Origin of the sequence: Pseudoramibacter alactolyticus ATCC 23263 (assembly GCF_000185505.1) — a bacterium.
GTDB lineage: Bacteria > Bacillota > Clostridia > Eubacteriales > Eubacteriaceae > Pseudoramibacter > Pseudoramibacter alactolyticus.
In genome coordinates, this window is the sequence record NZ_GL622359.1 from 33,554 (window position 1) to 84,334 (window position 50,781).

The 50,781-nt window shown below is 43.2% G+C and carries 46 protein-coding genes, 1 rRNA gene, 2 pseudogenes and 1 other annotated feature; of the genes and pseudogenes, 41 read left to right on the forward strand and 8 right to left on the reverse strand.

Annotated features, from left to right (window positions below; translation table 11 throughout):
- The first annotated feature begins 11 nt into the window (after positions 1 to 11).
- Positions 12 to 95 (forward strand) — a sequence feature (23S ribosomal RNA rRNA prediction is too short).
- 107 nt (positions 96 to 202) lie between these two features.
- A 5S ribosomal RNA gene (gene rrf, locus HMPREF0721_RS00125) occupies positions 203 to 319 on the forward strand.
- Positions 320 to 620: 301 nt separating this feature from the next.
- On the opposite strand, the gene HMPREF0721_RS12205 is transcribed toward rrf, so the two are convergent.
- A complete protein-coding gene (locus HMPREF0721_RS12205) occupies positions 621 to 1,010 on the reverse strand; it encodes an IS30 family transposase (protein WP_006597452.1) in 390 nt (129 codons plus the stop codon).
- Entirely contained in the window at positions 925 to 1,389 is a 465-nt protein-coding gene (locus HMPREF0721_RS12745) for a helix-turn-helix domain-containing protein (protein ID WP_207635249.1), read from the reverse strand. Before HMPREF0721_RS12745 ends, HMPREF0721_RS12205 begins: the two co-directional genes overlap by 86 nt.
- A gap of 329 nt (positions 1,390 to 1,718) precedes the next feature.
- Here HMPREF0721_RS12745 and HMPREF0721_RS00135 point away from each other — a divergent pair, with 329 nt between their 5' ends.
- The 8 genes and pseudogenes from HMPREF0721_RS00135 to tnpA all read left to right on the forward strand — a co-directional run.
- Entirely contained in the window at positions 1,719 to 5,906 is a 4,188-nt protein-coding gene (locus HMPREF0721_RS00135; protein WP_006597454.1) for a non-ribosomal peptide synthetase, read from the forward strand.
- A 9-nt stretch (positions 5,907 to 5,915) separates the two neighbouring features.
- A complete protein-coding gene (locus HMPREF0721_RS11365; protein ID WP_083798113.1) occupies positions 5,916 to 6,206 on the forward strand; it encodes a thioesterase II family protein in 291 nt (96 codons plus the stop codon).
- Positions 6,170 to 10,372: a condensation domain-containing protein gene (locus tag HMPREF0721_RS00140; protein WP_006597455.1), complete on the forward strand. Its 4,203-nt coding sequence runs from the start codon at positions 6,170 to 6,172 to the stop codon at positions 10,370 to 10,372. Before HMPREF0721_RS11365 ends, HMPREF0721_RS00140 begins: the two co-directional genes overlap by 37 nt.
- Positions 10,362 to 11,498, forward strand: a complete 1,137-nt coding sequence (locus HMPREF0721_RS00145; protein WP_006597456.1) for a saccharopine dehydrogenase NADP-binding domain-containing protein — start codon at positions 10,362 to 10,364, stop codon at positions 11,496 to 11,498. Before HMPREF0721_RS00140 ends, HMPREF0721_RS00145 begins: the two co-directional genes overlap by 11 nt.
- Entirely contained in the window at positions 11,498 to 12,301 is an 804-nt protein-coding gene (locus HMPREF0721_RS00150; RefSeq protein WP_006597457.1) for a class I SAM-dependent methyltransferase, read from the forward strand. The genes HMPREF0721_RS00145 and HMPREF0721_RS00150 overlap by 1 nt, the downstream gene beginning before the upstream one ends.
- Positions 12,298 to 13,242, forward strand: a complete 945-nt coding sequence (locus tag HMPREF0721_RS00155) for an alpha/beta fold hydrolase (RefSeq protein WP_006597458.1) — start codon at positions 12,298 to 12,300, stop codon at positions 13,240 to 13,242. The genes HMPREF0721_RS00150 and HMPREF0721_RS00155 overlap by 4 nt, the downstream gene beginning before the upstream one ends.
- Before the next feature lie 31 nt (positions 13,243 to 13,273).
- Positions 13,274 to 13,501, forward strand: a complete 228-nt coding sequence (locus HMPREF0721_RS00160; RefSeq protein ID WP_006597459.1) for an acyl carrier protein — start codon at positions 13,274 to 13,276, stop codon at positions 13,499 to 13,501.
- Between the two features lie 254 nt (positions 13,502 to 13,755).
- Positions 13,756 to 14,180: pseudogene (gene tnpA, locus HMPREF0721_RS00165) on the forward strand (IS200/IS605 family transposase); the annotation flags it as partial.
- A 61-nt stretch (positions 14,181 to 14,241) separates the two neighbouring features.
- Here the strand turns inward: tnpA and HMPREF0721_RS12750 are convergent.
- Together HMPREF0721_RS12750 and HMPREF0721_RS00170 are read right to left on the reverse strand one after the other, a co-directional pair.
- Positions 14,242 to 14,892, reverse strand: coding sequence for a transposase (locus tag HMPREF0721_RS12750; RefSeq protein WP_083798114.1), 651 nt, complete (start codon positions 14,890 to 14,892; stop codon positions 14,242 to 14,244).
- Positions 14,893 to 14,959: 67 nt separating this feature from the next.
- Positions 14,960 to 15,949, reverse strand: coding sequence for an AraC family transcriptional regulator (locus tag HMPREF0721_RS00170; protein WP_006597462.1), 990 nt, complete (start codon positions 15,947 to 15,949; stop codon positions 14,960 to 14,962).
- Positions 15,950 to 16,164: 215 nt separating this feature from the next.
- Here HMPREF0721_RS00170 and HMPREF0721_RS00175 point away from each other — a divergent pair, with 215 nt between their 5' ends.
- The 8 genes from HMPREF0721_RS00175 (at position 16,165) to HMPREF0721_RS00210 (ending at position 23,745) form a co-directional block, all read left to right on the forward strand.
- Positions 16,165 to 17,772: a BCCT family transporter gene (locus HMPREF0721_RS00175; protein ID WP_242821837.1), complete on the forward strand. Its 1,608-nt coding sequence runs from the start codon at positions 16,165 to 16,167 to the stop codon at positions 17,770 to 17,772.
- Positions 17,773 to 17,848: 76 nt separating this feature from the next.
- Positions 17,849 to 18,916: a proline racemase family protein gene (locus tag HMPREF0721_RS00180; protein ID WP_006597464.1), complete on the forward strand. Its 1,068-nt coding sequence runs from the start codon at positions 17,849 to 17,851 to the stop codon at positions 18,914 to 18,916.
- A gap of 108 nt (positions 18,917 to 19,024) precedes the next feature.
- Entirely contained in the window at positions 19,025 to 19,222 is a 198-nt protein-coding gene (locus tag HMPREF0721_RS00185) for a 4Fe-4S binding protein (protein WP_040639802.1), read from the forward strand.
- Positions 19,223 to 19,240: 18 nt separating this feature from the next.
- On the forward strand, positions 19,241 to 20,326 hold the full coding sequence (locus HMPREF0721_RS00190; RefSeq protein WP_006597466.1) for a 3-methyl-2-oxobutanoate dehydrogenase subunit VorB: 1,086 nt from the start codon (positions 19,241 to 19,243) through the stop codon (positions 20,324 to 20,326).
- A 1-nt stretch (position 20,327) separates the two neighbouring features.
- Positions 20,328 to 21,071, forward strand: coding sequence for a thiamine pyrophosphate-dependent enzyme (locus tag HMPREF0721_RS00195; RefSeq protein ID WP_006597467.1), 744 nt, complete (start codon positions 20,328 to 20,330; stop codon positions 21,069 to 21,071).
- Complete coding sequence (locus HMPREF0721_RS00200; protein ID WP_006597468.1) at positions 21,071 to 21,604, forward strand: 2-oxoacid:acceptor oxidoreductase family protein; 534 nt, start codon at positions 21,071 to 21,073, stop codon at positions 21,602 to 21,604. The genes HMPREF0721_RS00195 and HMPREF0721_RS00200 overlap by 1 nt, the downstream gene beginning before the upstream one ends.
- A gap of 30 nt (positions 21,605 to 21,634) precedes the next feature.
- On the forward strand, positions 21,635 to 22,552 hold the full coding sequence (locus HMPREF0721_RS00205) for a YitT family protein (RefSeq protein WP_006597469.1): 918 nt from the start codon (positions 21,635 to 21,637) through the stop codon (positions 22,550 to 22,552).
- Positions 22,549 to 23,745, forward strand: coding sequence for a CaiB/BaiF CoA transferase family protein (locus HMPREF0721_RS00210; protein ID WP_006597470.1), 1,197 nt, complete (start codon positions 22,549 to 22,551; stop codon positions 23,743 to 23,745). Before HMPREF0721_RS00205 ends, HMPREF0721_RS00210 begins: the two co-directional genes overlap by 4 nt.
- 180 nt (positions 23,746 to 23,925) lie before the next feature.
- Here HMPREF0721_RS00210 and HMPREF0721_RS00215 read toward each other — a convergent pair whose 3' ends face one another.
- Both HMPREF0721_RS00215 and cysS read right to left on the reverse strand, forming a co-directional pair.
- The gene (locus HMPREF0721_RS00215; protein WP_006597471.1) at positions 23,926 to 24,381 is read right to left on the reverse strand and encodes a Mini-ribonuclease 3; all 456 of its coding nucleotides are present in this window, start codon (positions 24,379 to 24,381) and stop codon (positions 23,926 to 23,928) included.
- On the reverse strand, positions 24,366 to 25,763 hold the full coding sequence (cysS, locus tag HMPREF0721_RS00220; RefSeq protein ID WP_006597472.1) for a cysteine--tRNA ligase: 1,398 nt from the start codon (positions 25,761 to 25,763) through the stop codon (positions 24,366 to 24,368). The genes HMPREF0721_RS00215 and cysS overlap by 16 nt, the downstream gene beginning before the upstream one ends.
- Positions 25,764 to 26,002: 239 nt before the next feature.
- On the opposite strand from cysS, the gene HMPREF0721_RS00225 reads away from it, so the two are divergent.
- The 10 genes from HMPREF0721_RS00225 (at position 26,003) to HMPREF0721_RS00270 (ending at position 36,232) form a co-directional block, all read left to right on the forward strand.
- Positions 26,003 to 26,287 (forward strand): YerC/YecD family TrpR-related protein, encoded by a 285-nt coding sequence (locus tag HMPREF0721_RS00225; protein ID WP_006597473.1) that lies wholly within the window; start codon positions 26,003 to 26,005, stop codon positions 26,285 to 26,287.
- 92 nt (positions 26,288 to 26,379) lie between these two features.
- On the forward strand, positions 26,380 to 27,597 hold the full coding sequence (locus HMPREF0721_RS00230; RefSeq protein WP_006597474.1) for a pyridoxal phosphate-dependent aminotransferase: 1,218 nt from the start codon (positions 26,380 to 26,382) through the stop codon (positions 27,595 to 27,597).
- A 3-nt stretch (positions 27,598 to 27,600) separates the two neighbouring features.
- Positions 27,601 to 27,906, forward strand: coding sequence for a PspC domain-containing protein (locus HMPREF0721_RS00235; RefSeq protein ID WP_006597475.1), 306 nt, complete (start codon positions 27,601 to 27,603; stop codon positions 27,904 to 27,906).
- Positions 27,907 to 27,960: 54 nt separating this feature from the next.
- Entirely contained in the window at positions 27,961 to 28,431 is a 471-nt protein-coding gene (tsaE, locus tag HMPREF0721_RS00240) for a tRNA (adenosine(37)-N6)-threonylcarbamoyltransferase complex ATPase subunit type 1 TsaE (protein WP_006597476.1), read from the forward strand.
- On the forward strand, positions 28,421 to 29,173 hold the full coding sequence (ispD, locus tag HMPREF0721_RS00245; protein ID WP_006597477.1) for a 2-C-methyl-D-erythritol 4-phosphate cytidylyltransferase: 753 nt from the start codon (positions 28,421 to 28,423) through the stop codon (positions 29,171 to 29,173). The genes tsaE and ispD overlap by 11 nt, the downstream gene beginning before the upstream one ends.
- Positions 29,174 to 29,274: 101 nt before the next feature.
- Positions 29,275 to 30,234 (forward strand): thiamine pyrophosphate-dependent dehydrogenase E1 component subunit alpha, encoded by a 960-nt coding sequence (locus tag HMPREF0721_RS00250; RefSeq protein ID WP_040639803.1) that lies wholly within the window; start codon positions 29,275 to 29,277, stop codon positions 30,232 to 30,234.
- 12 nt (positions 30,235 to 30,246) lie between these two features.
- Complete coding sequence (locus HMPREF0721_RS00255; protein WP_006597479.1) at positions 30,247 to 31,218, forward strand: alpha-ketoacid dehydrogenase subunit beta; 972 nt, start codon at positions 30,247 to 30,249, stop codon at positions 31,216 to 31,218.
- Between the two features lie 20 nt (positions 31,219 to 31,238).
- Positions 31,239 to 33,458, forward strand: a complete 2,220-nt coding sequence (locus tag HMPREF0721_RS00260; protein WP_006597480.1) for an FAD-dependent oxidoreductase — start codon at positions 31,239 to 31,241, stop codon at positions 33,456 to 33,458.
- 25 nt (positions 33,459 to 33,483) lie between these two features.
- Positions 33,484 to 35,073 (forward strand): glutamine-hydrolyzing GMP synthase, encoded by a 1,590-nt coding sequence (gene guaA / locus HMPREF0721_RS00265; protein ID WP_006597481.1) that lies wholly within the window; start codon positions 33,484 to 33,486, stop codon positions 35,071 to 35,073.
- Positions 35,074 to 35,389: 316 nt separating this feature from the next.
- A complete protein-coding gene (locus HMPREF0721_RS00270; RefSeq protein WP_006597482.1) occupies positions 35,390 to 36,232 on the forward strand; it encodes an AraC family transcriptional regulator in 843 nt (280 codons plus the stop codon).
- Between the two features lie 90 nt (positions 36,233 to 36,322).
- Here HMPREF0721_RS00270 and HMPREF0721_RS12330 read toward each other — a convergent pair whose 3' ends face one another.
- Entirely contained in the window at positions 36,323 to 36,487 is a 165-nt protein-coding gene (locus HMPREF0721_RS12330; RefSeq protein WP_156788661.1) for a carbamoyl-phosphate synthase large subunit, read from the reverse strand.
- A gap of 502 nt (positions 36,488 to 36,989) precedes the next feature.
- Here HMPREF0721_RS12330 and HMPREF0721_RS00285 point away from each other — a divergent pair.
- The 14 genes and pseudogenes from HMPREF0721_RS00285 to HMPREF0721_RS00345 all read left to right on the forward strand — a co-directional run bounded on the left by HMPREF0721_RS00285 (position 36,990) and on the right by HMPREF0721_RS00345 (position 50,417).
- The gene (locus HMPREF0721_RS00285; protein ID WP_006597486.1) at positions 36,990 to 37,922 is read left to right on the forward strand and encodes a hypothetical protein; all 933 of its coding nucleotides are present in this window, start codon (positions 36,990 to 36,992) and stop codon (positions 37,920 to 37,922) included.
- Between the two features lie 78 nt (positions 37,923 to 38,000).
- A complete protein-coding gene (locus tag HMPREF0721_RS00290) occupies positions 38,001 to 38,573 on the forward strand; it encodes a TetR/AcrR family transcriptional regulator (RefSeq protein WP_006597487.1) in 573 nt (190 codons plus the stop codon).
- Between the two features lie 50 nt (positions 38,574 to 38,623).
- Positions 38,624 to 39,142, forward strand: a complete 519-nt coding sequence (locus HMPREF0721_RS00295; RefSeq protein WP_006597488.1) for a ClbS/DfsB family four-helix bundle protein — start codon at positions 38,624 to 38,626, stop codon at positions 39,140 to 39,142.
- A gap of 140 nt (positions 39,143 to 39,282) precedes the next feature.
- Positions 39,283 to 41,021: pseudogene (locus HMPREF0721_RS00300) on the forward strand (ABC transporter ATP-binding protein).
- Positions 41,014 to 42,723 carry an ABC transporter ATP-binding protein gene (locus tag HMPREF0721_RS00305; RefSeq protein ID WP_006597490.1) on the forward strand — a complete coding sequence of 570 codons (1,710 nt, stop codon included), beginning with the start codon at positions 41,014 to 41,016 and terminating at the stop codon, positions 42,721 to 42,723. Before HMPREF0721_RS00300 ends, HMPREF0721_RS00305 begins: the two are co-directional and overlap by 8 nt.
- A 2-nt stretch (positions 42,724 to 42,725) precedes the next feature.
- Positions 42,726 to 44,243, forward strand: a complete 1,518-nt coding sequence (locus tag HMPREF0721_RS00310) for an ABC transporter ATP-binding protein (RefSeq protein ID WP_006597491.1) — start codon at positions 42,726 to 42,728, stop codon at positions 44,241 to 44,243.
- Positions 44,233 to 44,937 (forward strand): energy-coupling factor transporter transmembrane component T, encoded by a 705-nt coding sequence (locus HMPREF0721_RS00315; protein ID WP_006597492.1) that lies wholly within the window; start codon positions 44,233 to 44,235, stop codon positions 44,935 to 44,937. Before HMPREF0721_RS00310 ends, HMPREF0721_RS00315 begins: the two co-directional genes overlap by 11 nt.
- Positions 44,938 to 44,947: 10 nt before the next feature.
- The gene (locus tag HMPREF0721_RS00320; RefSeq protein WP_006597493.1) at positions 44,948 to 45,532 is read left to right on the forward strand and encodes an MptD family putative ECF transporter S component; all 585 of its coding nucleotides are present in this window, start codon (positions 44,948 to 44,950) and stop codon (positions 45,530 to 45,532) included.
- A gap of 265 nt (positions 45,533 to 45,797) precedes the next feature.
- Positions 45,798 to 46,139: a hypothetical protein gene (locus HMPREF0721_RS00325; protein ID WP_006597494.1), complete on the forward strand. Its 342-nt coding sequence runs from the start codon at positions 45,798 to 45,800 to the stop codon at positions 46,137 to 46,139.
- Between the two features lie 216 nt (positions 46,140 to 46,355).
- Complete coding sequence (locus HMPREF0721_RS00330) at positions 46,356 to 47,687, forward strand: RNA-binding domain-containing protein (protein ID WP_006597495.1); 1,332 nt, start codon at positions 46,356 to 46,358, stop codon at positions 47,685 to 47,687.
- Positions 47,662 to 47,925 carry a hypothetical protein gene (locus tag HMPREF0721_RS11680; RefSeq protein WP_156788662.1) on the forward strand — a complete coding sequence of 88 codons (264 nt, stop codon included), beginning with the start codon at positions 47,662 to 47,664 and terminating at the stop codon, positions 47,923 to 47,925. Before HMPREF0721_RS00330 ends, HMPREF0721_RS11680 begins: the two co-directional genes overlap by 26 nt.
- Positions 47,926 to 47,983: 58 nt before the next feature.
- On the forward strand, positions 47,984 to 49,036 hold the full coding sequence (locus HMPREF0721_RS00335) for a PHP domain-containing protein (RefSeq protein WP_006597497.1): 1,053 nt from the start codon (positions 47,984 to 47,986) through the stop codon (positions 49,034 to 49,036).
- On the forward strand, positions 49,021 to 50,121 hold the full coding sequence (locus HMPREF0721_RS00340) for an ATP-binding protein (protein ID WP_006597498.1): 1,101 nt from the start codon (positions 49,021 to 49,023) through the stop codon (positions 50,119 to 50,121). The genes HMPREF0721_RS00335 and HMPREF0721_RS00340 overlap by 16 nt, the downstream gene beginning before the upstream one ends.
- Positions 50,109 to 50,417 carry a hypothetical protein gene (locus HMPREF0721_RS00345; RefSeq protein ID WP_006597499.1) on the forward strand — a complete coding sequence of 103 codons (309 nt, stop codon included), beginning with the start codon at positions 50,109 to 50,111 and terminating at the stop codon, positions 50,415 to 50,417. The genes HMPREF0721_RS00340 and HMPREF0721_RS00345 overlap by 13 nt, the downstream gene beginning before the upstream one ends.
- A gap of 117 nt (positions 50,418 to 50,534) precedes the next feature.
- Here the strand turns inward: HMPREF0721_RS00345 and HMPREF0721_RS12220 are convergent.
- A partial coding sequence (locus HMPREF0721_RS12220) for a hypothetical protein (RefSeq protein ID WP_207635227.1) occupies positions 50,535 to 50,781 on the reverse strand: 247 nt, incomplete at its 5' end.

A 50,781-nucleotide genomic window follows, 5' to 3' on the forward strand; every position in this document is an offset into this window, starting at 1 on the left:
AAAAAAAGGAGTAAGGGCACTGGCAGACGACCAGGTAGATAGGCCGGAGGCGGAAGTCCAGCAATGGATGGAGCTGACCGGTACTAATCGGCCGAGGTCTTGATCCAAGGTGTTACGGTTAGTTTATGTTGTTTTGAGTGACCTTAAGCAGCGAACCCAATCCAGAATGGATTGGTGTGAGTCGCAGACATTGTTAAATAGGTTTCGTGATAATGGCAGAGAGGCCACACCTGTTCCCATCCCGAACACAGCAGTTAAGCTCTCTTGCATCGAAAGTACTTGGCGGGCAGCTGCCTGGGAGGATAGATCATCGCGATACCTTTTTTATTGTTATTTTTTAAGTCAGATTATAAAATCTTCAAGATAATAACGACCATTAAGTCACACCCTAATCGGTCGACGCTATAAAATTTGCTATAGGCCCAGCATGCGCTGGGTCTTTTGTATAGGTAATTTGTCAAATTAAGTGCAACATTTTCAATGTGCGTTTATTTCGTAAATAATTTCATTAGGTGTTTTATAGCCAAGGCATTTTCGTGGGCGGTTATTCATCAGTTCAAGATAATACTTTAGCTCTTCATCTATTTGTGAGAAATCCATACCTTTTGGATAGAATTCTCTTAAATAATCCGTTTGCATTTCTGTTTGTCCCTTTTTGCCAGGCGCAAATATGGATCGCAAAAATATGTATTGCAATTCAGCTTCTCTTCGATTTTTTTATAACCGGAGAATTCTTTCCCGCGATCGAAAGTAATTGTTTTGACTAAGTCATCAGGGAAACCCTTTAATGCATTTATAATTGAGGGAGTAACGACTGCGGCTGTCCTGTTCGGAACTTTGATCGCAATATATGTTCTTGATTTGCGCTCTGTCAGTGTCACAAAACAAACAGCTGATTTCCTTTTATGGTCAATTCTGCCTGATTCAACGGTATCTCCTTCCCAATGACCTAACTCCGCACGTTTGCATACTTCTTTTGGGCGTTTCTCGATTAGTTCTACCACCATCATTGAACTTTCCTCTGTTTTCCGCGGATCTTTTAAACTTTCCTTTTCTTCTTAGGCGAGTCATTCTTATATAACCAAGTCTTTTTTGATGGATCATTCTATAAATCGTTGCCGTGGAAGGTAAATTGAAGTCAGTGGTTTTTCGGTTCGCTATTTGTCCGGGAGACCAATGATCTTCTATCTTAGATTTCACATAAGATACGATCACTTCATCTGCAATGGTCTTTCTTCCGCAATTACATTTTCGTCTTCGATAATTGTCTTGTGCTTTTGATGGCGTATAACGATTCATCGCATATCGAATACTTCTATAGCTGTTTCGTTTTAATTCTCTGGAAATTGTGCTTGGCCTTCTTCCAGGCTGCTTCGCTATTTTGCGAATTGATAAGCCCGAGGGATTTGAGTTGTGATATGACTATCCTTTTGCTTATGTTAAGATGGTTATAGTTCATGGTACTCTTCTGATATAAATGTTTGTTGGTCACTCACATTTTATCATTTGAGTCCATGGACTTTTATTTTTACGTGATGTTACGCTTAATATAATAATTTACTAGCATAAAATATTTCTCGAAATAAGTTAGACATTTCTAATAATGATAGTTGATTCTAACAAAAGAAATGGCTATAATCTGATATGGAAAGTATCATAAAAAGTTGTCATATACATCTAAAAGGGGGAGTAATAGATGCAGGAAAAGTATAGAAAAAATGATCTTACGTATAAATGTACAAATATTCAACGTGCTTATTTGCTTGGAAGAGAGTCTCATTTTGAATTGGGGGGGGTGTTCTACGCACGAGTATTATGAGTTTATTAATCAATTAGATATTGAACGCTTTGAATGGGCGCTCAATGAAGTGATTAAACGGCAATTGGCAATGCGGGAAATGATTGATGCATCGGGCAATCAATTATTTTTAGAAAATGTTCCCACCTATAAAATTGAAATATTGGATTGGTCTAGTTGGTCGGATAATGAGATCGAACAGGGACGAAACGAAATGAGAGGGCGGTATGAGGATGAGGTCATGCCAATCGCTCAGTGGCCCATGTTTCGTTTTATTTTCGCAAAATTGCCAAATCATGATCAATTATTATTTTTCTCTTATGATCTTTTGATTTCGGATGCCTTAAGTTTCACGATTATGTGCCGCGAAATAGAGAATTTTTACAATGGTAATCCATACATTTCAATGACGGCTGATTATACGGAATATTTGGATTACGTTGAGCAACGAAAAAACACAAAACGCTACGAACGAGATCGCAGATATTGGCAGGATCATATAAATGAAATTGCGCCGGCACCTAATGTCCCAACAAAAAATGGAGGAATTCAGGGAAAGGTTTTTCAGAGAAAAGAATACTTTGTCAAAAAAAGTAACTGGGCAATGATAAAAAAATTTTTGGCGAGTGAAAAGATTTCTCCGACGCATGCTGTTTTGGGGATTTATGCAGCAGTGATAGGCTTTTGGTGCAGTCAAGATCAATTCACACTTAATCTTCCGATGACGAGTCAATTAAGACGTAAAAATGGCATGGATCGAATCATGGGAGATTTTACAGAAAGCATGCTGTTGACGTTGCCAAATTGTGAAGTTCAGATTTTAGATTACATCCGGATTGTGATAAAGGCGTTTTATAAAGCCTATAAGCATATTGCATATGATGGCGTCGAAGTCATGCGCGATTTGCAGAAGGCAAAGGGAGGTCCGGTTTTATTCCCAATTGTTTTCACAGGGATGATTAGCGAAAACCTTGGTTTTGAAAGCATCGATTTTTTTGGAAAAATGCAATACGAAATCAGTCAAACACCACAGGTTCAATTAGATTGTCAAGTATTTGAAGCAAATGGAGAATTAAAAGTTGTTTGGGATTACAGACGGGAATGCTTTGAAGAAGAGCAGATTTCGGAAATGTTTGATGTATTTATTCACATCATTGAAAATTTGCCGCAAAAGGATCTTTATGTAACCCTTCCAGAACGTCAAAAAAATAAATGGGCCGCTTATAACAAAACGGTGGTGGATTACAGCCCAACGTGCTTGACAGATTTGATTGGCCTTCACGCGTTTGAAAAATTTAGGATTAGTGACTCGATGCAGACACTAGAACAAGAATCTTTTAGAACCTTAGCTTTTCAAGTCGCCTCGCTTTTGAAAGCAAAGGGGATAAAACGTGGAGATCGTGTTGCCATTTTGGGGAATCGAAGCATAGAAACGGTTGCTTCGATGTTGGGTATATCACTTATTGGTGGCGTTTATGTGCCGCTTAATCCTCAATATCCATTAGAAAGGCAACAAACCATTGTCAATAATTCAAGTTGCAAACTTTGTATTGATCAAGCATTTTTTGACCAACTTGCTCTTTTGGCATCTTTGGATTTTGAGGCTGCGGATATGAATCCTGACGAAGAAGCGTACATTATCTACACATCGGGCAGTACGGGAACACCAAAAGGGGTGGTGATTTCGCATGGAGCTGTTTGTAATACCATTTTGGATATAAACAAAAGATTTAATGTCAACGCGGAAGATAGGATTGTGTCTGTAGCGTCCTTTGGATTTGATTTGTCTGTTTACGATGTTTGGGGAAGCATTGCTTCGGGCGCTCATTTGGTTATTGCAGACAATACGACGGATATAAAAAGCCTTCAAAAAACGCTCATTGAAAAAAACATTACGGTGTGGAATTCGGTGCCGACCATGATGGGACTTTTAGTGGATATCATGGACGAAAATGAAATAAACGAAACATTGCGATTGGTTTTGCTAAGTGGAGATTGGATTCCACCGGATTTGCCGGTCAAAATTAAAAAACATTTTCCGAATGCCGAAATTATCAGTTTGGGAGGTGCGACCGAAGGGAGCATTTGGTCGATTTATTATCCGATTACCAGGGATTTAACAGAACGAGCGAGCATTCCGTATGGCTATCCATTAGGCAACCAGCAGATGGTTATTTTGGCAAAAAATAATCAATTGGCTCCTTGGGGAGTTGAAGGAGAAATTGCCATTGGCGGAAGAGGTGTTGCATTAGGATATGATGCGGATTCAGAAAAAACAGAAAAAGTTTTTGTGAATTTTTTACCCGATTTTGGCCGCATTTATCGCACGGGTGATTATGGGGTTATGGATGAAGAAGGCTATATGGTCTTTAGAGGAAGGCGGGATAATCAAATTAAAAGACATGGCTACCGGGTTGAACTCGGAGAAATTGAGCAAAACATTTCAAAAATTCCAAATATTCGTAAGGCAATAGTGACAGGTGGCAGTGATGGACCATCACAAGATGACAACATGCTTTTAGCCTATATTGTTCCCGAAGAGGGCACGCATCTCGAAGAAAGGCGTCTATCCGAAAAGAATAGCGCTTATTTTTCAAATAAAAAATTGATTTGGGAAAAGCAGCAAACTTTTCAAAATATCGCCGATTATATGAATTCCATGAATACGGTAGCGCTTTCGTATATGAATCGATTGTTTGATCATGAAATATCGATTGATGCGTTGAGTGAATGGATGGAAACTAAGGGATTTTCAAAAAAATTCGAAGGATTGCTGAAAAACTGGCTGAAAATACTATTAACTGAAGGTTATTTTGAAAAATCAGAAGATGGTATCTTAAAACGTTCGAAACTGGGCAAAGAAAAATTAGAAACACAAATAACGGAAATTTTTGAAGACGCATTTACGGGCATGCTCGACATCTTGAACGGCCTGAATCATTTGTCAATGCGCGCTTTGCAAGATTATTTTATGGATTGCTTTAAACAGCATGAACGCTTGTTGCGCGAAGAGGTTTCACCTTTGGCATTGTTTTATGGCGAAAATGATGAAGCCGCATTAGGGATATACCGCGATAATATCCTGGCGACTGAAATGAATGAAGTTTTATCCGAAACGATTGGGTTGCTATCGAAACAAAAAAAAGACGAGCCATTTAGAATTTTGGAAATTGGCGCGGGAACGGGTTCAACAGCAGAATGTGTGCTCAACAAAATAGATCGGGATCGCTGCCGATATGTTTTCAGCGATATCTCGGATTTATTTTTAAACCAGTCTTGTGTCCGTTTGGGAGATAAGGGAATAGACTATGTTCTGTTGGACATGGATCAAAATTTCCAGAGTCAAGGCTGTCCTTTTGGCCATTTTGACGTTGTATTGTTTTCAAATGCCTTGCATGATGCCGCGGATATCACCATGACGTTAAAAGAAATCAAGCAGGTTTTAAAGAGGGACGGTTGGCTCATCCTTTTAGAAACGACGAAAAACATGCCCATTCAAATGTCAACCGTCGGGTTCTTAGAAGGGCTTAATCATTGTGAAGATTTCCGAAAAAATGGCAGCGGTCCAATGCTTGATAGTGGGCAGTGGCAGAGCATCTTAAACGAAGCAGGCTTTCGAAATGTGGAACCATTTTTAGACACAGACGAACCAGGCGGATCGCTGTGGCTCAATCTTTTCTTTGCGCAGAATGACAATTTGCAGCTGGATATCAGCGCAGAAACAATTCAAACTTATTTAAAAAATCAACTACCAGGCTACATGATGCCGGATCAAATTTTCCGTTTAGAAGAAATTCCATTGACAATAAATGGGAAGATTGATTTTAAAAATTTACCCAAACCGCAACTGAAAAAGCGAGCAAAGAACAAAGTTGAACCAAAAACGGATATGGAAAAACGACTTGTTTCTTTATGGGCAACCTATTTAGATATTGAGCAACCAAGTGCGACAGATGGCTTCTTTGAGATGGGAGGAGACTCCATTAAATCCTTTGCCTTGCCAAAGGCGATTCAAGATAAATTTGGCATTGATTATTCGTTGAGGGATGTCTTTCGATGCAGCCGTTTAAATGAGATGGCGGAACAGATACGGCAACGGACGGAATAGGGGAATGATGTGAAGAAATTATTTTGCATCCCCTATGCAGGGGGATCCGCCAATATTTATTCGTCTTGGCGCAAGTGGCTTGACAGCGATATCGAGCTTATCCCAATCGAATTAGCTGGTAGGGGTTCTCGATGCGGGGAATCATTTTATACGTGTTGGGAATCAGCCACAAGCGATTTATATACCCAAATCACTGCCCAAATACAACCGGGTGATATTTATGGGATTTATGGGCATAGCATGGGGAGAATGAGTGTGAAGGTGTGGGGATCCAACTATGGGTCGAAAACGAAAAATTAAAGTTCAGAGCGCCAAAGGGCGCCTTGACAGAAACACTCAAGGGAAACATTAAATTACATAGAGCCGATATGATATCGGCATTAAAGAATTTGGACGCAATTAGCCTCGACCACAAAGGGGATGTCTATGAGCCATTTTTATTGACGGATGTACAATCTTCGTACTTGGTGGGGAGAGGAGATGTTTATGCCTATGGCGGCATTGGGTGTCACGCTTATATAGAAGTCAAGATGGCAAAAATTGATCGCGACAAAATGGAAAAGGCCTGGCACAGGGTTATTGGCAAACACGAAATGTTAAGAGCCCGAATCATGCGGGAAGGCTATCAACAAGTCGATAAAGATTTTCAATATCCTGAAGTAAAAGAAGTAATTGTCAATCAGGATCAATTTGAAAATCAAATATTATCGGTTCGAAACGATCTGTCCCAGAAAAATTATGAACCAGATTGTCCGCCACTATACGAACTAGCGATTAGCAGCACCACTCAAGACAGCGTAATCCATTTTTCGATGGATATGCTTTTAGCGGATTCAATCAGCATGGGGATTATTTTAAAAGACCTTCTGCATTTCTATGGAAAGGCTGATGGCGAAGTGGAAACTTTGCCAATCAGTTTTAGTGATATTGTTCGGTATCGTGAAAAAGATAAGATGAGGCCAAGCTCAAGAATAAAGCATGAGAATGATCGCCGGTATTGGATGGATAGAATAGAGACATTCCCGGACTCACCACATTTATTACTTCGCGATGATGCAGAAGCATCTCAACCTGTTTTCGATCAATTTGAATACCTCATGCCGGAAACGATGTGGAAATCATTTGAAAAAAATGCAGGTAGATTCCAGGTCACACCTTCCTCGGCATTGATGAGTGCATTTGCTAAAACTTTGGATCATTGGTCGAGCAACGATGCCTTTGTGTTAAATGTGACATTAATGATGCGAGAGAATATTCACCCGATGATAAATGAAATTGTCGGAGATTTTACGAGCAATGATCTTCTGGCCTACGATTATCACAATGAATCATTTGCTGAATGTTCGCAACAAATGCAAATGCAACTTTGGACCGATCTGGAGCATCGTCATTATGGCGGCGTAGACGTCATCCGGGAACTGAATCGCCAAAAATCGTTTCCTATTTTGTTTCCCTATGTTTTCACCAGCACACTAGGCATTGATAATTTGGATGCGGCAAATGTCGATGTACTCTATAAAACAAGCCAGACACCTCAAGTTTTTATTGATTGTCAGGTGTCCAAGTTACGGGGGAAGCTTTCAATTATTTGGAGTGTTAGAAAAGGTGTTTTTAACGAAGAGGCAATTCCACTTGTTTTTGAGGATTTCAAGAATTTATTGGACAAGCTGGCAGAAAGTGAAAAGGCTTGGGAAGGGCAAGATGAGGGATTTCTATCCGAACAAAATCCCTCATACAAAACGTATCGCGAAGCACTGAACCGGCAAGAAGAAAATTGGCGCATTGATTATGAGCCAGTGGATGTGCAAGGGTGCGAGTGTGCGCTACGCGATCAATTAGAGATAAAAGACGCAGCCATCGTTGGCGAAAAAAGGCTGCATGTATATATTGACCCAACCATCTCTAAATATCCAAATGATAGAGAAGCGCTCAATCAAAAAATTGTCGATGAAACGGGTCAGAAAGCAGCGGTGTTATGCGCATCTATTGATAAAGAAAAATTTTTAGAAGAATTATCTTTGGCAGATGATATCGCCATTCTCGATATTTATCAGACATTTAAAGACGTAGGTATTTTTGAAAAAGAAAATCAAATTTACGATATCAAAGCCATTAACGAACAATTAGCGGTCGTACCAGAATATGAGTCGTTAATAAGACGATGGCTCAATGCTTTAAAACGAGATGGATTTATCGTCGGAGATTTTAACAGCGGATTTCGAGCGGTATCTGTAGATTTGGAAGACAAACAGGCTCAGGTAAAATCCCGTGCACAAAAGATGACCATTCAACAGGTGGGAAGTCAAGGGATGGAGGACTATCTCATTTCTTCTGGTCATCATTTGTCGTCAGTGATTAGTGGTGAAATAAATCCGGTGGCTTTCCTATTCCCCGAAGGTGAAAGTGAAAGAGCGCACGCGATTTATCATGATTTATTTGCGGCTAAATTAATGAATGAGATGGCTTTATCTGCTATGGAATCCATCATGACGAAGAAAAAACATTGGCGGATTTTGGAAATAGGTTCTGGTGTTGGGGGGACATCCGATGCTGTCGTCCCATTTTTGCAGGATAAAGAGGCCACTTATTATTTCACCGATATCTCAAATTATTTTTTGCAGAATGCGAAAAAGAAATATCAATCGTATGAGAATGTCAAATACGCTATCTATGATCTCAACCGCTCGTGTGATGAACAGGGGTTTGAGCCGGGATATTTTGACATCATCATCAGTGCCAATACATTCCATAATGCAGAAAATGGCACAGAAGCAATGAAGTTAATGAAGAGGGCATTGTCGCCGGATGGATTTTTGATCTTCTTGGACTGCATTTGGGAAGCAAATGCCCTGTTGGCGTCAAAAGGGATGTTACACACCGGGAAGATTTTAGATTCGCGAGGAGCAGATAATCGAATTTTCTTTAACGATCAGGAATGGCGAAATATGTTTAATCAATCGGGATTGTCATTAGTCGATACTTATCCATTGTCCGGTGATTTTTTTGAAAAATCTACATTGAAATACTACACCGTTCAGTATCAGAAAAATTATGTTGTTCCGGAAAAAAAGGAAATTTTCGATGCCCTGAGTGCCTATGTTGTTTCAGAAAAGAAGATCAAGGAATTGACAATATCCCCTTATTTGCCACAAAAAAATAATCAAATTGATAAAACCGCACTCACTAAAAATCAATTAAATAGAACTGAGGAATCTATCAAAAATGATTATTGTGGTCCCCAAACAGTCATGGAAAAGGCAATAGCTGAGATCTGGCAGGAAGTCTTTGAATTTGTCAATACACCGGATATAGATGAAAACTTTTTTGAAATGGGTGGCGATTCCTTGGTAGCTTCTATGGCGGTTACAAAGATGCGCAAGCGGATCGATGCCTGTCATCAGCAGGAATGGAATGATTTGATGAATTTGTTATTGAAAAATAGTACCATTCGGTCATTTGCCCGTGCGCTCGAAACCCAATCATCCGAAAGCGAAGAAGCAATACCGGACTATGTGTTAGTTTATCAAAAAGGATCAACGGATCCCAAAAAGATATGGGCATTTTTAGTGAACGGTACAGGAACCATGCCCATTTATCAGCCTGCTTATGAAATTTTGAAACGACAAGTTTCGCCCGACGACATGATTGTGGGCTTGCATTGTGGCGATCAAGAAAAGTTTTTGATGATTGATCCCGAGAATGTGATAGCGGCAATGGCGAAGAGAAATGCTGAATACTTAGCCGATAAAAAGACAGATCACATCACATTAATTGGGCATTGCTTTGGTGGATGTGTTGCCGTTGAAACTGCGAGATATCTCCAAAAATTGGGATCTAATAACGTTCATGTCGCCATGTTGGATACGCGTTCATGGCATGGTGTCTATGATAATGCTTTGTTCTTTGAAAAAGGGTTTGGTGAGATGTATGGTGCCGATATGCGAGCGTGCGGCTATATAATTGACGATGAACTTCTAAAGAAAACAATGCGGGATTTTGAAAAACAAGCAGGCCGCCTTCTGACAGAAGACGAACTTTGCCATTCTTCTTTGGTGCCGGTGTCTATACGAGATTGCTTTTCAAAACTTCAAAAAGTTCCGGTTCGTACGCGCATCAAAAATATTTTCGATCAAGTGGCAACTCAATTGCCGGATGGATTTGACGAGACCTTCTTTATTAATTCATATTTTGTCTTTGAAAAGATCATTAAAGCCTTTACCGGGTATGTGCCGCAAGCACCATACGAAGGATCAGTAGACGTGTATCTGGCCAAAGATTTGAGTGGTTATTTTCTGTTGAGCGATGATGTCAATGAAATGGATTATGCTCGGATGGCAGTAAAGAATGGCGGCGAGCGTCATTGGGAGGAAGGTGATCATTTTGGCATCATGGAGTCTCCCAGTATTGATCGTATTATCACAGCATTGACATCAAAAATAGTGAAAGGGGGACTGGATGGAAAATAAAGTTGTTGGCGTATTGGGATGTGGTGGTGCAGTGGGGAAACCCGCTGTCACCCACTTGCTAAAAAAATATTCTGTATTGGGTGGGCAGCGTCACCCCATTGATTTTGGGAGCGAGTCCTTTCAATGGGTCCAAACAGATTTTGAAGATCCGCAATCTCTTCGAAACTTTTGTGAAAAATGTGATATCGTCGTCAATACGGCAGGACCTTCTTCAAAAATTCGAGATAGGGTTGCCCGATGCGCTCTTGAAGTGGGGTGTGATTATGTCGATGCATCCGGCGAAACAATCTTTTTGGATCGACATGAGCCGATTTATACGCAGAGCAAACAAGCCATTGTGATAGGGGCAGGATTTGAAGCCGGATTGACCGGATTGGTTCCATATAAATTGGTGAAAGACTTCGATCATGTTGACGAGGCTTTCTGTTATTGCGGGAGTCGGCAGAGGATCAGTTTGTCGAGTTTAGTGGATTTGCTGAATAGCTGTTTTATTGACTCAGGATTTGCCAATGCGTTCTATCGGGAAGGTGAGATTGTCCCGCACGTCGTGCCAGGAGAAGAACTTTTTAATATCTCCGGTTTTCGTGATGAAGTTTATCTGAAGCCATATGTCAGCAATGAAGTGTTGACGATGGCTAAACAATGCAATATTTCAGAGCTACGCTGGTATCATGCGGTCGCAGAGCTTGAAACCATGGGAATCATGAATGATATGTTCCAAAGCGTGAATCACGTGGCGGATAAAGATTTTCAATACGCGTTGGTGAAGCGCTATCAAAAGGTTTTTGATGCGATTACGAATACCCGACCATATTTCAATACCGTGTTTTACGACTTAAAGGGATTAAAAGACGGCAGACCAATCCGTTTGGGGACTACCGTTCAAGTGAAAGAATCCTATGAGATTTGTGGCCTGGTGGCGGCATGTACAGCAGAACATTTATTGAAGCATCCAACCTGTCACGGAGTCTCATGGGCCTGTGAAATTTTGGATCCGGATAAAGTTTTAGCCATTTGTTTGGAGACAGGGGCGATCAGTGACTTTAGGACCGTTTCGTTGGATATCAATGAGGAGGCTCAAGGCCAGTCGTTTGTCCCGCAATTAGAAGATGGAGAGATAGCATAATGAGACAGGAAGATTTAGATTTAAATGGCGTACAGCGAACAATGTATATAACGATGCTTGCGAGAGCCAGGGAAACACAAAGAACAGGTGCGTTGGTTACCGATTTAAAAGCGGTTGAGATGCAGTCAAAGATTAAAGATATTTTCCCGGTTGAAAAAGGAGATTGGAAATCGGAAACGGGTGTGATTGTCCGAACCACTATTTTGGACGAGTATATTCAAAATTATATTAATCAACATCCCAATGCCTGCTGTATTAATTTGGGGTGTGGCTTAGATACGCGATTTTATAGACTCAATCAGCATGATATCACTTGGTATAATGTCGATTTGCCAGGCGCCATTGAAGTGAGAAAAAAATTATTGGGCGAGGATCCAGCAGTGACGACTATCGCTGGCAGTATTTTAGAAACCAAATGGATGGAGGCCATTCATGAAGACGATCGACCGGTTTTGATCATCATGGAAGGCTTGCTCATGTATTTTGACGAGTCCGATGTCAAAAGAATCATGTCCATGCTCTATGAGCGTTTCCCGAAGGCCACCTTAGTTGTCGAGATACTGTCGGATAAAGTTGCGGGTAAAACGAAAATGACAAAATCAATCGAAAAGACGGGCTCTACTTTTAAATGGGGGCTACACTCTGGAACATTGCTACCGGTCATTAATCCACATATTTGCTTTATCAAAGAAATGAATTTGGTAGACCGTATGTATTTGAAAAACGGCATCTATAAGCTGTTATCAAAAATAAATGCGATTCGCAACCTGAGCAATCGCATTGTTATGGCGGAATTTAAATGAGTGGGGTTAGGCGTCAGCCGAAGCGCTTATTTATCATTGCTATTTTTGTCTGCATTTTTTTAATCATGTTGGGATTGTATCGATCAATGATGCCTCGTTTAGGGGCAGAGCAGTCCTGCGATACCAGTTCGGATGGCGAGAGTATAGCCATTAACGGCCATATCATGTGGATAAAGGTTCTTAATCGGGAAAGTAAAGCAACACCTATTTATGTCCTTGGAGGTGGGCCTGGCTTTTCAACGAATTATTTGGAAAAGTCGCTGCGATTTTTAGCAAAAGATCATCCTGTTATTTTTTTTGATGGTCGATGCAGTGGGCGCTCAGAATATACAGCCGATCTTTCAGATTGTACCTTTCAAAATTATGCAAAAGATTTGGAAGTTCTGCGCTCTCGTTTAACATCTGATCGAAAAATTATTATTTTGTCACATTCTTCTGGCGCAATCACGGCAATGGCATATGCGGATGCTTATTGGAATCAGCTCCAGGGTATGATTTTTATCTCTCCCGTGGGATATAAGACAAAAGTTAAATATAGCGATGAATACTTGCACACCGGATTTCCGCCTTTTAATCAGAAATACGCAAATGTTTGGTTTGAAACAAATTTGGATCAATTGTATGGTAAATATTTTGCTAACAAAGAGGTAGAAGGCGTTCTAAAAGATATACGGGTTAATTACGCACTGATGATGAAAAATGAGGGCAAGGATCACTATAACTATAAGCATTCTTTGCGTCAGATTCAGGTGCCGACTTTAATCATTTCCGGGGGAAAACGCGAAACGCCTATTACGGGGAGTAAAGAATCAAAAAAATTAGCCGAACTCATTGCCGGTTCAACTTATTATCGATTTAACCATAGCGGTCATTTTAGTTTTGCGGAAGAACCGCAGCATTTTAAAAGAGTTGTCAACCAATTCATGGCGCAGTTCTTTTAAAAAATAAAATAGAATTTGGAGAAAGAGGATCGTGGAAGAAAAAATCAAAGAAATTATTATGGAAGCATTGTGTGTGAATGAAGATGAAATCAGCGATAACGTTACGTTTGACGAATTGGGGGCCGATTCATTAAACATTATCGAAATTGTTTCTATGATTGAAGATGAATTTGAAATTGAAATTGAATTTGAAGAATTCAGCGCGATTGAAACGTATGGTCAAATGGTGTCGGTATTACAGGACAAACTAGCCGCTTAGGTGAGATTGTGTTCCCCGAATGAAAAAACCATCAATATCCCCAAGAGTCAGCTCCGTGAGTGTCACAGGAGCTGGCTCTTTTAGTATGGGTTTAAGCCAGTTGAGTGCGTAAGCGGGTTTCTCAGAAGAGAAAAGAGCACGCACGAAATAAAAAACTACCTGCTAAGCGAGTGGAAGGAAAAAGTTATACGAAAAGAAACTGCCCCTTCGTATAATGGTGAAGTTCAAGCTACCAGAAGGAAAGGAGCAGTAAAATGGCCAATCAATCGAATAGTTTGGCACACATGAAATGGTTGTGCAAATACCATATCGTATTCATGTTAAAGTATAGACGAAAAACGATATACAATCAATATCGGAAAGATTTGAGAGAAATGCTACAAATATTGTGCCGATGCAAAGGGGTAGAAATAATAGAAGGGCACTTAATGCCGGATCATGCACATATATTAGTGAGTATACCGCCTAAACTATCCGTGTCATCATTCATGGGAAATCTAAAAGGGAAAAGCAGCATAATGTTGTACGAACAATTTGGAGAATTAAAATATAAGTATCGCAATAGGGAATTCTGATGTAAAGGCTACTATGTAGATACAGTTGGGGAAACGAGAAACGCATCAGTGAGTATATAACGAACCGATTGTTAGAGGATAAATTGGGCGAGCAACTGACAATGTCGGGGCAAGTCCATTCAAAAGTAAAAAGTAGCAAAAGGGCAAAGCGACTGACAGATCATTTTACACGTTTACGTGTCTGCGAGGAGCATAAGGCTTTGTCCGACATATGTCGGAAAAAGTTTTCTCACATTGTTTGTTCGTTGTGCATTGGGGTCGAAGGTCGCAATGTTCGCAGTTGAATGGAATGCTTTTATATACTTGATAACCGTTGCGATCGATCGCTGCATCATAAGGCGTCTTATTGTTGGGACAGATGACAAAGCGATAGTATGGATCATAAACGCAGTCATATCTTTTAAAGAAACCTCTTTTGGTCATAGGTCGTTTGTAAGGCAGTGACGGGATACGGCCGTTATCAATGATTTGTTTGCAGATCCACGGGATTTTGTAACCGGCATCGGCTGTAACCACTCGAATCCGGGGATAATGGTTGGTTACCTTTTGATAGAGGCCGTCAAAGGCAACGCTGTCATGGACATTCCCTGGGGTAATGACTGTGTCTAAGATGAAGTTGTTGCGATCACAGACGGTGTGGGCGCTGTAGGCGAACACCACTTTGTGTTCGCCTTTATGAAAAATACCGCCTCCGGGATCGGTTGTCGATTCATTGATGAATTTCGTCCCCGGAGGCGTTGGTCCGTCAAATGGTTTTTTCCCATGGGTCTTACAGTCCCTGTGAAATAATAAAAGAAAAAGAGCCAGACGGCAAATTTGAAGTGAACCCCTGAGTTGGACAGCAGCTTAGGGGTTTATTTTATTTTCTGAGGATTTCCCGGAATCAGCAGTATTTTTTCCGGTATTCGCTGGGGGAGATTCCGTATTTTTGGTGGAATATCTTGCCGAAATAGCTGCTGTTGTTAAAACCACAGCATTCCCCGATTTCTGTGATCGATTTAGTGGTATTGAGCAGCTGGTTGCAGGCTTGCTGCAGGCGGATCAGTCTCAAATAGGCAAGCGGCGTGGTGTGCATTTGTGTTTGAAACACACGGTTGCATTCACGGACACTGCACTGAGCGGCAGCCGCAAGCTCTTTTAGGGAAAACTCTTCGTCAAAATGGGCATTGAGAAAAATAACCATGGTTTTCAGCCGGTCGGATGAAGGTTTTTCTTGAATATTTTTTCTATATTTCCGGGAAGCATCCAAGAATTCTATCCATAATCTGGAAATCTTTTCTCTGATGTAGATCTCAAAATAAGGTTCGCGCGCGGTGTAGAGCTTAAAAGCTTCCCGCATGCATGCGGCAGCTTTTTTGGAAGCTTCTGAATCTCTTTTAAATCTGTAGAGATAGAAATTTCCATTGGTTACGATTGGCCGCACGTATTTGCTCATGATGTCCGTGTTGACAGAACCGCCGAGAAAAGACGGCTGGAAGAGGTGTTCTTCAAACAGACAGCGGCTGCCGGGAACACCCTTGACCATATGGGCGATATCCGAATTAATAAATCCGATATCATTTTCTTCAAATCTGTAGACGGTACCGGGGACAGAATAATCCAGTGCTCCCCGGATGATACGAAAAAATTGCAGGGCACTATGCCAGTGCCATGGATATAGGCTGTCCGGATAAGCTTCTAATCTGCACAAATCCGAAAAATAAGAAAACTTTTCCGTATTCAACTGACTGGTTTCTTCCATGGTTGAAGGGTTAATGCTTAGATGACTCAATTTTCCGAATTTTTGCTCATTGGTAAAATTATCATAATTTAGAAGCGATCTATTATAGTCGGGGAAACCGGCCAGATCCTTATAAATTTCGTCTGTTTGCATATATCTCTCCGCCTTTCAGGGACCTATAATAAGTATAAATAAACGGTTACAAAAATCAAGCGAAAATTATCAATGATGTACAGGGCCCTTCGTGCATAGAAAAAGTATTGGTCTTAATCAATTTTGCCAGGGAAAAGGTGGTTTGGAGGTGAATGAATAAGAAAACTATTACTTGTTGGCAGCCCATACAATGGATGTGTTTTATGGAGAATAGTATGGAGAAGAAAAAGATCAACAAAATTGCCTTTTGGCCAGCAATTATCATTTTGCTTTGTTTTATCGCCGCCGGAATTGTCTGGACGGAGCAGGTTGGAGCAATAATGACAAAGCTGTTGTATGGAATGGCCAATTTCTTTGGCGCTTATATCAATATTTTGTCATTGGTATTTATTATTCTTGCAGTTGTATTTTTGATCGGCAGATATGGCGATGTGGTGATCGGAGGTAAAGAAGCAAAACCGGAATATAGTATGCCGTCTTGGTGTGCTATGTCGATCTGTTCCGGGATTGGAACCGGCCTTTTGTTCTGGGCGATGGGAGAGCCGATTTTTCATTATATGACAACACCGGCCGCGATTGCGGCGGCGGGATCCAGGCGAGCCGGTATCTTCGCGGTATCCCAGGCGATGTGGGATTGGAGTTTCGTTCAGTACTGCATGTATGCGATTTGCGGAGCGGCCTTTGCCATAATCTGTTTTAACCGCAAACGAAGCCTGTCGTTTGCTTCTTTGATCGAGTGCGCGACGGGTAAAAGCAATAAGCATCTGAATATGCTGATTACAGCAGTCGTAATTTTCTGTCTGATGGGAGCGACATCCAATTCTATGGGCGTAGGGCTGATGCAAATCGGTGCCGGCCTGGAAGCGGCATTCGGGATTCCGCAGTCAAGCGTTACTTGGCTGATCGCGGCGGTAGGTATTACCATCGTTTTCGTCCTTTCCTGCGTATCCGGGATCGGCAAAGGACTAAAATATATTTCCACAGCTTGTATGTATTTCTTTATCTTCCTGCTTGTTTATGTCTTCATCTGTGGAAACACAGAATTTATCACTAAGATCACATCAGAATCTATCGGATTTATGATAGACAACTTCGGAACCATGACAACCATGATGAATGCCATGGCTCCAAAGGACAAATGGTTTGCGGACTGGATCGTGCAGTACTGGTCATCCTTTATCGTGTATGCGCCGGTCATTGGTTTATTCCTCGCCCGCATGGGAAAAGGGCGGACGGTCCGGACCTTTATGCTGGTGCAGATCCTGGTTCCTTCGATCTTTTGTGTTCTGTGGATCGGCGTTTTCGGCGGGCAGACCATCTTCCTGCAGACATCGGGAACGCTCAACATCTGGAAAGCGGTCAACACATCCGGCATGCAGGCGACGGTCTTTCAGATTCTGGGAACCTTGCCGGGGAGTAAGCTGATCATATTGATGTTCCTAATTACGGTTACCCTGAGCTTTTGTACGTTGGCGGATCCAATGGCATCCGTTGCTGCGACGCTTTCTGTCGATGGCATGAATGCAGATGATGAAGCACCGAGGACGCAGAAGATTTTAGTTGGCTGTATTTTAGGCGGCACGGCATATACCTTGGTTGCCACGGGAGGTATTAATTCCGTAAGAGGGATGTTTACCTTGGTGGGGCTGCTGCAAAGCGTTGCCCTAATCCTATGCGCGATGGTTTTGTTTAAATATGCTAAACGTTGTTACCGATTGCCTAATTGCGGCTGCCTGGAAAAGAGTGAAGCGGAGATGACGAAAGAGGAAAGGGAGGCCGAAGAAGTGGAAGTCAAGAAAAATGAGTGGATGAGCATACGATAACGGCAAGGCCGTTTCGTATTCGGCTGGATGTTACGGATTTAAATGAAAATAGCCAAATGGAATGAGGAGATAAACAATGAGTTTTAAAAGAGTGATTAATGTCGTTGAAACACATGACGGGGAACCGATGAGAGTCGTAACCGGCGGCGTCGGGCATATTCCGGGGGGTTCGGTTTATGAAATGGAAGAGTACCTGCGCACGAAATCGGATGGTCTGCGTAAATTCCTGCTTCGCGAACCCAGGGGATACCCGCCGCTTTGCTGTAATATCTTGGTTCCGCCGAAAAATCCCAAAGCTGATGCCGGCTTCATCATTATGGAGCAGACGGAATATCCGATGATGTCCGGCGGCAACGTCATCTCTGTGGCAACTGTACTGATTGAGACAGGAATCCTGCCGACGAAAGAGGGAATCAATGAGTTTACGCTGGAAGCTCCCGCCGGGCTGATCGGCATCACAGCCAAGGTTGAGAATGGCAAAGCAGTGGCCGTAACCTTTAAGAATGTTCCGGCCTTCGCGGTTTATACAGACAAAGAGATTGAAGTGCCCCATATCGGGTACGGGGTGGAAAAGGTTAAAGTCGATGTTGCCTGGGGTGGTATGTTCTATGTAATGGCAGATGTGCGCCAGTTCCCGTGGATAGAGCTGAAACCGGAAAACGGCAGAGAGATCACCAGGGTATCCTCTTTAATTCTGAAAGCGGCACAGGATCAGCTGCCGGTTGCCCATCCGAATTATCCGGGAGTGGGAATTACGATTTCACAGTTGTTCGGACCTTCCGCGCATCCAGAGAAGTCTGATGTTCAGAATGCGGTCACGGTTGCCAGTGGAGCGGTTGATTTTGATAATCCTTCCACATGGATCGGGGCGCTGGATCGCTGTCCATGTGGGACAGGCACCTGTGCAAGAATGGCAGCGATGTATGTCAAAGGAGAGCTTGACTTGAATCAGCCGTTCCGTCATGAAGGTCTGCTCGGGGTTGTCTATGAAGGTCACCTGATCGAAAAGACAAAGATTGGTGATTATGACGCACTGGTACCGACGATTACCGGTCAGTCCTGGATTTATGGTTATGGCAATTTGGTGCTCGATCCGACGGATCCATTTGAAGAAGGATTTACGATCGGCGATATCTGGGCATAAATTTAAAAAGATATCCGAATGCCGATAACGAATGGTCCTCTCCCGATGTTTCGGGAGAGGAAGCGGAAGGACAATCAATCGCATGACTCAAAGAGGAGGAAGAAGCAAATGGCGAAGGCAAAAGCAGATACGGATCTCTGCAAGGGGTGCCGCTTGTGTGTGGGGGTATGCCCGGTAAAAGCGATCGAGCCTTTAACAGAAGTAAACAAAAAGGGCTATGAGATCATTAGAATTGATGAAGAAGCCTGTATCGGGTGCGGACAGTGCTATGTGATGTGCCCGGATTATGTGTTCACAGTCGAATAATCAGTCAAGAGGAAAACAATGAGCAAAGATTATGTATTGATGAAGGGAAATGAGGCGATTGCGGAAGCAGCGCTGCGCGCAGGTTGTCGATTTTATGCCGGGTATCCGATCACACCGCAGAGCGAGATCCTGGAATATATGTCAGCCCATATGGCAGACAGAGGCGGCACATTCATCCAGGGTGAAAGTGAGATCGCCAGCATGAGCATGCTTTGGGGGGCGGCAGCCTGCGGGGAAAGGGTCATGTCCAGCTCCTCCGGCCCGGGATACGATCTCAAGCAGGAGGGAATTTCCTATCTTTCTTCTTATAACCTGCCGGCGGTTATTGCGGACGTGATGCGTTATGGGGTAGGCGACGGTGAAATCACGGAAGGTCAGGATTCTTATTGGCTGGCTACAAAAGGCGGCGGACATGGGGATTCCAGACAGATCGTTTTATATCCGGCTTCTGTTCAGGAATGCGCGGATTTGACCTATCTCGCCTTTGATCTGGCAGAAAAATATCGGACGGTGGTTATCCTGTTGAGTGACGGTGGGATCAGTCAGATGATCGAAAAGGTAGCGCTTCCGGAGGCGAAAGAGCACGATAAAACCAAATTCGATTGGGCCATAAAACCCTATAAAACGGCAGAAGAGCCCAAAGTCAAGGTTACCAATTTAGACCGTTCCATGGATTATGGCGACTATGACCGGATGATGCGCGATAAATTTGCCGCGATGCACGAAGCAGAGCAAAGATGGGAAAGTGTACAGACAGAAGACGCAGAGTTGATTTTAGTAGCCTGCGGCATCTCGTCAAGGATCTGTCAGTCGGCCGTTCGTCAGGCAAGGGCGCAGGGGATGAGGCTGGGCCTGATTCGGCCGATTTCCTGCTGGCCGTATCCGGGAAAAGCATTTGCTGACCTGCCGAAAGGTCTGAAGGGCTTTGTGACCGTGGAGATGAGCCTTTCGGCACAAATGGGACAGGATCTTATGCTTGCGACAAAATGCAGCTATCCGGTCTATGGATACCTGACCAGCAAATATGTAGCGAAGACAACCGAGTTGGTGACGTATTGCAAAAGTGTACTCGCTGGCAACGAGAAAGAACTGGGGGTGCTCTGAAATGGCAATTGTAAGAAAAAAACCGGAAATGATCGGACAGCAGGTTGGCTGGTGCGGCGGCTGTGGCCACGGAATCATTCAAAGACTGGTTGCAGAGTGCTGTGAGGAACTTGCCTTGGCAGAGAAGACGGTCCAGGTGGTGGATATTGCCTGCGCCTACTGGTCCATCGATGCGTTAAATGCAGATGGGATTGCCGGTCCGCACGGCAGATGCGCCGCAGTGGCGACCGGAATCAAAAAAGTCCTTCCCGGTGCGAATGTCTATGTTCATGCCGGTGACGGGTGCTCTTATGTTATCGGTCTGTCAGAGACCTGCTTTGCGGCAGAAAGGAATATTCCGATTACAATGATCGTTGCCAACAACGGTATTTTCGGTATGACCGGAGGCCAGATGTGTCCAGCCACTACATTGATCGGGGACAAGACGGTTTCGTCGAAAAAGGGACGCGACAAAGGCATCAGCGGTGACCCTTTTGACATGCTAAACATTATCTCTAATTACGATATTGCCTATGCGGCAAGGGGGGCCCTCTATGATCCAAAGCACATCAATGAGACTAAAAAAATGATTAAAAAGGGATTTGAATATCAGAGGGATAAGAAAGGATTTTCAATGATCGAAGTCCTTTCGCCCTGTCCGACAAACTGGAAGCTCAGTCCGGTTGACGCGATGGCAAAAATTAGGGATGAAAACGAAAAAATCTTTCCGGTGAAAACCTATGTGGATAATGGAGGAAATAGATAATGGCTGATGTAATGTTTGCCGGCATCGGTGGCCAGGGTGTCCTAACGGCCGGGAAAATGTTAATCCAGATCGCTGCGGAAGAAGGTAAAAATGTCTGCTGGACCAGTGAATATTCCGCAGAGATGCGCGGGGGCACCGCGCTTTGTAGAGTGGTTGTGGAAGATGGGGAAGAAACGATCGGAAGTCCCTATCCGGATCGTCTTGATATTTTGTGCTGCATGACAGAAAGCGCCTATGATGCTTACGGGGCCCAGCTTAGAGATGGCGGGCTTGTCGTTATCAACACGCCGCTGTTTGGCAAGCGGAAATATCCGGATAATGTGAAGGTGCTCGGGATTGACACGCAGGCGGTAACGGAATCAGTCGGCAATGAGCGCGGGGCGAACTTGGTTTTGCTTGGGGCCATGGCAAAAGGCTGTGATCTGATCGATGTGTCAAACGAGGAACTTTTACTTGGCTGTCTGAATAAAAAGTTTAAGGGCAACTATGAATGCTTCAAAGGCGGATATGATCAAGCGATAGAAATCAAATAAAAAGCAGGAACAGGCAGGGAAGAACAGGATATGAAAGATAAGATATTTTTGAGAAACGAATTAAAAAACATCTTTAAAATCGTGATAGGCTGTTTGATCTACTCGCTCTCAGTTGTGCTATTTATCGATCCGGTGCACATTATTCCCGGATCGGTAACAGGGATCGGAGTCGTTATCAAAGCCCTTACGGGTTTTCCGATCGGCATGTTGAATATGATCGTCAATATTCCGCTGGTAATCTGGGCGGCGATCATATTGGGGAAAAGAATTCTGATCTATACCGGTCTGACGGTGCTGCTTAATTCCCTGATGATGGATGGGCTGGCATTTTTGCCTCCTTTTACGAATAACCTTTTGCTGGCATCAATTTTTGGCGGTGTCATGATGGGCGCGGGCCTTGGAATGATTCTGGACGCCGGGGGCAGCACCGGTGGGACAACGATTGTCGGGCACATCGTCAATCATAAACGGTCGGATATCCCGATGGGAAATATTTTGATGGTTGGGGATTTTATCATCATTACGATCGGTTCCTTCTTTCTGAAAAATTGGGATCTCCTTCTCTATTCATTGATCGATTTGTATGTATGTGTTGCCGTGATCAATCTGGTCATGTACAGCGGAAAGGTACAAAGCATGGCGGTGATCTGCTCTGAAAAGGTTTCAGAGATCGCAGACAAGATTTATGGAACCATAAATGGGAATGTGATCACAACAGATCCCGAGAAGGTAATTGTCATAACTAAAAAACAGGATATCAGCAAAATACAACATCTCGTCGAAACAACGGATCAGAAAGCTACCTGTCTGGCGTTTTATGCGGATCATGCCTTTGGGAAATTTTATGAAAATTTTGCGGCCGCTCCGGAAGCGGATAGGGAAGATCGGACAAGCGTTGTTTCTGATACAAGGCGGGAGGAAGAATTAAAGGAGAGCGACGAATTATGACTCACGTAGAGAAACCCTTGGCGGGCGTGAAGGTGTTGGATTTGACCCAGGCTTACAGCGGACCGTTTGCAACCATGCATTTGGCCGACCACGGCGCGGAAGTAATTAAAGTGGAAATTCCCGGAAGTGGCGACCAGACCAGGGACTGGTCGCCACTCCGAAATGGCGCCAGCGGATATTTCGGCTATATCAACCGCAATAAAAAAGGAATTGCCCTGAATCTGAAGTCGGATGAGGGAAAAGAAGTCTTCAAAGATCTGGTTAGAGAAGTAGACGTTGTTTGTGAAAATTTTCGCGTGGGGACAATGGAAAAATTAGGGCTGGATTATGAAGTGCTCAAGGCGGTTAATCCGGGTCTGATCTATGCTTCGATTTCCGGATTCGGGTTGGAGGGATCAATGGCGAAGTTGCCTTGCTATGATGTTGTGGCACAGGCGGAAGGCGGTATGATCAGCATGACAGGCTTCCCTGGTCAGCCAGTGAAGGTGGGGCCGGCGATCGCGGATAACTATTCCGGGACATATCTTGCCTTGGGAATAACCATGGCTCTCTACCAAAAGCAAAAGACAGGAATGGGGCGCCGTTTGGATGTATCGATGGTTGATACGATCTTTTCGATATTGGAAAGCGGTGTGGTAGAGTATACGGTCAACGGCAAAATGGTAGGCCCATCGGGGAATCGGGATCCAAGTATCGCGCCCTTCGATTCTTTTCCGGCAAAGGATGGGGAATTTGTAATGGCATGCGGAACAGACAAATTTTGGAAACGGCTCTGTGAGGTAATGAAGAAACCAGAGTTGGTAGAGGATGAACGTTACAATTCGAATGCCCAGCGTTTGGTTAATTATGCAGAACTGAAAAAAGAAATCGCATCCTGGTCGGAAAGGTTTACGATCAGGGAAGTTGAAGAGCAGATCGTCCGGGCGGGAATTCCTTTCGGGCGGATCAAAAACATGCAGCAGGTTTGCGAATCTGAGTTGATTAAGAGTCGAAACATGTTATGGACGGTACATGATCATGGAATCGGAGAGGACATCCTAATCCCGGGCACGCCAATCAAATTCCATGGCAGCGAAGATAGAGTTCGTTTTTCGGCACCGGTTCTGGGAGAAAATACCAAAGAGATCTTGAGCGATCTTGCGGGATATTCAGAGAAGAAGATTAAGCAACTGCAGAAAGATGCTGTGATCTGAAGATGTTGATTTTTCCTGAGATTTGATGTTGCGCGGCTCGATTGTTTAGATCATTCTATGGGCTCACAGCATCTATGCAAAGGGAGTTAGAGCATATCATCAGTGTATTAATCGAATTAAAATAATTGGCATATAGGTTGTACAAAAAACATCTCAAAAGAGATGTTTTTTGCGTATGATCTACGATGGCTTTTTCCAAACGGCCTCCGTCGCGCGGATGGCGCGCCCCATCAGTTCGCGTTCCCGCGCGGTGTCGCCGGTGAGATTCAAGTAGCCGAAGAGTGCCTCGAGCCCCGTGGCATAGCGGTAATCCATCTTATCCGCATGCTTAGGGGGGATGCTTTTGGTGTTGCGCCCCCGGCGGACCAGATCCTGCTCCGGCTCGGTCAGCATCGGCAGCAGCTGGCGGATGGCTGCGGCTTGGGCGCTGGCCCGCACATAGCGCGCCGCCAGACGGGTCAGGTGGTTGACGTTTTGCAGGCCCCGGGCGATCAGGTAGCGGCGGATATAATCCGAATAGACCGCGTCACCGATATAGGCCAGGGTTAATGGATTCAGCCGGCGGGCCTCCTCGGGGGCATAAACTCGGGTGAGGCGCGCCGCGATATCGGTTGTTTCGCTTACGCTTTGTGCCATTTGACGCCTTCCCGGGTGTCCTCCAGCACGATGCCGCGGGCGGCGAGTTCGTCGCGGATGGCATCGGCACGGGCAAAATCTCTGGCCCTGCGGGCGGCCTGCCGCTCGGCGATAAGCGCCTCCACTTCGCTTTCGAGATGACTGTCCGGTTCTTTTTCGGCCAGACCGATCACGCCGGCCAGCTCCCGGAAAAGCTTGAGAGCGGCGGTGACGGCGCTTTTGGGCGAGGATTCCGACAGGGCGGTGTTGGCCGCGCGCACCAGCTCGAACATGGCGGCGATGGCGTCGGCGGTGTTGAGATCGTCGTTCATCGCGGCGATAAAGCCGTTTTTGTATTGGGTAAGGCTTTGGATCCAGGCAGCTTCATCGGGGGATGGCTTGCGGTCTTCGGCGTGGTCCGCCAGATAAATCATCTGATTTTTCGCGTTGTAAAAGCGCTCGAGGGCGTTTTGTGCCGAGGCCAGCAGTTCGTCGGAGAAGTTGACCGGGCTGCGGTAGTGGGCCATCAGCATGAACATGCGCACCACCTCGAGGTCGTATTTGCCGGCAATGTCCCGGACGGTGAAGAAATTGCCTTTGGATTTGGACATTTTTTCGTCGTTGATATTGATGTAGCCGTTATGCACCCAGTAACGGGCGAATTCGCAGCCGCAGCTCCCTTCGGACTGGGCGATTTCGTTCTCGTGGTGGGGAAAGATCAAGTCCTGACCGCCGCCGTGGATATCGATGGTTTCCCCCAGAAATTTGCGGCTCATGGCCGAGCATTCGATGTGCCAGCCCGGCCGGCCCCGCCCCCAGGGGCTGTCCCAATAAGGTTCGCCCGGCTTGGCCTTCTTCCACAGGGCAAAGTCGAGGGGGCTGTGCTTTTCGTCGTTGACGTCGATGCGGGCGCCGGCCTCGAGATCGGCGACGTTTTGCCCCGAGAGCTTGCCGTAATCCGGGAAGCGGTCCACCGCGTAATACACATTGCCGCCGACGTTGTAGGCCAGGCCCCTGTCTTCGAGGGCTTTGACCATCGCGATGATTTCCGGCATCGTGTCGGACACCCGGGGATGCACCGTCGCGCGGCGAATGCCCAGAGCGTCGGCATCCTTGAAATATTCGGCGATGTATTTATCGGCGATTTCCTTGGCGGTGCAGCCTTCTTCGTGGCTGCGGTTAATGATTTTGTCGTCCACGTCGGTGAAATTCTGCACGAAGGTCACGTCGTAGCCGATGTATTCGAGAAAACGGCGCAGCACGTCGAAGACGATAAAGGGGCGGGCGTTGCCGATATGAAAATAATTATAGACCGTGGGTCCGCAGGAATACATGCGGACCTTGCCCGGCTCGATGGGCACGAATTCTTCCTTTCGCTGGGTCATGGTGTTGTATAATTTCATTGAGTGCTCCTGAAAATAAATTTGAGGGCGCGGCGGGCAAACGCTTGCCGAGACAGCGCCGATCGTCAGCCTGATGCGCGGTGAATGGGCACCCACGCGTTCGGCGGCTAAATTTTTTTTATTATAACATAAGGGCAAGGGCATTCCCACGACAAATCCAGAGAAAAACGGTTTAACTTGTGACAGTGAAGTGGTATAATAATAAATATTTTTAATTGTGAAGAAACAGAGGTAAGTTTATGGAAGTCAGAAGAGAGGCTCTGGTGCGGGCGCTTTTATCGATAGAGGATGCGCAGATGGCAAACGATCTGCTTGACGACATGTGCACGATCAAGGAAATTGAGGACATGGCCAACCGGCTGACCATCGCCGAACTTCTGGCCGCCGGCAAAACCTTCATCGATGTGGAAAAAGCCACCGGCGCGAGCTCAGCCACCATCAGCCGCGTCAACAAGTGCCTCAAGCACGGCCGGGGCTACCGCCGGGTGATTGACCGCATGAACGAAGCCGAACCCGGCGAGTGATCGGTGAGCGCCGCAGGCGGGTCAGAGATCAGAGCATTCAATCAATAAAGCCAAATGGAACCGCATAGGACCGTTATAGAAAGAAGCCAATTATGAGAAAATTTTATAAATCCCACAAGCTGGACAATGTGTGCTACGACATTCGCGGGCCGGTGGTGGAGGAAGCCAACCGGATGATGCGCGACGGCATCGACATCGTGATGCTCAACACCGGCAACCCGCCGTCCTTCCAGATGAACGCCCCGGACGAAGTAATTCGCGACGTGCGCCTGCATTTAAAGGATTCTGAGCCCTATTGTCATTCCAAGGGACTGTTTCCGGCGCGCAAGGCCATCGTGCAGTATTATCAAACTGAGGGCCTCATGGACCTCACCGAAGAGGATGTGTATATCGGTAACGGCTCCAGCGAATTGGTGACCATGTGCATGCAGGGACTGCTCGACGATGGGGACGAAATGCTCATCCCCACGCCGGACTATCCGCTGTGGACGGCCTCGACGGCTTTGTCCGGCGGCAAACCGGTGCACTATCTGTGTGATGAAGCCAGCAATTGGTATCCGGATCTCGACGATATCCGCGCCAAGATCACACCGAAGACCAAGGGCATCGTCGTCATCAACCCGAACAACCCCACCGGAGCGGTCTATCCCAAGGAGATCCTCGAGGATATCGTGAAGATTGCCGTGGAAAATGATTTGATCATCTTCTCCGACGAAATTTACGACCATATTATCTACGACGGCAAGCCCTTTTATCATCTGGGCAATATGACCGACGAAACCCTGGTGGTCACCCTCAACGGCCTTTCCAAGAGTCACCGGGTGCCGGGTTTTCGCGTGGGGTGGATGGTGCTCTCCGGGAATCGCGACGATGCCAGAGATTATATCGAGGGCATCGATATTCTCACCTCGATGCGGCTGTGTGCCAATGTGCCGGCGCAGTACGCGATTCAAACCTCGCTGGGCGGCTATCAAAGCGTGCGGGATCTGGTGGCTCCGGAAGGCCGGCTGCATCAGCAGCGGGACATTGTTTATGAAGGGATCAATGCGATTCCGGGGCTGTCCTGTGTAAAGCCCGATGGTGCGATGTACGCCTTTGTGAAGATCGACACGCCGCGCTTTAATATTACCGACGACGTGCAGTTTGCCCTGGACATGCTCAAGCGGGAAAAGGTGCTCATCGTGCAGGGCTCCGGGTTTAACTGGCCGGAACCCGATCATTTTCGCATTGTTTTTCTGCCGAGTCCCATCCAGCTTAAGGACACCATGGGCCGCATCGGGCACTTCATGGGCCATTACATTCAGGAGTGACCCATGCGCCGTTTCAAGGGGCTGCACCGCAACCGTGAGCAGGGGGTCTTAACCGGTGTGTGTCAGGGGCTCGGGGAGTACTTTGATATTTCCCCTTGGCTCATCCGACTGGTGTTCATCGTGGTGACGCTGCCCTGGGTGCTCAATGTGGCATCGACGGTGGCGGCGGTCGCCGTTTATATCGCTTTGTCGTTTATTATACCGAGCGGCCGCAAAGATCCGCCGGGGGATGGCGGCCACCACAACACGGTGGATGCGGATTACACGGTGATCGACGAAGATGATCCGACAGACGGCAAAGCCGTGTGAAAAAAGATGCTCTGTTTGAGAAAAGAACGGGGGATTAAAATTTCGTGAGAGTTTATGGAAAAATTTTTTAAAACCACATCGCCGGAGGCGACGGCCGGTTTGGGCGAAGCCCTGGGCCGCACACTGGCGGGCAGGAACGGACTGGTGTATCTCACCGGGGATTTGGGCGCCGGCAAAACCACGCTGATGCAAGGCATTGCATCGGGGCTCGGGCTTGACGCCCGGGTGACCAGCCCGACTTTTGCTCTGGTGAACGCATACGGCCGCGATGAAGAGGCGGTGTATCATATGGATCTGTATCGGCTGGAGGATATGGACGAGCTGATGGAGATCGGCTTTGAGGATTTTCTGGCAGATGAAACCCTGATCTTTGTGGAGTGGCCGGATCTGCTGCTCAATGAAGGCTACGCACCGCTGGCGGCCATTGACCTGCGCCGGGATCCGGCGGATGCCGTGAGCCGAATCATTTGCTTTAAAACGGCGGATGCCTCTTTGGCAGAAAGGGTGGCCGAATTTGAAAGCTGAGCGCGTTGAAAATACGGCAAAGGCTGGAACGGTAGACGGCAAGCGGCATTTTATTACGGCGGTGATTCCCGCCGCGGGACAGGGCAGCCGCATGAAGGCCGCGATGAACAAGCAATACCTGACCCTTGCCGGAAAGCCGATCCTCTCCTACGCGATCGATGCCTTCGAGGCCTGTGAATTGGTGAACGAAATCGTCGTCGTCATCAACGCGAATGAGCGAAATATTTTTCGCCGGGAGGTCACGGCGAGACGGCGCTACCGAAAACTAAAGACCGTGATCGGCGGAGACTGCCGTCAGGCATCGGTGCTCAACGGGCTTAAGGGAGCGGATCCCCGCTGCGATCTCGTAATGATCCACGACGGGGCGCGCCCGCTGATCAATCAGCAGCTCATTTTGAAGTGCATTGCCGAGACGCTGCGCACCAAAGCGACGGTGGTGGCGGTGCCGGCCAAAAACACCATTAAGGTGGTGCGCCAGGAGAACGGCACGGCGATTGTGGATCACACCCCGGACCGGGAAAACCTTTACGAGGTGCAGACCCCGCAGTCCTTTGATTATGCACTCATCATGGCGGCCTACACCAAGGCCGCAGCCGACGGGGTGGCCGCGACAGACGATGCATCCTTGGTCGAGCATTACGGCGAGCCGGTAACCATCGTCCGCGGCTATTACAATAACATCAAAATCACGACGCCGGAGGATCTGATGATCGCTGGTGCTGTGTTGGCCGTTCGGCCATAGCTCTGACGCGACAGGCTCAGGCATATTCAACAACGAAATGCGCAATGCGCAGCGAATCAGTGAACAAGACAGTCGTACGACAGTCAATGGGAGGTTCTGCTATGGAATTAAATGAAGAATTATTGGCGAGAATGGATTACCGTATGAATCAGGTGCGGTTCTTTGAAGAGAAAATTCGGGAATTGGTGGCTGACGGCGCTTTAAACGGCGCGGTGCATCTGGCCATCGGACAGGAAGCCTCGGACATCGGCGCGTGCCTGGCGCTGGATGCCGGCGACTGGGTGACGATGACCCATCGCTGTCACGGACAGGCCATCGCTTCCGGGATGGAGGTGCGCAGGATGATGGCCGAGGTGCTGGGCAAAAAGAGCGGTCTCTGCGGCGGCAAAGCCGGCTCGCTTCATCTGGCGGATGCCTCGGTGCGGAATCTGGGCGCGGCGGATGTGCCGGGTCAGGGGTTTAGCGTGGCCTGCGGTGCGGCGCTAACCCAGAAACTTCAGAAAACCGGCAACGCCGTGCTCTGTTTTGGCGGAGACGGAGCGGCCGATGAAGGCAGCTTTCACGAAGCGCTCAATCTCGCGGCGGTGTGGCAGCTGCCGGTGATCTTCTTCATCGAAAATAATTTTTACAGCGGAACCACCGCCATTGAAGACCATATGAAAGGTGAACACATTGCCGACCGCGCCCATGCCTATGGCATGCCCGGCATCACCGTGGACGGCAATGACGTGGTGGCGGTGTTTACCGCGGTGGATCAGGCGCGGGCCCATGTGAAAGAAGGCAACGGCCCGGCGCTGATCGAAGCACAGACCTATCGCCTTTGCGGCCACGACACGGCGGACCTCCAGCTTTACCGCCCCAAGGAAGAAGTGGAAGCCTGGGTGGAGAACGATCCCATTGTCCGATTTGAAGAACAGCTGCAGTCGGATTTTCAAATGGCCCCTGAAGTGATTGATCAGCTTAAGAAAAACGCCAAGCGTTCGGTGGAGGAAGCAGCGGATTTCGCAATAAATGCCGATGAACCGGCGATGAGCGAAGTGATCACCGGTGTTTTCGCATAAGGAGGCAGGACGATGGAACTCAAAGAAATGACCTATAAAGAAGCGCTGAAATTGGCACTGAAAGAAATGATGACTGCTGACGGCGACGTGGTGATCTTTGGCGAAGATGTGCGCCAGGGCGGCGGTGTGACGCTGGGGCTCGTTCAGGAATTCGGCGAAGCTCGGGTGATGGATACCCCGGCCAGCGAATCGGCAATGGTGGGCTGTGCCGTGGGGGCGGCCATGACGGGGCTGATCCCGGTGGTGGCGCTGCGCTCGATGGATCAGGCAGCGCTGGCATTGGGCGAAATCATCGGCGCAGCCGCGCGCACCGCCTATACCTCCGGCGGCCAGTATCACGTGCCGCTGACACTGCTCATTCCGACGGGGCTCGGCGACGGTGTGCGGCAGGCCGGTCAGACCTTGGAAGGGCTTTTCGCGCAGATTCCCGGGCTTAAAATCGTGGCGGCCTCGACTCCGGCTCAGGCCAAGGGGCTGCTCAAATCGGCGATTGCCGATCCCAATCCGGTCGTCTTTTTGATGAATCAGGACTTAATGGCTCTAAAAAGTCAGGTGCCGGCCAATGCGGATTATACCCTGCCGTTGGAAACGGCCTATGTGGAGCATCCCGGTGACGACATGACCATTGTGACTTGGGGCGCCTCGCTGGTGACAGTGCTCAAAGCGATGGCCGAGCGGGACGATGTCTCGGCGGAAGTGATCAATCCGATGACCCTTGCGCCGATGGATATCGGCGCGGTGCTCGCTTCGGTGAAGCGGACCGGGCACTTGTTGATTGTGCACGAAGGCAGTAAGACGGGCGGTATTGGGGCGGAAATAGCGGCGTCGGTGATCGAAAGCGACACCTTTGACTATCTCGAGGCGCCCATTGTCCGCCTGTGCGGTCTCGATACGCCAATGCCCTACAACCGCAGACTGCAGGATGTGGTTGCCCCTCAAAAAGAAGACGTGCTTCAGGCCATTGACGACCTGTTGGATTTATAAACTGCGGGAAGGAGCGAAGCATGACAGATCAAAATCAGCCGAAGGGCAATGAACGGCTTTCTTTGAGAAATCTCGGACAGCGCAAACGGGAGGTTCATCCTCGTGAAAACAATCTGCGCTCGACCCCGGCGGCCCGCCGCTACGCCCGGGAAAAGGGCATCGATCTCAGCAAACTGGACGGTTTTTTCGGGAATCGGCGCATCACCGAGAAAGACATCGATCTTTACCTCGAAAAAAAACGCATAGTTCAAAAGCGGGTGCACAAAGATCAGGCACATGAAGTGCGTGAAAGCCTGCCGGCGGAACCGGCCGCCGAAGAAGATGAAGGCATTTCGCCCCTGGCACGGAAACTGGCCGAAAAGCTGCACGTGGATTATCATAAGATTGAAAGCGGCAGCGGCCCCGAGGGACGTATCCTGCGCCGCGATATCAGGGAGGCGGCACAAAAGGCCGCGGAGGACGGCGCTGAGCCGGAAAGCGACGCGGCAGATGCGTCTGAAAGTTTAAAAGCATCGGCCGAGTCGGAAGCGCTACCAAAAGAATCAATCGATGAAACGGCGATGGCGGATGGGCCGGCCGCCGAAGCGGATTCGGCAGACGAAGCGGGCACAGGCGCGCCGAACGGCGTTGAAATGCCGGATGCCACTGCAGAAAGTGATAAAGCATCTGCAGCGGCGTCGGATTTGGTGAGAAACCGGGATCGAAGGAGACTTGCCGCCAAGATGTCGGCAGATGAATTGGCGTCGGCCGATTTTAATCCGGAAATGGCCCCGGACTATACCAAGATCATCAATCTTGGCGTGGCGGCCAAGGCCGATCCGGATTCCGAACGGGATTTTGATGCTGTCGTGCTGGGCGGCGGTGCGGCCGGCATTGCCGCGGCGATCGCGGCCGGACGCAAGGGCTTTAAGACCGCGCTGGTCGCGGAAAATTTCGGCGGCGGCTTTTTGTACGGTGGCGCGGTGGAGGCGCGATTCCTCTACGAAAACGCCAAACTGATCCGATCCTGCATCGGCGCAAGGCGCAACAAGGGCATTGTCGTTGACAAGCTGTCCCTGGATATGCAGGTGATGGGGAGTGAAAAGCAGCGTGCGGTGGATTACGAAGCGGCGGTGCTGCGCAGCGATTTGATGGACGCCGGCGTGCGCGTGTTTGAGGGCGCGGGCCGGCCTCTGGCGCCGGGCTTTATCGACGTGAAAGACGAGGGAGGCCGCCAGGAGCGCCTCAACTGGCGAAAGCTTATCGTGGCGACGGGCACCCTGCCCCAGCCGGCGGCTTTTATGGAAGATTATGACGAGGTGATTACGGACAGGACGATCTTCAATCTCGACCAGATCCCCCAGGAGCTGACGATCATCGGCGACGGCCCTATCGTTTGCGAGGTGGCTTCGATTTACGCGACGATGGGCTCCCGGGTGTCCATTATTACCGCGGCAGACAATGTTTTAAAGGGCCTCGACGCTCAGATCATCAACCGCCTGGAAGAACAGATGAAGCGCAGCGGCATCGGCGTGCACACCCGGGTGAAGCCCGTCGATGTCTATAAAGACTCGCTGGGGGCCATCCATATCGAACTGGCGGACACCGACGCGAAGCCGGCGGCAAACGGCCGCTATCCTAAAATCACCACGGTGATCTCGTCGGCGATTTACGTTGCCTCGGAATACCGGGTGAATACCCGTGGTCTCGATGCGCTGCGTCTCGATATCGACGAGGGGCGCATCGTCATCGATGAATTTGGCAGGACCTCGGTGGCCAATGTGTATGCCATTGGAGAAGCGACAGGCCGGTGCACCCTGGCGCATCAGGGGCGGGCCATGGCCCAGATGGTGGTGGACAACATCGCCCTCGAAGCAGAAGGCAGCAAATTGCGCGCCATTGATTTCACGCAGGTGCCGGTTTGCATTCACGCGTTTCCGGAGGTGGCGACCATCGGTCTCGACACCCGTCGGGCCGGCGTGGCCCATGAGGATGTGCGCTTCGGCCTTGCGCCGCTGGGCAGCGAGCCCGGCAGCCTCTTTGACGAGGATAAGCAGGGCTTCGTGAAGGTGATCGTCGATGGGGAAACCCGGGAAATTCTCGGGGTGCACATCATCGGCGAAGAGGCCTGCGGACTCCTCGGGCAGGTGCAGGCACTGATGGCGATGCGGGGCACCGACGCCGATATGGCGCGGATCGTCAATCCGGCGCCGAGTTTGGCGCAGGCCGTTCAAAACGCTTTTGACAAAATTGACGCATGACAGACATTGAAGGAGGCAAGCATTCATGACGAACCAATCCCATTCCGAACGGGAAACCATTGTCGTTCTCGATTTCGGCGGTCAGTACAAGCAGCTGATCGCCAGGCGCGTGCGGGAATGCCATGTGTATTGTGAGATCCATTCGTATCAAACCGGCCTTGAAACGCTCAAAGCGATGAATCCCAAAGGCATCATCCTGACCGGCGGGCCCAACAGCGTTTACGATCCGGCCTCTCCGGCCTATCCCCAAGAACTCTTTGAAGCCGGCATTCCGATCCTCGGCATCTGCTACGGCTCGCAGCTGATGGCCTATCAATGCGGCGGCCGGGTGGAGACGGCGCCCGCCAGTGAATACGGCCGCACCGATCTAACCATCGACAGCGCTGGCGGCCATTTATTGGCCGATGTGACGCCGGAGACGACCTGTTGGATGAGCCACACCGATTATATTGCCGCGGCGCCCGAAGGGTTTGCCGTGACGGCCCACACCGCGAATTGTCCGGTGGCGGCGATGGAAGATCCGGCGCGAAATCTTTACGCGGTGCAGTTTCATCCGGAGGTGGCGCACACCCCGGAGGGTACGAAGATGCTGCGCAATTTTGTGATCGATATCTGCGGCTGCGCCGGCAGCTGGCAGATGGATGCCTTTGTGGACCATACCGTCGTGGCGCTGCGGGAAAAGATCGGCAGCGACCGGGTGCTGCTCGGCCTGTCCGGCGGGGTAGACTCCACCGTGGCGGCGGTGCTGCTCTCCCGGGCCGTCGGCAAGCAGCTGACCTGCGTTTTTGTGGATCACGGGCTGATGCGCAAAAACGAGGGCGATGAAGTGGAGGCCGTGTTCGGGCCGGATGGCGACTTTGATCTGAACTTTATTCGGGTGAACGCCGGAGATCAGTATTTTAAAGCCCTAAAAGGAGTCATTGATCCGGAACAGAAGCGCAAGATCATCGGCGCTCTTTTTGTTGAAATTTTTGGCGCAGAGGCGAAAAAGCTGGCCGCTCAGGGCGGCTTTAAATACATGGCCCAGGGCACAATCTATCCCGACGTGGTGGAAAGCGGCGTCGGCAGCGGCGGCGCGGTGATCAAATCCCATCACAACGTCGGCGGTCTGCCCAAAGAAATGGTGACGGATCTCGGCTTTGAAGAAACGCCGATCGAACCGCTGCGCGATCTTTTTAAGGACGAAGTGCGCCGGGCCGGACTGGAGCTGGGCATCCCGGCGCATCTGGTGTATCGCCAGCCTTTCCCGGGGCCGGGTCTCGGCGTGCGCATCGTGGGCGAAGTGACGCCGGAAAAGGTGGCCATCACCCAGGAAGCGGATGCAATCTTTCGCGAAGAGCTCGCCAACGCCGGCATCGACACCGGCGCGGGGCAGTTTTTTGCGGCGCTTTCCAACCTGCGGTCAGTAGGCGTGATGGGCGACGGCCGGACCTACGATTATGCCGTGGTGCTGCGCGGGGTGCTCACCGCCGACTTTATGACGGCCGAGGCCGCGGAAATCCCGTGGCCGGTGCTGCAGACCTGCATGAACCGGATTATCAACGAGGTGAAGGGCGTCAATCGCGTGATGTATGACCTGACGTCGAAGCCCCCGGGAACGATTGAGTTTGAATAACAGAAGCAAATATGCTACTTTTATAAAACTGTTGAAAATACAGCTTTTAAACGGTTTAAATATAGAAAAATTCTCTAAATGATACTGTTTTGATACTAAAAGCAAGAAAAAGCAGGTCTGAAAGGGAGTTGTTGAATTTAGGTAAATAGTTTAGAAAGCCTTCCATCATTTTGGTGGAAGGCTTTTGTGGATATAGTGATTTATAAATTTATATTCGTGGGGATGTATCCTTTAAAATTTGTACGAATACTGTAGGGTAGTAAAAGAAATCTTCCTCTATACTAAAATAAACTGAAAGAAAGGAGGAAAACCAAAAATGAATATTATTAAGTCGTTTAACAGCACGATTGATTATCTTGAAACCGTTCTTGATGATGAAATCAATGAAAAGAGAGTAAGTCAGTTATCCGGATATTCTTATTCAATGTTCAGTCGCTTGTTTTCTATTTTAACTGAAACAACACTTTCGGAATATTTAAGAAGCAGAAGATTAACGGAAGCTGCCATTATATTAAGAGATACAGATGAAAAAATCATTGATGTTGCATTCAAGTTTGGATATGAGTCATCGGATTCGTTTGGAACAGCATTTAAGAATTTTCATGGATTTACTCCTTCAGAGGTAAGAAATGGGAAACCGTTCAAATTAGTTTCACGAGTACAGTTGGCATTAAGTGTAAGAGGAGGGAGAAGTATGAATATTACAATTCAAAAGAAAAAAGCATTTACAGTTGCAGGTGTAAATGAACAAAACATCAATTCGTCATTGTGTCCGAGTGTTTGGGATAAACTATATAAAAAATATAGTCATGATGAATTAGCAATGCTTGGAGAAGGACGAAGCGTAGGTATTTGTCATGATGTAGAAAGCCCAAATTCTATAAATTATATGGCGGGTTATATCGTTAATGATATAGATAAAGCAAGAAGTATGGACTTAGATGTTTTGGAAGTTGAAGAAGCAGAGTATGCTGTTGTTGAGCTGACAGGAAGTGTTCCGGAGTGTATTCATAACGGGTGGAAATATGCGATGGAAGTATTCTTTCCGGAGCATGGCTATGTTCATTCAGGGAAACCCGACTTTGAATATTATTATGAAGGTGATATGCATAGCAAAGACTATAAAATGGAACTTTGGATTCCGATATGTAAATCTTAACAAATAAGCAGTTTATTAGGTCAATTAGATTCTTATAAAAAGCACATGGCTCGAAGAGTAAAATTTTTCAGCTATGTGCTTTTTCTGTGCTTATTTTATTTCCGGTGGGACTTTGGCATTTATTCCGCTTTTATAGAATTTTACATTGCTTTCTTCAAAGGGAACATAATCTTTTTTCAGACTTTCAGGATAATTTGCTTTCCAATCTTGCAGTGCCTCTTTTGTAATTTCGTTATTTTCATACTTCTCTTTCATTTTCTGCCATTCTTCAAGCATGCCACGTATTTCAAAATAGTGTCACTGCCAAAATAGATGGTGGTAGTGTATCCGGGATCTTCGTCGTTCATAATAACCGGCCTGATATTAACCTCAATGCGGCCGCTAAGCTTAAACAAGAATCGCATAAGATCATGTTCCGTATAGGGATAGGCAGGTTCTTTCAGATAATTTTTATTTACATGGAGTGCAGCGGAAATATTTTCCAAAAATCCACAAGAATATTCCGTGAAACGGGAACCTGTGGATTTTTTGTTTGCCAAAAATATGGAAGCTGACAAAAGCTCGATTAAAGCGAATTTAATTAAAATATATTATTTAAATGAATTTGTAAAAAGGCGTGCCGTCTTGTCAATAAGGGAGTAATGCATTTTGATCGCATAAAACTCGGGAAAGACAAAAGAAAGGCCATTTGCAGCCAAGATGCGGTTGCTGTGTCGAAGAAGGCGATCATATCAAGTAAAAACAAGAAAGGAATCTTATGTTTGAGAGCAGGGTCATATTAAAAAAGTCAATGTTGTATAAGGTGATATCTTGTGCATTGATACTGATTCTTCCAGCCGTTTGCTTTTGTGGCTGCGGAAACGTAAAAAAAGAAAAGCCTGTAAAAAAAGATGTGAAAAAGCAGATTTATGGACTTACCATCGACGATGCGTGGGACGATGACGTTGCGTTAAAGGATGTTGTAGAGGGACTGAAAAATCTGAAGGCAAGGCCAACGGTCAGAATCGTTATGTCAAGAGAAACGGAACCCGCAGAATATGTGAAGCTGTTTAAAGCCATCAAACCCTATGCGGATATAATGGCCTGCCCCGTGGATTCTTTCGAAATGAAAAATTTTAAAGACAGGGAAAGTTATCTCCAAAGGTTCAAAGATTCTTATGAACATTTGTCTCAATATGTAAGTATTTGGGAAGTCGGGAATGAAATCAACGGAACGGAGTGGATAAAGCAAAGGCCGGAATTGATTGTCGATAAAATATTTTCAGCAGCGAATTTTATCAAGCGCAAGGGCGGGAAGATCGCATTGACATTGTATTGCACCGATTCGCCGAGCAAGGATATGATCGCGTGGATGCAAAAATATATTCCCCCAAAATTAGCGGATTCTGTCGATTATTGTTTTGTAAGTTATTATGAAGATGATAATGGCGGTTATTCTCCTGAATGGAAGCGCATATTTAAGGATCTGGGGGAAATTTTCCCGTCAGCTTTTCTTGGCATAGGGGAGTGCGGGAATATCGCTGAAAATGCCACCGAAAAAAGTAAAATCGAAATGGCCAAAAAATATTACGGGATGCCCAAATACCACAAGCGGTTTGTCGGAGGATATTTCTGGTGGAACTGGGTCGAGGATTGTATCCCTTACAAAAATAACAGGGTGTATGAAACCATCAGAAGCTATGGCGGTTGAAAAGGAAAATTTGACAAATATTGAATTATAATTTATTATTAAATATAAATTCAGTATTGGAATAGAAAGAGGTGTGCGATGGCACAAGTATTAAAAGAAGAAGTTAGAAATAGAATCCTTGATGCAGCAGAAAAAGTATTTTATGAAAAGGACTATAGAGGTGCCAAATTAACAGAAATTGCAAAAGAAGCAGATATTCCTGTGGCACTAATTTATACCTATTTCAAAAATAAGGAAGTTTTGTTTGATGCAGTAGTAAGTTCTGTTTATATAAATTTCGAGTCAGCCTTTGATGAGGAGGAGTCTTTGGAAAAAGGTTCTGCTTCTGAAAGATTTGATGAGGTTGGAGAAAATTATATTCATGAACTTTTAAAAGAGCGTAAGAAGTTAATTATTTTAATGGATAAAAGCTCAGGTACAAAGCATACAGAAGCAAAACAAAAACTCATATCGCAAATGCAGGTTCATATTGAAGTAAGTTTAAAAAGACAATCAAAAGAGGAATATGATCCAATGCTTGCCCATATTTTAGCCAGTAATTTCACAGAGGGGCTTCTTGAAATAGCAAGGCACTATCAAAGTGAAAAGTGGGAAAAAGATATGTTAAAACTTATTGCAAGGTGTTATTACAAGGGAGTGGAATCCTTGTAAGTTGATTTGATATTTAAATGCGATAAATTTAAATTTTTGGAGGAGATATTTTGAAAATATATAAAGATAAAGAAGAACTGAAATCTGAGATAAATAAAAGTTTTGAAAAGTATATTTCTGAATTTGATATTATTCCTGAATCTCTCAAAGATAAGAGAGTCCCTGAAGTTGACAGAACACCAGCAGAAAATCTTGCTTATCAACTCGGATGGACAACATTAGTTTTGAAATGGGAAGAAGATGAGAAAAACGGTTTTGAAGTAAAGACACCGTCGGATATGTTTAAATGGAATCAACTTGGAGAATTATATCAGTGGTTTACCGATACTTATGCTCATTTATCGATAGAAGAATTAAAGAAACGATTGAAAGAGAATATTATATCTATCTATACAATGATTGATACACTAAGTGAAGAAGAATTATTTCAACCGCATATGAGAAAATGGGCTGATGAAGCTACTAAAACAGCGACATGGGAAGTTTATAAGTTTATTCATGTTAATACGGTTGCCCCTTTTGGAACGTTTAGAACTAAGATTAGAAAATGGAAAAAGATTGTGCTATAATTTTTGATTTGCTGATACAGTAATTTAAAAAATATAGCTGATCGGCTAAAACAGACTTTGCGTAATCAGCAAAGTCTTACTTTAAACCTTAATAATGAATTAAAATTCAATATTATTCAATTTTGAAAGGAGCGTTGTTCATGCCGGAAAAAGAATTAAGAAAAAAGTGATTGGAAAAAATGGCTTATCCAATTCACTTCTTGCTTTAAAAATAGTATTCGATTTGATACCACAAATATTACTTGTATATTTAATTAGTTCTTTAATCACAAACAATATTAACGAAGGTAATTTAAAGTATATATTCTTGGGAATCTTTATATCGTTTGTATTAAAAGGCGTGTTTTACTATTTTGCGACAAAGGTTGCCCATGAAAAAGCCTATGAAAAACTGACAGAACTTAGGTTAGATATTATCGGTCATCTGAAAAAACTAAGTTTAGGATTTTTCAAAGAACATAATACCGGAGAGCTTACCAACATAGTTCAGCATGATGTAGAACAAGTGGAAGTATACCTTGCTCATGGTCTTCCTGAAATAATGTCAGTTACACTTCTGCCTACCATTATTTTTGTAGCTATGATTTTTGTAGACTGGCGTCTTGCTCTTGGAATGATTGCCGGAGTTCCACTTATGTATTTGGTAAAAGTTCTTTCTCAGAAAACAATGGATAAAAACTTTGCGATTTACTTCAATCATGAAAACAGAATGAGAGAAGAGCTAATGGAATATGTAAAAAATATTTCTGTGATTAAGGCTTTTGCTAAAGAAGAGGAAATTAGTGAAAGAACATTAAAAACGGCAAGAGAATATATTTACTGGGTTAAAAAGAGTATGGGAGCAATCACAATTCCAATGGGACTCATTGACATATTTATGGAAATTGGAGTGGTTATTGTCATGATTTTGGGAAGCATATTTCTTTATCATGGAAATATTACAACGCCTAATTTTATCCTTGCCATTATTTTATCGTCTGCTTTTACTGCATCTATAAGTAAGACAGCTACATTGCAACATTTTTCTATTGTGTTTAAGGAAGCATTAAAGGCGATAGGAAAAGTATTAACAGTTCCACTTCCAAATAAAAAGACAGAACAAGGTTTAGAATTTGGAAACATAGAATTTAAAGATGTGAATTTTGCATACGGAAAAGATAGCTTTGAGCTTAAAAATATCAATTTGAATTTTAAGAAAAATAGTTTGAACGCCTTTGTAGGAGCAAGCGGTTGTGGCAAAAGTACCGTATCTAACTTGCTTATGGGATTTTGGGATGCAGATAAAGGACAGATATTGATAAATGGAAAAGACATAAAAGATTATAGCCAAGAAAATATCTCAATGTTGATTGGTAGTGTGCAACAGGAGGTTATCCTTTTTGATTTAAGCATTTTTGAAAATATAGCAATCGGAAAATTAAATGCAAAAAAAGAAGAAGTCATAGAAGCTGCTAAAAAAGCAAGATGCCATGATTTTATTTCAGCATTACCGAATGGATATGAAACACGAGTAGGCGAAATGGGAGTCAAGTTATCCGGTGGAGAAAAACAAAGAATCTCTATTGCAAGAATGATACTGAAAAATGCACCGATTTTAATATTAGATGAAGCAATGGCAGCTGTTGATAGTGAAAATGAAAGACTTATCGGCGAAGCCATTGACGATTTAAGCAAGGATAAAACCATCATTACAATTGCTCATCATCTAAATACGATTAGAGATTCAGACCAAATTATTGTTATGGATAAGGGTGTTGTTCTTGATGCAGGAAGCCATGAAGAGCTGATGAAAAGATGTGATTTTTATAAGGATATGGTTGAAGCACAGAACAAGGTAGATAGATGGAATTTGAAAGAGGTGGTAACAGAAAATGTTTAGAGAAATGTTAAAACTACTTACAAAAACTGGCAAGAGAGATTTGATTATATCAAGTGTATTCTTTGCCCTTTATGGACTAAGCTCCATAGCTATGATTGTGATCGTATTTTCTATACTGTTTCAGATATTTGAGGGGACAAGTTTAGCAAGTTTATATAAAGATTTTATTGCGATTGGATTACTTGTAGTGTTTAAAGGCATTTGTAATATGGCCTCCGATATGAAAAAGCATAGTGCAGGTTTTGATATTGTTCAGCAAATCAGAGAACGCATGATTATCAAATTAAAGAAATTCAGTTTGGGATTTTATACCAATGAACGACTTGGAGAAATCAATACAATTTTACACAAAGATGTTGATAATATGTCCCTTGTTGTAGGACATATGTGGTCAAGAATGTTTGGTGATTTTTTGATAGGCACAGTCGTATTTATTGGTCTTGCAAGTGTTGATTTAAAACTTGCTATTCTAATGGCTGTATCTGTTTCGATTGCTCTTATCTTTCTATATTTGACAATTAAGCAATCTGAAAAAATAGAAAATCAGAACAACTCAGCACTTCTTGATATGGTTAGCCTATTTGTTGAATATGTTAGAGGAATACCTGTAATAAAGAGTTTTTCAAACAATAAGAGCTTAGATCATGAGCTTATGAATAAAACGAAAAAGTTTGGAGAAACAAGCAAAGCAGCTTCAAGATTTAAGGCAAAACAATTATCCATATTTGGGTTTTTACTGGATATTGGATATTTGGTTCTTTTAACCTCTGGAACAATATTTGTTGTAAAGGGAAATCTTGATGTACTTCATTTTATTATCTTTGCGGTAATTTCAAAAGAGTTTTATAAGCCGTTCGCTTCTATGGAACAACACTATATGTATTATGTTTCGGCGGTGGATAGTTACGAAAGACTTTCAAGAATTTTATATGCAGATGTAATCCCGGATAAAGTGGATGGGATTGTTCCGAAAGATAATGATATAGCTTTTGAGAACATTGGTTTTTCCTATGAAAAAGATGAGTTCAAAATGGAAAATTTAAGTTTTGATATTGATGAAAAAACAATGACTGCACTGGTTGGTGAGTCAGGAAGTGGCAAGACGACGATAACTAACCTGTTATTAAGATTTTATGATGTGCAGCAAGGCAAAATTACACTTGGCGGTGTGGATATTAGAGATATTCCTTATGATGAACTTTTGGATTGTATCAGTATTGTCATGCAGAATGTTCAATTGTTTGATAACACGATTGAAGAAAATATCAGAGTAGGTAAAAAAGGAGCTACAAAAGAGGAAATCATTAAAGCTGCAAAGAAAGCAAGAATCCATGATTTTATTATGAGTTTGCCTGAAGGATATGAAACGGATATTGGCGAAAACGGCGGAATATTGTCAGGCGGACAAAGACAGAGAATATCCATTGCAAGAGCGTTTCTAAAAGATGCACCGATTTTAATTCTTGATGAAATGACAAGTAATGTTGATCCTGTCGATGAATCTTTGATACAAGATGCCATTACAGAGCTTGCAAAGGACAGAACTGTTCTTGTGATTGCTCATCATTTAAGAACCATTCAAAAGGCAGATCAAATTCTTGTGTTCCAAAAAGGAAATTTACTTGAAAAAGGAAAACATGGCGAACTTCTTGCAAAAAATGGTTACTACACAAAATTATGGAAAGCTCAGTATGAGGTATAACCATGATTTTGCTAAAAAATGTTTATTATGAATGGGAAGATGGACGAACTGCTTTAAAAAATGTCAATCTTGAAATTAGAAAAGGTGAATTTGTTTTAATTTCAGGGAAAAGTGGAAGTGGTAAAAGCACTCTTGGAAGTGTGATGAATGGTCTTATTCCACATTATTACAAAGGCAAAATGCAAGGGGAAGCCTTTGCGTCCGGAAAAGATATAAGCAAATTATCGCTTCATGAAATAGGGCATATTGTAGGGACTGTATTTCAAGATCCAAGAAGTCAATTTTTTACGACAACGACAGATGAAGAAATAGCTTTTGGGCTTCAAACCATCTGCAAATCAAGAGATGAAATAAAACAGAGAGTAGAAGAAGTATATGCAGAACTGGATATTGAGGAACTGAAAGGAAAATCTGTTTTTGAATTATCAAGCGGACAGAAACAAAAGATAGCTATTGCAAGTATCTATGCGATGAATCCGAAAGTTTTAATTTTAGATGAACCTTCAGCAAATTTGGATATGAAAGCAACATTTGACCTATTTTTAATTTTGGAAAAATTAAAGAAAAAAGGAACAACAGTTGTTCTAATTGAACATCGTTTGTACTATGTAAAATCTTTATTTGACCGTTTTCTTTTGGTGAAAGATGGAGAAATTGCACTGGACTTGAGTCGGGAAGAAGTTATTCATCTTGAAGGGGAGTTTTGGGATGAGAATGGACTAAGAACTCTTGAATTAGAAGAATACAGGATAAGTGAGAAGAAAGATTCATATCAATTAAAGGATGAAAGTATCAGCGGAAAAGACTTGAAATTTTGCTATTCGAATGTAGCTAAGAATGGAAAGAAGCAAAAACAGTACATTTTAAATCATCTTGATTTCAATATGGAGTGCGGAAAAGCCATTGGTCTTATCGGCTTAAATGGTACTGGGAAAACTACCTTTGCAAGAGTGCTTTCAGGACTTGAGAAGATAGAAGAGGGAAAAATATGGGCGAGGAAAGATAAGTCGCTTAATCATAAAGATTTAATGGATATGTCATATTTTGTCTTTCAAGATTCAGACTATCAGTTGTTTTCGGAAAGTGTACTTGATGAAATGCTACTTGGTATTTCAAGTAAAGATAAAAAAGAAAATACTCAAAAGGCAAAGTCTATTTTGAGTGTACTTGGCTTAGACAAATACATTGATAAGCATCCGTTTGCTTTATCAAGAGGAGAAAAACAAAGACTGACAATAGCTTGTGGAATGATGAAACAGGCAAAAGTTTTCATCTATGATGAACCAACATCAGGTTGTGATAAAGACTCAATGCTTTCAGTCGCAAAACTGATTGAAGAACAATTAAAAAAAGGGATAACAGTTTTGGTAATAAGTCATGATTTTGAGTTTTTAGCAAACACAGTGAGTAAGCTCTGGGTAATGGGAGATGGAAAAATAGAAAGTGTTTTGAATATAAGTGAAAGTAATAAATTTCTCATATTAGACAAGATGAGAGGAGGTAGAGAGCTTGTCAGATAGAAAAACAGTCGATCCGAGAATAAAACTTACTCTACTTCCAATTGTTGGATTTACGAGCTTTTTTATAAGCGATACAATTCTACTTTTTGTACTAATTGTTTTTGCCTTTTTTCTATATTTATATAGCGGGATGTGGAAAAGAGCGTTACGCTTTATCTTGTTTTTTGTGCTTTTATACTGCATAGAGTTAGGGCTTGGAAAATTTTGTGAAGCAAGTATTGTATTTGCAATATATATGTTTATTTACTTTGCATCAAGAATGACCTTAATCGCTATGTTTGGTGGATATATAACAAAGACTACAAGTGTAAGTGAAATGCTGGAAGCGTTAAATAGAATGAAGGTGCCAAGAAGCATTGGCATCCCTTTTAGTGTTTTGCTTAGATTTGTACCAACTACAAAAATAGAACTCAAGGCATTAAAAGAGAATATGAAGATTCGAGGAATTGTAACAAGTAGATTTTTCCCGTTGCTACATCCAATTAAATACATTGAATATACACTTGTTCCGCTTTTAATGAGAATGATTAAGATTTCAGATGAATTGTCAGCTTCAGCACTCATTAGAGGACTTGATAGTGATGAGAATAGGGTAACATTAACAGAATTGCGGTTTAGAACAACAGACTTAATGATTGGACTATTAGGAGCTTTGATGATTGCTCTTGTGATAGTAATACAGAGAATTTATTAGGAGGACTTTTATGAAAAACAAATTAAATGGTCGTGATTTTATTACAATCGGAATCTTTAATGCAATTGGAATGGTCATATACATGGCAGCCAGCTTTGCAATGGCAACAACAGTGATTGGAGGCTTTATTGCTTCAGGAGTTAGCTTTATGGTAGCGGCTACCGTTTACATTCTGATGGCTTTGAAAGTTAAAAAGAAGGGCGTGTTTACAATATCAGGAACGCTTCTTGGTTTAATTGCATTGTCGGGAGGACATTTACCTCATGCAGTCTTTGCTGTAATTGGTGGAATTATATGTGATTTGATTATAGGAAATTATGAGAGCAAGGGACGAATGATTATTGGATATGGGACATTTGCATTAGCAGATTTTTTAGGGACAGTCATTCCTGTGATTTTATTCGGAACAGCTTCTTTTGTGGAAAGAGCATCAAAATGGAAAATGAGCGAAGCACAAATAAATGAAGCATTATCTTATTTCAAAGTGTCGTGGGCAGTAGGCTTTGGACTTGCCACTTTTGTTCTTGCTTGCATAGGAGCATTTGTTGCAACAAGGATACTGAAAAAGCATTTTGAAAAGGCAGGCGTGATTTAATAATAAATTTACTTAGGAGGAAAAGTAATGGAGGGATAATCATGTCAAAACTTATAGTTTCGGTTTTCACAGAACGATATAATTATCCTTTTTTATGCTTGGACTTGCTTTTGTATAGCAATATGTCGCCATTACAAACATCCAAATAATCAATATAATAAATTAGTAGTTTTTAAGTTAAGAGGACTTTTTACGCCAAAGTGTAGAAGTCCTCCTTTTTTATTCTCAAAAGCAAAACAGAGAACTTAAAAAGGAGGAACACACAATGGCTAAGAAAGAATATTACCTTTATGTGAAAGGCAAAGCCGTACCTGTAAGCGAAGAAGTCTACAAAGCCTATTGGAAGATAACAGAGCATGAAAAGTATCTCCAAAGAAAAGATTGGAAGCATAATGTTATACCATTTTCGGCACTGGATCATGATGGACACTTTGTAGATAACATCATAGATGAAAAAATAGACTTAGAAAAAATTGTAGAAGTAAAAATGCAAATTGAAGAACTTCATAAAGCATTAAATACTCTTACAAAAGAAGAAAGAGGGCTGATGGAAGTTATCTTCTACAAGGAAAAAAGTCTAAGGTCAATCGGAAAAAAGAAAAAGTAAGTTATCAGGCAATCGGACAAAGGAGGGATAGGATTTTAGAAAAACTAAGAGAGATATTAAAAGATAAAATCTAAAAACTTGGAAAGGTTAAGTGTCAATAAAGCTGCTTAACCTTTCTTTATGGAAATGAATCATAAAAATACGACAAAAAATGTCGGTTTGTATTTTATAAATGTCGCAAACATGATATAATAATCATGCTTGAGGAGGATTGCGATGAACCAATATATTGAATCAGAGACGTTGGAGTTAAAAGAGAAATATACCGATACGATTACAAAGGAAATAGTCTCTTTCCTCAATGGCACAGGAGGAACGATTCTTATCGGCATAAAAGATAATGGTATTGTAATTGGTGTGGATAAAATAGACGAAATTCTTAGAAAAATATCTGATATTATTACAAGCCAAATAGAACCAAATCCACAAGATGAAATCAGCTCGGAACTTAAATTTGACGAAGGAAAAACTCTTATAGTGATTCATATAAATAAAGGGCGGCATCATATTTATTGTCAAAAGAAATATGGATTTTCTTCTGCCGGATGCACAATAAGAATAGGAACAACCTGCAAAGAGATGACACCGGAGCAGATAAAAATCAGATATGAGAAAAAGTTCGTAGATAATGAATACATGCTTAAGAAAAGAGCGAATTCATCTAATCTATCATTTAGAGAACTTAAGATATATTATTCTGAAAAAAATTATCATCTGGAAGATACATCATTTGAAACAAATTTAAATTTAAGGAATGAAACAGGAGAATATAATTTATTGGCAGAATTACTATCGGATAAAAATAATATTCCGTTTATTTTTGTGAAATTTCAAGGAGAAAATAAAGCTTCAATTTCTGAACGAAGTGATTATGGTTATGGATGTATTTTAACTACATATGGAAAAATAAAAAACAGATTGCAAGCTGAAAATATATGCATTTCTGATACGACAGTCAGACCAAGAAAAGACACATATTTATTTGATTTTGATTGTGTTAATGAAGCAATTCTAAATGCTTTAGTTCATAACGATTGGACAATTACAGAGCCACAGATTTCAATGTATCATAACAGGCTTGAAATACTGTCTCACGGTGGACTTCCTAGCGGAATGACAAAGGAACAATTCTTTGGTGGAATAAGTAAACCCAGAAATGCAACATTGATGAGAATATTTTTAAATATGAGGCTTACTGAACATACTGGGCATGGCATTCCAACGATTGTAGAAAAATATGGGAAAGATGTTTTTCAAATTGAAAGCAACTATATTAGATGCACGATTCCCTTTGAAAAAGAAGTAATTGACCAAATAGACAATAAAAATGTCGGTTTGAATGTCGGTTTGAATGTCGCTTTAAACAAGACTGAAAAGAAAGTAATAGGACTTTTGATAGAAAATCCAAGTGTAACATCAGTTGAGCTTGCAGAAATAATAGGTGTAACAAAAAGGACTATCGAAAGAACATTTAAATCTCTGCAAGAAAAAAAGATGGTAGAAAGAATTGGATCAAAGAGAGATGGGAATTGGATTGTGGTTAGGTAAAAATATAGTTTTTGATTCTAGGTATAGAAAGATAATACCATGTACCGGAGCTGAAGAAACTACCACAGGTATGGAGATTATTTCAATGGATACAGATTCTCTGAAGAAGATTATTGAAAATAAAGTTAAGTATAAGTATTTGTATGAAGTATTTGATAAATACCATGAAATGCCGTTAGACACAGTAGATTGGCATGATGGAATGATAAAAGAGGCTACTGAGGAGTATAAGGCATAAAAAATATGAACTTTAAAAAATTAATATATGAATTACACAGAGTGGGAGAAGGGCGAAAATGAAAAAGATAGATCTACATTTACATACACAAAAATGTAAAAAAGGTGATGGAGCGTCGAGAGTAATAGATGCAGAAAAATTCATAGAAAAAATTCAAGAAAATAATGTTGGATTATGTGCGATTACGAATCATAATAAATTTGATATCAATGAATATAATGCGATTTCAAGTAAACCAATAAATTTTATTATTTTTCCGGGCATAGAGTTAGATGTTAGATTTGATGAAAACAAAATAAGGCATATTATCTTAGTGTGCAGTCAAGAGTGTGCAACTGATTTTAAAGACATTTTTTCTAAAGATGACAATAGAAATTATGATGATTATAAACTGGAATATAATGACTTAATACTCAATATTAAAAAATTTAATACAGATAAAATTTTAATTATTCCTCACTTTTTAGATAAAGATAAAGATAGATCAATAAGTATTGAAGAAAAAAATCTTTTGAAAAAAGATTTAGTTGGGTACACAGTTATTCTAGAACCAAAACTAAAAACCATGGGTATAATCAATGCGCATAATGAGATATCTTTAATAGGAAGCGATGTAAAAGATTGGGGGAAATATTCGGAAGATGCAAAAAGATTACCAGAAATGAAATTTGCAATTGATAGCTTCGGTAAATTTTATGAGTTAGCAACATCATCTAATGTGTTTATAAAATCCGTATTGAATCATTGTGAAAAAATGGAAATAGATTTGGATTATAAGAACAAGTTGGATATATATCAGGATGTTAATGTAATTTTTGGTGGCAAGGGTTCAGGAAAGACTGTGTTAATGAAAAATCATATTTTTCCTAAATTAAGTGAAAGTGGGAAAAAGATTTTTATTCACGAAGGAAAAGATTATCAAAAAGTCTATGATGAAATATTGAAAAATAATGAAGATGAAGTTGAAATAGATAGCGTTTTAAAAGACTGTATAATTAATAATTTAGACTCTGTATTAAATTATAAAGAGAGTACTTACACTAATTTTATTGGTAAATATTTGAAGTACTATGAAAATCAAAATGTGTCAAAAAAATGCAAAAAAAAATAAGAAAAACAGATTGTTTGTTTAATAAAAATATATCTCAAACCATCCAAGATGTTTCTATAAAATATAGGGAAAATATTAATTATATCAATAAAGTCAATAATATAAATACAGAGTATAGAAATGATGAAAACGAGCATAAAGAAAATTTATCTGATGAATTATATAAGCTTAAACAAGAAATTTATGAAGATACAATAGAGAAAGCTAAAGCAATATTTTCTGTTTCTAAAACAGGTATAATTATTGAAAATATTAAAGAAATAATAGATAAAAAAACAGGAAAAAAATCTAAACCCAATAATATTGGATTTTCAAAAATGGTTTCTGAGAGACGAGCTATTTTTGAAAAAATCAAAAATATTAATGAGAGTTTAGAGAATATTAAATCATCTAAAAAAATTAAAATTGGAGAATTACCAGATAAGGGGCATATTTATTCCAAAGTGGAAGTGAAAGTAATGGATAAAAATGAAAAATATGTTAAAGGTTCTCCATTTGATAGAAATAAGATTTCTATTAATCGAGGCTTAATAGAAAAAATAGCAGATTTTTCTGTTAAAAATTTGTTGGAAATGAATAAATTATTTTCGATTGATGAGTTACAAAAGTGCGGTGCAGAATATTTTAGTGACTGTGTAAAGAAGTCTTGCATGGTTATTAGAGAAGACGATACTATATATGAACCTTCTGAAGGTGAAAAATCAATTCTATCAATTAGTGGACTGATTGAAAATCTGGCTTTTGATTGTTACTTGTTTGATGAAATAGAACGAGGACTTGGAAATAAATATATATCAGAATATATAATTCCTAAATTAAAGTATTTAAGAGATATAGGAAAAACGGTGGTTTTATCTACGCATAATGCCAATATTGCAATTAATACATTGCCAACACAAACAATATATTGCAACTATGTAGGAGATTCAGAAGCAGAAATATATTTTGCTGGTAATATGTATGCAAATGAACTGGTATCAATTAAAAATGCTGACAATATAATATCGTGGGAAGATGAAGCTATTAAACATTTAGAAGGAAGTGAACACATGTTCAATATAAGGAGAAACATATGGAATCAATAATAATGAAATTCAAAGTAGATAGAAGTGAAAATAATGAAACCGTTAAATTTTTAATACCAGATTTAGAAAATAGCTCAGTTAATATAACTGACAGCAATACGCAAGATATTGAAAATTTATTTAATTTAATCTTTCAGGAAGTAATTAAGAGAAAAAAACTTATAGAATTTGAGCTGGATGATTCAGACAACGATTTATTTAATGAAGTGGCAAATGATATAGTGCTACAAATAAATAGTGAAATCAAAAATGCAGAATCTGATTTTAAAAAAATAATAGAATTAGATAATGCTTAGGAAAGTTTTGTGCTTGCAATATGCTTGCAAAAATTCAGATAAACAGAAATAAAATGGATAATAAGGTTAAATTTGATAATAAAAACCCTGATTTTATGCGGATTATACAAAATGACATCAATGGGCATATCGAATTCGAGTGACAGAAACAAGCATGTTACTGATCGTAAACCCGCATAAATATTGCCGCCCCGTTTGCGAGTGTTTTAGAAATTGAAAATTCCCGACGGATACTATTTTGATACCAAAAAGCTGAAAAAGCGTGTCAAAAAGGGTGTTGCCGAAGTGAGCGAGTTTATGGCCGATGTCCATCGTTCTCAGGCAAGATAGACAAACACAAAAAAGCCTTCCATCATTTTTGGTG

Coding starts and splice junctions, on each gene's coding strand:
- HMPREF0721_RS12205 (WP_006597452.1), bottom strand. CDS start 1,010: ATGATGGTGGTAGAACTAATCGAGAAACGCCCAAAAGAAGTATGCAAA.
- HMPREF0721_RS00135 (WP_006597454.1), top strand. CDS start 1,719: ATGATCTTACGTATAAATGTACAAATATTCAACGTGCTTATTTGCTTG.
- HMPREF0721_RS00145 (WP_006597456.1), top strand. CDS start 10,362: ATGGAAAATAAAGTTGTTGGCGTATTGGGATGTGGTGGTGCAGTGGGG.
- HMPREF0721_RS00150 (WP_006597457.1), top strand. CDS start 11,498: ATGAGACAGGAAGATTTAGATTTAAATGGCGTACAGCGAACAATGTAT.
- HMPREF0721_RS00155 (WP_006597458.1), top strand. CDS start 12,298: ATGAGTGGGGTTAGGCGTCAGCCGAAGCGCTTATTTATCATTGCTATT.
- HMPREF0721_RS00170 (WP_006597462.1), bottom strand. CDS start 15,949: ATGCAAACAGACGAAATTTATAAGGATCTGGCCGGTTTCCCCGACTAT.
- HMPREF0721_RS00175 (WP_242821837.1), top strand. CDS start 16,165: ATGGAGAAGAAAAAGATCAACAAAATTGCCTTTTGGCCAGCAATTATC.
- HMPREF0721_RS00180 (WP_006597464.1), top strand. CDS start 17,849: ATGAGTTTTAAAAGAGTGATTAATGTCGTTGAAACACATGACGGGGAA.
- HMPREF0721_RS00185 (WP_040639802.1), top strand. CDS start 19,025: ATGGCGAAGGCAAAAGCAGATACGGATCTCTGCAAGGGGTGCCGCTTG.
- HMPREF0721_RS00190 (WP_006597466.1), top strand. CDS start 19,241: ATGAGCAAAGATTATGTATTGATGAAGGGAAATGAGGCGATTGCGGAA.
- HMPREF0721_RS00195 (WP_006597467.1), top strand. CDS start 20,328: ATGGCAATTGTAAGAAAAAAACCGGAAATGATCGGACAGCAGGTTGGC.
- HMPREF0721_RS00200 (WP_006597468.1), top strand. CDS start 21,071: ATGGCTGATGTAATGTTTGCCGGCATCGGTGGCCAGGGTGTCCTAACG.
- HMPREF0721_RS00205 (WP_006597469.1), top strand. CDS start 21,635: ATGAAAGATAAGATATTTTTGAGAAACGAATTAAAAAACATCTTTAAA.
- HMPREF0721_RS00210 (WP_006597470.1), top strand. CDS start 22,549: ATGACTCACGTAGAGAAACCCTTGGCGGGCGTGAAGGTGTTGGATTTG.
- HMPREF0721_RS00215 (WP_006597471.1), bottom strand. CDS start 24,381: ATGGCACAAAGCGTAAGCGAAACAACCGATATCGCGGCGCGCCTCACC.
- cysS (WP_006597472.1), bottom strand. CDS start 25,763: ATGAAATTATACAACACCATGACCCAGCGAAAGGAAGAATTCGTGCCC.
- HMPREF0721_RS00225 (WP_006597473.1), top strand. CDS start 26,003: ATGGAAGTCAGAAGAGAGGCTCTGGTGCGGGCGCTTTTATCGATAGAG.
- HMPREF0721_RS00230 (WP_006597474.1), top strand. CDS start 26,380: ATGAGAAAATTTTATAAATCCCACAAGCTGGACAATGTGTGCTACGAC.
- HMPREF0721_RS00235 (WP_006597475.1), top strand. CDS start 27,601: ATGCGCCGTTTCAAGGGGCTGCACCGCAACCGTGAGCAGGGGGTCTTA.
- tsaE (WP_006597476.1), top strand. CDS start 27,961: ATGGAAAAATTTTTTAAAACCACATCGCCGGAGGCGACGGCCGGTTTG.
- HMPREF0721_RS00250 (WP_040639803.1), top strand. CDS start 29,275: ATGGAATTAAATGAAGAATTATTGGCGAGAATGGATTACCGTATGAAT.
- HMPREF0721_RS00255 (WP_006597479.1), top strand. CDS start 30,247: ATGGAACTCAAAGAAATGACCTATAAAGAAGCGCTGAAATTGGCACTG.
- HMPREF0721_RS00260 (WP_006597480.1), top strand. CDS start 31,239: ATGACAGATCAAAATCAGCCGAAGGGCAATGAACGGCTTTCTTTGAGA.
- guaA (WP_006597481.1), top strand. CDS start 33,484: ATGACGAACCAATCCCATTCCGAACGGGAAACCATTGTCGTTCTCGAT.
- HMPREF0721_RS00270 (WP_006597482.1), top strand. CDS start 35,390: ATGAATATTATTAAGTCGTTTAACAGCACGATTGATTATCTTGAAACC.
- HMPREF0721_RS12330 (WP_156788661.1), bottom strand. CDS start 36,487: ATGAAAGAGAAGTATGAAAATAACGAAATTACAAAAGAGGCACTGCAA.
- HMPREF0721_RS00285 (WP_006597486.1), top strand. CDS start 36,990: ATGTTTGAGAGCAGGGTCATATTAAAAAAGTCAATGTTGTATAAGGTG.
- HMPREF0721_RS00290 (WP_006597487.1), top strand. CDS start 38,001: ATGGCACAAGTATTAAAAGAAGAAGTTAGAAATAGAATCCTTGATGCA.
- HMPREF0721_RS00305 (WP_006597490.1), top strand. CDS start 41,014: ATGTTTAGAGAAATGTTAAAACTACTTACAAAAACTGGCAAGAGAGAT.
- HMPREF0721_RS00310 (WP_006597491.1), top strand. CDS start 42,726: ATGATTTTGCTAAAAAATGTTTATTATGAATGGGAAGATGGACGAACT.
- HMPREF0721_RS00320 (WP_006597493.1), top strand. CDS start 44,948: ATGAAAAACAAATTAAATGGTCGTGATTTTATTACAATCGGAATCTTT.
- HMPREF0721_RS00325 (WP_006597494.1), top strand. CDS start 45,798: ATGGCTAAGAAAGAATATTACCTTTATGTGAAAGGCAAAGCCGTACCT.
- HMPREF0721_RS00330 (WP_006597495.1), top strand. CDS start 46,356: ATGAACCAATATATTGAATCAGAGACGTTGGAGTTAAAAGAGAAATAT.
- HMPREF0721_RS11680 (WP_156788662.1), top strand. CDS start 47,662: ATGGGAATTGGATTGTGGTTAGGTAAAAATATAGTTTTTGATTCTAGG.
- HMPREF0721_RS00335 (WP_006597497.1), top strand. CDS start 47,984: ATGAAAAAGATAGATCTACATTTACATACACAAAAATGTAAAAAAGGT.
- HMPREF0721_RS00340 (WP_006597498.1), top strand. CDS start 49,021: ATGCAAAAAAAAATAAGAAAAACAGATTGTTTGTTTAATAAAAATATA.
- HMPREF0721_RS00345 (WP_006597499.1), top strand. CDS start 50,109: ATGGAATCAATAATAATGAAATTCAAAGTAGATAGAAGTGAAAATAAT.